This window comes from Enterobacter cloacae complex sp. 342H5, assembly GCF_050030905.1.
Taxonomy (GTDB): domain Bacteria; phylum Pseudomonadota; class Gammaproteobacteria; order Enterobacterales; family Enterobacteriaceae; genus Enterobacter; species Enterobacter intestinihominis.
The window spans coordinates 1-56225 of sequence record NZ_JBLGVB010000001.1 but is presented as its reverse complement, the minus strand read 5'-3'; the positions used below and the strand labels follow the sequence as shown (position 1 = coordinate 56225).

57 protein-coding genes, 2 pseudogenes and 1 other annotated feature (1 of these 60 running past the window's edge) are annotated in these 56225 nt (G+C 55.8%); of the genes and pseudogenes, 16 read left to right on the top strand and 43 right to left on the bottom strand.

The features are described from left to right. Positions 1-393, bottom strand: the beginning of a protein-coding gene (locus ACQG03_RS00295) for a LacI family DNA-binding transcriptional regulator (protein ID WP_426726060.1). It extends 558 nt beyond the left edge of the window; the window shows 393 of its 951 coding nt (coding positions 1-393); its start codon is at positions 391-393; its stop codon lies off the left edge, out of view. Between the two features lie 293 nt (positions 394-686). Here ACQG03_RS00295 and ACQG03_RS00290 point away from each other — a divergent pair, with 293 nt between their 5' ends. The 6 genes from ACQG03_RS00290 (at position 687) to ACQG03_RS00265 (ending at position 6611) form a co-directional block, all read left to right on the top strand. Continuing rightward, the gene (locus tag ACQG03_RS00290; RefSeq protein WP_003861034.1) at positions 687-1001 is read left to right on the top strand and encodes a PTS sugar transporter subunit IIB; all 315 of its coding nucleotides are present in this window, start codon (positions 687-689) and stop codon (positions 999-1001) included. 11 nt (positions 1002-1012) lie between these two features. After that, a complete protein-coding gene (locus ACQG03_RS00285; protein ID WP_058646771.1) occupies positions 1013-2338 on the top strand; it encodes a PTS sugar transporter subunit IIC in 1326 nt (441 codons plus the stop codon). Positions 2339-2355: 17 nt separating this feature from the next. After that, the gene (locus tag ACQG03_RS00280) at positions 2356-3732 is read left to right on the top strand and encodes a glycoside hydrolase family 1 protein (protein WP_063148195.1); all 1377 of its coding nucleotides are present in this window, start codon (positions 2356-2358) and stop codon (positions 3730-3732) included. A 5-nt stretch (positions 3733-3737) separates the two neighbouring features. Beyond that, a complete protein-coding gene (locus ACQG03_RS00275; RefSeq protein WP_014168006.1) occupies positions 3738-4040 on the top strand; it encodes a PTS lactose/cellobiose transporter subunit IIA in 303 nt (100 codons plus the stop codon). 138 nt (positions 4041-4178) lie between these two features. After that, entirely contained in the window at positions 4179-5558 is a 1380-nt protein-coding gene (locus ACQG03_RS00270) for a carbohydrate porin (protein WP_022646562.1), read from the top strand. Positions 5559-5705: 147 nt separating this feature from the next. Further along, the gene (locus ACQG03_RS00265) at positions 5706-6611 is read left to right on the top strand and encodes an EamA family transporter (protein ID WP_063163356.1); all 906 of its coding nucleotides are present in this window, start codon (positions 5706-5708) and stop codon (positions 6609-6611) included. Between the two features lie 111 nt (positions 6612-6722). Here the strand turns inward: ACQG03_RS00265 and nepI are convergent, their stop codons facing one another. Further along, complete coding sequence (nepI, locus tag ACQG03_RS00260; protein WP_023298972.1) at positions 6723-7913, bottom strand: purine ribonucleoside efflux pump NepI; 1191 nt, start codon at positions 7911-7913, stop codon at positions 6723-6725. Positions 7914-8119: 206 nt separating this feature from the next. Between nepI and ACQG03_RS00255 the strand changes: the two genes are divergently transcribed. After that, complete coding sequence (locus ACQG03_RS00255; protein ID WP_045308246.1) at positions 8120-9118, top strand: aldo/keto reductase; 999 nt, start codon at positions 8120-8122, stop codon at positions 9116-9118. 62 nt (positions 9119-9180) lie between these two features. Here the strand turns inward: ACQG03_RS00255 and ACQG03_RS00250 are convergent, their stop codons facing one another. Genes ACQG03_RS00250 through ACQG03_RS00215 form a run of 8 tightly spaced genes read right to left on the bottom strand, consistent with a single transcriptional unit; the run spans position 9181 to position 15105 of the window. Then, positions 9181-10356: an acetyl-CoA C-acetyltransferase gene (locus ACQG03_RS00250; RefSeq protein WP_045308247.1), complete on the bottom strand. Its 1176-nt coding sequence runs from the start codon at positions 10354-10356 to the stop codon at positions 9181-9183. Continuing rightward, a complete protein-coding gene (locus tag ACQG03_RS00245; protein WP_028014973.1) occupies positions 10353-10766 on the bottom strand; it encodes a carboxymuconolactone decarboxylase family protein in 414 nt (137 codons plus the stop codon). Before ACQG03_RS00245 ends, ACQG03_RS00250 begins: the two co-directional genes overlap by 4 nt. Beyond that, entirely contained in the window at positions 10753-11973 is a 1221-nt protein-coding gene (locus ACQG03_RS00240) for an MFS transporter (RefSeq protein WP_046621869.1), read from the bottom strand. The genes ACQG03_RS00245 and ACQG03_RS00240 overlap by 14 nt, the downstream gene beginning before the upstream one ends. Before the next feature lie 21 nt (positions 11974-11994). Further along, the gene (locus ACQG03_RS00235) at positions 11995-12645 is read right to left on the bottom strand and encodes an HAD family hydrolase (protein ID WP_063148197.1); all 651 of its coding nucleotides are present in this window, start codon (positions 12643-12645) and stop codon (positions 11995-11997) included. Between the two features lie 3 nt (positions 12646-12648). Continuing rightward, positions 12649-12873, bottom strand: a complete 225-nt coding sequence (locus tag ACQG03_RS00230; RefSeq protein WP_045308251.1) for a 2-hydroxymuconate tautomerase — start codon at positions 12871-12873, stop codon at positions 12649-12651. 7 nt (positions 12874-12880) lie between these two features. After that, entirely contained in the window at positions 12881-13714 is an 834-nt protein-coding gene (locus tag ACQG03_RS00225; RefSeq protein ID WP_045308252.1) for a hypothetical protein, read from the bottom strand. Then, positions 13707-14483 carry an AfsA-related hotdog domain-containing protein gene (locus ACQG03_RS00220; RefSeq protein WP_045308253.1) on the bottom strand — a complete coding sequence of 259 codons (777 nt, stop codon included), beginning with the start codon at positions 14481-14483 and terminating at the stop codon, positions 13707-13709. Before ACQG03_RS00220 ends, ACQG03_RS00225 begins: the two co-directional genes overlap by 8 nt. 10 nt (positions 14484-14493) lie before the next feature. Then, entirely contained in the window at positions 14494-15105 is a 612-nt protein-coding gene (locus ACQG03_RS00215; protein WP_063163357.1) for a hypothetical protein, read from the bottom strand. A 186-nt stretch (positions 15106-15291) separates the two neighbouring features. Here ACQG03_RS00215 and ACQG03_RS00210 point away from each other — a divergent pair, with 186 nt between their 5' ends. Further along, a complete protein-coding gene (locus ACQG03_RS00210; RefSeq protein ID WP_063163358.1) occupies positions 15292-16212 on the top strand; it encodes a LysR family transcriptional regulator in 921 nt (306 codons plus the stop codon). Here ACQG03_RS00210 and ACQG03_RS00205 read toward each other — a convergent pair. From ACQG03_RS00205 to ACQG03_RS00155, 11 genes are all read right to left on the bottom strand, one after another. Continuing rightward, entirely contained in the window at positions 16209-16661 is a 453-nt protein-coding gene (locus ACQG03_RS00205; protein ID WP_014830062.1) for a DUF1198 domain-containing protein, read from the bottom strand. The two genes, ACQG03_RS00210 and ACQG03_RS00205, sit on opposite strands and share 4 nt — an antisense overlap. A gap of 151 nt (positions 16662-16812) precedes the next feature. Further along, entirely contained in the window at positions 16813-17817 is a 1005-nt protein-coding gene (locus ACQG03_RS00200; RefSeq protein ID WP_023298971.1) for an alpha/beta fold hydrolase, read from the bottom strand. Between the two features lie 161 nt (positions 17818-17978). Further along, on the bottom strand, positions 17979-19370 hold the full coding sequence (gene uhpT / locus ACQG03_RS00195; RefSeq protein WP_023298970.1) for a hexose-6-phosphate:phosphate antiporter: 1392 nt from the start codon (positions 19368-19370) through the stop codon (positions 17979-17981). 132 nt (positions 19371-19502) lie between these two features. Further along, positions 19503-20813, bottom strand: coding sequence for an MFS transporter (locus ACQG03_RS00190; protein ID WP_032626671.1), 1311 nt, complete (start codon positions 20811-20813; stop codon positions 19503-19505). Beyond that, positions 20806-22311, bottom strand: coding sequence for a signal transduction histidine-protein kinase/phosphatase UhpB (uhpB, locus tag ACQG03_RS00185; RefSeq protein ID WP_063163359.1), 1506 nt, complete (start codon positions 22309-22311; stop codon positions 20806-20808). The genes ACQG03_RS00190 and uhpB overlap by 8 nt, the downstream gene beginning before the upstream one ends. Next, positions 22308-22901 carry a transcriptional regulator UhpA gene (gene uhpA, locus ACQG03_RS00180; RefSeq protein ID WP_022646555.1) on the bottom strand — a complete coding sequence of 198 codons (594 nt, stop codon included), beginning with the start codon at positions 22899-22901 and terminating at the stop codon, positions 22308-22310. The genes uhpB and uhpA overlap by 4 nt, the downstream gene beginning before the upstream one ends. Positions 22902-23026: 125 nt before the next feature. Next, positions 23027-23314, bottom strand: coding sequence for an acetolactate synthase small subunit (gene ilvN, locus ACQG03_RS00175; RefSeq protein ID WP_015570113.1), 288 nt, complete (start codon positions 23312-23314; stop codon positions 23027-23029). Between the two features lie 3 nt (positions 23315-23317). Then, positions 23318-25006 (bottom strand): acetolactate synthase large subunit, encoded by a 1689-nt coding sequence (ilvB, locus tag ACQG03_RS00170; protein ID WP_063163360.1) that lies wholly within the window; start codon positions 25004-25006, stop codon positions 23318-23320. A gap of 106 nt (positions 25007-25112) precedes the next feature. Beyond that, a complete protein-coding gene (ivbL, locus tag ACQG03_RS00165; RefSeq protein ID WP_057979964.1) occupies positions 25113-25211 on the bottom strand; it encodes an ilvB operon leader peptide IvbL in 99 nt (32 codons plus the stop codon). 146 nt (positions 25212-25357) lie between these two features. Then, positions 25358-25777, bottom strand: a complete 420-nt coding sequence (locus ACQG03_RS00160) for a helix-turn-helix domain-containing protein (protein ID WP_022646553.1) — start codon at positions 25775-25777, stop codon at positions 25358-25360. After that, complete coding sequence (locus ACQG03_RS00155) at positions 25774-26088, bottom strand: type II toxin-antitoxin system HigB family toxin (RefSeq protein ID WP_063163361.1); 315 nt, start codon at positions 26086-26088, stop codon at positions 25774-25776. Before ACQG03_RS00155 ends, ACQG03_RS00160 begins: the two co-directional genes overlap by 4 nt. A gap of 486 nt (positions 26089-26574) precedes the next feature. Between ACQG03_RS00155 and tisB the strand changes: the two genes are divergently transcribed. The 4 genes and pseudogenes from tisB to emrD all read left to right on the top strand — a co-directional run bounded on the left by tisB (position 26575) and on the right by emrD (position 29016). After that, on the top strand, positions 26575-26664 hold the full coding sequence (tisB, locus tag ACQG03_RS00150) for a type I toxin-antitoxin system toxin TisB (protein ID WP_022646551.1): 90 nt from the start codon (positions 26575-26577) through the stop codon (positions 26662-26664). A 64-nt stretch (positions 26665-26728) separates the two neighbouring features. Then, positions 26729-27175, top strand: coding sequence for a GNAT family N-acetyltransferase (locus tag ACQG03_RS00145; RefSeq protein ID WP_023298965.1), 447 nt, complete (start codon positions 26729-26731; stop codon positions 27173-27175). A gap of 62 nt (positions 27176-27237) precedes the next feature. Continuing rightward, positions 27238-27656: pseudogene (locus ACQG03_RS00140) on the top strand (EamA family transporter). 175 nt (positions 27657-27831) lie between these two features. Next, positions 27832-29016 carry a multidrug efflux MFS transporter EmrD gene (gene emrD / locus ACQG03_RS00135; protein ID WP_023298963.1) on the top strand — a complete coding sequence of 395 codons (1185 nt, stop codon included), beginning with the start codon at positions 27832-27834 and terminating at the stop codon, positions 29014-29016. On the opposite strand, the pseudogene ACQG03_RS00130 reads toward emrD, so the two are convergent. After that, positions 28922-30007, bottom strand: a pseudogene (locus ACQG03_RS00130) (cellulase family glycosylhydrolase); the annotation flags it as partial. The gene emrD and the pseudogene ACQG03_RS00130 sit on opposite strands and share 95 nt — an antisense overlap. A 97-nt stretch (positions 30008-30104) precedes the next feature. Here ACQG03_RS00130 and dsdA point away from each other — a divergent pair. Then, a complete protein-coding gene (gene dsdA / locus ACQG03_RS00125; protein WP_063163363.1) occupies positions 30105-31391 on the top strand; it encodes a D-serine ammonia-lyase in 1287 nt (428 codons plus the stop codon). A gap of 32 nt (positions 31392-31423) precedes the next feature. Here the strand turns inward: dsdA and ACQG03_RS00120 are convergent, their stop codons facing one another. From ACQG03_RS00120 to ACQG03_RS00105, 4 genes are all read right to left on the bottom strand, one after another. Further along, positions 31424-31771: a DUF202 domain-containing protein gene (locus ACQG03_RS00120; RefSeq protein WP_022646545.1), complete on the bottom strand. Its 348-nt coding sequence runs from the start codon at positions 31769-31771 to the stop codon at positions 31424-31426. After that, on the bottom strand, positions 31761-32108 hold the full coding sequence (locus ACQG03_RS00115; RefSeq protein WP_022646544.1) for a YidH family protein: 348 nt from the start codon (positions 32106-32108) through the stop codon (positions 31761-31763). The genes ACQG03_RS00120 and ACQG03_RS00115 overlap by 11 nt, the downstream gene beginning before the upstream one ends. Positions 32109-32200: 92 nt before the next feature. Next, positions 32201-33523, bottom strand: a complete 1323-nt coding sequence (locus ACQG03_RS00110; RefSeq protein WP_038414984.1) for a 6-phospho-alpha-glucosidase — start codon at positions 33521-33523, stop codon at positions 32201-32203. Next, positions 33520-35142: an alpha-glucoside-specific PTS transporter subunit IIBC gene (locus ACQG03_RS00105; protein ID WP_022646542.1), complete on the bottom strand. Its 1623-nt coding sequence runs from the start codon at positions 35140-35142 to the stop codon at positions 33520-33522. The genes ACQG03_RS00110 and ACQG03_RS00105 overlap by 4 nt, the downstream gene beginning before the upstream one ends. 221 nt (positions 35143-35363) lie before the next feature. Here ACQG03_RS00105 and ACQG03_RS00100 point away from each other — a divergent pair, with 221 nt between their 5' ends. Beyond that, positions 35364-36110, top strand: coding sequence for a GntR family transcriptional regulator (locus ACQG03_RS00100; RefSeq protein WP_022646541.1), 747 nt, complete (start codon positions 35364-35366; stop codon positions 36108-36110). Here the strand turns inward: ACQG03_RS00100 and ACQG03_RS00095 are convergent. From ACQG03_RS00095 to ibpA, 3 genes are all read right to left on the bottom strand, one after another. After that, complete coding sequence (locus ACQG03_RS00095) at positions 36078-37739, bottom strand: putative transporter (RefSeq protein ID WP_063152592.1); 1662 nt, start codon at positions 37737-37739, stop codon at positions 36078-36080. The two genes, ACQG03_RS00100 and ACQG03_RS00095, sit on opposite strands and share 33 nt — an antisense overlap. A 172-nt stretch (positions 37740-37911) precedes the next feature. Continuing rightward, positions 37912-38340 (bottom strand): small heat shock chaperone IbpB, encoded by a 429-nt coding sequence (gene ibpB / locus ACQG03_RS00090; protein WP_022646539.1) that lies wholly within the window; start codon positions 38338-38340, stop codon positions 37912-37914. A 136-nt stretch (positions 38341-38476) separates the two neighbouring features. Then, positions 38477-38887 (bottom strand): small heat shock chaperone IbpA, encoded by a 411-nt coding sequence (ibpA, locus tag ACQG03_RS00085; RefSeq protein WP_003861094.1) that lies wholly within the window; start codon positions 38885-38887, stop codon positions 38477-38479. Continuing rightward, positions 38881-38955: a sequence feature (ROSE (Repression Of Heat Shock gene Expression) occurs in the 5'-region of heat shock genes and acts as an RNA thermometer to modulate expression.), on the bottom strand. (Overlaps the previous gene by 7 nt.) 247 nt (positions 38956-39202) lie before the next feature. Here ibpA and ACQG03_RS00080 point away from each other — a divergent pair. After that, positions 39203-39535 (top strand): YceK/YidQ family lipoprotein, encoded by a 333-nt coding sequence (locus tag ACQG03_RS00080; RefSeq protein ID WP_063163364.1) that lies wholly within the window; start codon positions 39203-39205, stop codon positions 39533-39535. Here the strand turns inward: ACQG03_RS00080 and ACQG03_RS00075 are convergent. The 8 genes from ACQG03_RS00075 to ACQG03_RS00040 all read right to left on the bottom strand — a co-directional run bounded on the left by ACQG03_RS00075 (position 39532) and on the right by ACQG03_RS00040 (position 47819). Further along, positions 39532-40761, bottom strand: a complete 1230-nt coding sequence (locus ACQG03_RS00075; RefSeq protein ID WP_074148373.1) for a DUF3748 domain-containing protein — start codon at positions 40759-40761, stop codon at positions 39532-39534. The genes ACQG03_RS00080 and ACQG03_RS00075 overlap by 4 nt on opposite strands. A 51-nt stretch (positions 40762-40812) precedes the next feature. Then, the gene (locus tag ACQG03_RS00070; protein ID WP_161177384.1) at positions 40813-42150 is read right to left on the bottom strand and encodes an MFS transporter; all 1338 of its coding nucleotides are present in this window, start codon (positions 42148-42150) and stop codon (positions 40813-40815) included. A gap of 180 nt (positions 42151-42330) precedes the next feature. Then, a complete protein-coding gene (dgoD, locus tag ACQG03_RS00065) occupies positions 42331-43479 on the bottom strand; it encodes a galactonate dehydratase (RefSeq protein WP_003861103.1) in 1149 nt (382 codons plus the stop codon). Continuing rightward, positions 43476-44093, bottom strand: a complete 618-nt coding sequence (locus ACQG03_RS00060; RefSeq protein WP_063150660.1) for a 2-dehydro-3-deoxy-6-phosphogalactonate aldolase — start codon at positions 44091-44093, stop codon at positions 43476-43478. The genes dgoD and ACQG03_RS00060 overlap by 4 nt, the downstream gene beginning before the upstream one ends. Then, positions 44077-44955, bottom strand: coding sequence for a 2-dehydro-3-deoxygalactonokinase (locus tag ACQG03_RS00055; RefSeq protein WP_023298955.1), 879 nt, complete (start codon positions 44953-44955; stop codon positions 44077-44079). Before ACQG03_RS00055 ends, ACQG03_RS00060 begins: the two co-directional genes overlap by 17 nt. Continuing rightward, positions 44952-45641 (bottom strand): D-galactonate utilization transcriptional regulator DgoR, encoded by a 690-nt coding sequence (gene dgoR / locus ACQG03_RS00050; RefSeq protein WP_003861109.1) that lies wholly within the window; start codon positions 45639-45641, stop codon positions 44952-44954. The genes ACQG03_RS00055 and dgoR overlap by 4 nt, the downstream gene beginning before the upstream one ends. Positions 45642-45867: 226 nt before the next feature. Then, positions 45868-46680 (bottom strand): sugar-phosphatase, encoded by an 813-nt coding sequence (gene yidA / locus ACQG03_RS00045; protein WP_023305134.1) that lies wholly within the window; start codon positions 46678-46680, stop codon positions 45868-45870. A 113-nt stretch (positions 46681-46793) separates the two neighbouring features. Next, the gene (locus ACQG03_RS00040) at positions 46794-47819 is read right to left on the bottom strand and encodes a zinc-dependent alcohol dehydrogenase family protein (RefSeq protein WP_063163366.1); all 1026 of its coding nucleotides are present in this window, start codon (positions 47817-47819) and stop codon (positions 46794-46796) included. Between the two features lie 110 nt (positions 47820-47929). Between ACQG03_RS00040 and ACQG03_RS00035 the strand changes: the two genes are divergently transcribed. Next, positions 47930-48865: a LysR family transcriptional regulator gene (locus ACQG03_RS00035; RefSeq protein ID WP_063163367.1), complete on the top strand. Its 936-nt coding sequence runs from the start codon at positions 47930-47932 to the stop codon at positions 48863-48865. Positions 48866-48874: 9 nt separating this feature from the next. Here the strand turns inward: ACQG03_RS00035 and ACQG03_RS00030 are convergent, their stop codons facing one another. From ACQG03_RS00030 to dnaA, 6 genes are all read right to left on the bottom strand, one after another. Next, the gene (locus ACQG03_RS00030; protein WP_038414975.1) at positions 48875-49276 is read right to left on the bottom strand and encodes a hypothetical protein; all 402 of its coding nucleotides are present in this window, start codon (positions 49274-49276) and stop codon (positions 48875-48877) included. Between the two features lie 2 nt (positions 49277-49278). Continuing rightward, positions 49279-49983 carry a hypothetical protein gene (locus ACQG03_RS00025; RefSeq protein ID WP_022646529.1) on the bottom strand — a complete coding sequence of 235 codons (705 nt, stop codon included), beginning with the start codon at positions 49981-49983 and terminating at the stop codon, positions 49279-49281. Between the two features lie 229 nt (positions 49984-50212). Continuing rightward, positions 50213-52624: a DNA topoisomerase (ATP-hydrolyzing) subunit B gene (gene gyrB, locus ACQG03_RS00020; RefSeq protein WP_023305131.1), complete on the bottom strand. Its 2412-nt coding sequence runs from the start codon at positions 52622-52624 to the stop codon at positions 50213-50215. 28 nt (positions 52625-52652) lie between these two features. Then, positions 52653-53726, bottom strand: coding sequence for a DNA replication/repair protein RecF (recF, locus tag ACQG03_RS00015; RefSeq protein ID WP_022646527.1), 1074 nt, complete (start codon positions 53724-53726; stop codon positions 52653-52655). Next, on the bottom strand, positions 53726-54826 hold the full coding sequence (dnaN, locus tag ACQG03_RS00010) for a DNA polymerase III subunit beta (RefSeq protein WP_003861122.1): 1101 nt from the start codon (positions 54824-54826) through the stop codon (positions 53726-53728). Before dnaN ends, recF begins: the two co-directional genes overlap by 1 nt. 4 nt (positions 54827-54830) lie before the next feature. Continuing rightward, positions 54831-56225, bottom strand: a 1395-nt coding sequence (gene dnaA, locus ACQG03_RS00005; RefSeq protein ID WP_223831758.1) for a chromosomal replication initiator protein DnaA, incomplete at its 5' end; no start/stop codon positions are given.

Here is a 56225-nt window from a genome sequence, read left to right as displayed (position 1 = left end):
CATGTCCACGTCCAGCGGGAAACGCGCGCCAATCACCAGAATGTCATCACATAAGCCGCAGGAGAGTTCTTCAAGGGCGTTCATCACTTCTGTTTTCGTGTGTGCGAAACGCAGCAGCAGATGTTTTTGATGCTGGCTGAGGTGTTTTTCCAGCGCGTACAGGTAACCGGTGGTCTGGTTAATGTTCTCCTGCGCGCAAATCACCCCAATGCAGCCCGTCGACTGGCTGAGCAGCGACTGGGCGATCACGTTCGGACGATAGTTCAGCTCATCCACCGCTCTCAGAACAGCCTGTCGACTGGCTTCTTTAACGCCACGCGACCCGCTCAACACCCGTGATACCGTGGCTTTGGACACCCCGGCCAGACGCGATACATCGTTGATTGTAGACATCTCTCTCCCCTGTCAGACGCAACTGGCGTCTGTAATTTCCATCACCGCTACGGCTCACATTATAGCCAGAACGGAGTATATCCGTTTCCGTTTTCCATGGAAACCGATTTTCCGTTTCCACTCAATTTGATGTCAAAACAGCCAAAATATGTGACCCACATCCGGTTAATTAGCGTCATAAGTAGTGGATATTGATGGTTGTCACACTTCTGTCTTTTATGAATGGAAACCGGTTTCCGTATCATGTCCAATCATCATCGCAATAACTTTTTACATTTTGAGGATGGTCGTCGATGTTCAAGATTATGCTGTGCTGCTCTGCCGGGATGTCCACCAGCCTGCTGGTCAGCAAAATGATCGATGTTGCAAAAGAACGGGGCTTGCCCGTGAAGATAGATGCGTATGGCGTATCCGAATTTGATACGCAGTTTCCGCACTATCAGGTGGTGCTTCTCGGACCGCAAGTGAAATACATGTTAAAGACACTCTCAGACAAGGCAGCGACGCAAGGCATACCGGTGCAGCCCATCGACATGATGGATTACGGCATGCAGCGTGGCGATAAAGTACTGGACTATGCTCTGTCGCTCATCGAAGCGGCACACTAAAAGGTGTTCACATGAGTTCGTTATATCAATCCATGGTCGCGGCGATTGAACAGTCAATTACGCCGCTGGCCGCGAAGCTCGGTCAGCAAAAGTATGTGATTGCAATCCGCGACGGCTTTACCGCCGCGCTGCCGTTTATGATCATCGGCTCGTTTATGCTGGTGTTTATCTTCCCGCCGTTTTCGGCGGATACCACCAACAGCTTCGCCCGCGGCTGGCTGGATTTCTCCGAGACCTACCGCGAACAGCTGATGCTGCCCTTTAACCTCAGCATGGGCGTGATGACCTTCTTCATCTCGGTGGGGATTGGGGCGAGCCTGGGACGTCAGTTTAACCTCGATCCGGTGATGTCCGGTCTGCTGGCCTTTATGGCCTTCCTGCTGGTCGCCGCGCCGTATGCCGACGGCAAAATTTCGACTCAGTATCTGTCGGGTCAGGGCATCTTCACTGCGCTTATCACCGCGATCTACTCCACCCGTGTGTACGCGTGGCTGAAGCAGAACAACGTCACCATCCGCCTGCCGAAAGAGGTGCCGACCGGCGTGGCGCGTTCGTTTGAGATCCTGATCCCGGTGATGGTGGTGATTGGTACGCTACATCCGCTGAACCTGTTCATTGAAGCGCAGACCGGGATGATCATCCCGCAGGCGATTATGCACCTGCTGGAGCCGCTGGTGTCTGCGTCTGACTCGCTGCCCGCGATTCTGCTCTCCGTTCTGCTGTGCCAGATCTTCTGGTTTGCCGGTATCCACGGGTCGCTGATTGTCACCGGCATCATGAACCCGTTCTGGATGGCGAACCTCTCTGCAAACCAGGCGGCGCTGGCGGCGGGCGCGGCGCTGCCGCACGTTTATCTGCAAGGTTTCTGGGATCACTACCTGCTGATTGGCGGTGTAGGCTCGACCCTGCCGCTGGCGTTCCTGCTGCTGCGCAGCCGCGCCACTCACCTGCGCACCATCGGCAAAATGGGCGTTGTGCCAAGCTTCTTTAACATCAACGAACCGATTCTGTTCGGCGCGCCGATCATCATGAACCCGATGCTGTTTATCCCGTTCGTGTTTGTTCCGCTGGTCAACGCCTGCCTGGCGTACGGCGCAACCAAACTCGGCTGGCTGGCCCAGGTGGTTTCGTTAACCCCGTGGACCACGCCCGCGCCGATTGGCGCCTCGTGGGCGGCGAACTGGGCGCTGAGCCCGGTGGTGATGTGCCTGGTCTGCATGGTGATGTCCGCGCTGATGTACCTGCCATTCCTGCGCGCCTATGAGCGTACGCTCATCAAAAATGAAGAGCAGAAAGCCCAGGCAACCGTCGGCACCGCTGAAACAGTTAGCAATTAAGTCAAAGAGGAAGGGTCATGAAATACGCATTTCCCGATAACTTCTGGTGGGGCAGCGCAAGCTCCGCTCTCCAGACGGAAGGGACACGAGAGGGTGAAACCACGTGGGACTACTGGTTTGCCCGCGAGCCGAACCGTTTTCACAACGGCGTGGGACCGCAGCATACCTCCACGTTTTATCAGCACTGGAAAACGGACATTCAGCTGTTGAAGCAGCTGAACCACAACAGCTTTCGCACCTCGATTAGCTGGGCGCGCCTGATCCCCGACGGTATCGGTGAAGTGAACCCGGACGCGGTCGATTTTTATAATCAGGTCATTGATGAGCTGAATGAACAGGGCATCACGCCGTTTATCACCCTGTTCCATTTCGACATGCCGATGGCGATGCAGGAGATCGGCGGCTGGGAAAACCGTGACGTAGTGGACGCCTACGCCCGCTATGCGCAGATCTGCTTCGAGCTGTTTGGCGACCGCGTGCTGCACTGGTTTACCTTCAACGAGCCGATTGTTCCGGTGGAAGGCGGTTATCTGTACGATTTCCATTACCCGAACGTGGTGGATTTTCGTCGGGCGGCCACCGTGGCATATCACACGGTGCTGGCCCATGCGAAGGCCGTTCAGGCTTACCGCGCCGGGCATTACGCGGGGGAGATCGGCATCGTGCTGAACCTGACGCCGTCATACCCGCGTTCGCAGAACCCGGCGGACGTGAAGGCGGCGCATATCGCGGATCTGATGTTTAACCGCAGCTTCCTCGATCCGGTGCTGCGCGGGGAGTATCCGGCCGACCTGGTGGCATTGCTGAAATCTTACGATCAGCTACCCGCCTGCAAGCCGGAAGACGGTTTCCTGATTGCGGAAGGGAAAATCGACCTGCTCGGCGTTAACTACTATCAGCCGCGTCGCGTGAAGTGTCGCGACAGCGCGGTGAACCCGCAGGCGCCGTTTATGCCGGAGTGGTTCTTTGATAGCTACGAGATGCCGGGCCGTAAGATGAACCCGTACCGCGGCTGGGAAATCTACGAGCCGGGTATTTACGATATTCTGGTTAACCTGCGCGACAATTACGGTAACCCCCGCTGTTTTATTTCTGAAAACGGGATGGGTGTCGAAAACGAGCAGCGCTTTATTGAAAACGGTCAGATAAACGATCGGTACCGCATCGAATTTATTTCTGAGCATTTAGCGTGGCTGCATAAAGGTATTAGCGAAGGCTGCAATTGCCTTGGCTACCATATGTGGACGTTTATTGATAACTGGTCGTGGTGCAATGCCTATAAAAACCGCTACGGTTTTATTCAGCTCGATTTGGAGACGCAGCAGCGCACCATTAAAAAAAGCGGAGAGTGGTTTGCCGCTACCGCCTTAAATAATTGCTTTGATAAAGAGTAAAAATGATGATCGCATTAGAAGAAGCCGTAATGGAAATTATCGTCAACGCCGGTCAGTCCCGCAGCCTGTGCTTCGAAGCGCTGCATGCGGCGCGCCAGGGCAACCTTGACGAAGCCAAAAGCCTGCTGCGTGAAGCCGATGGCTACGCGCGCCAGGCACACAAGATGCAGACCAAACTGATCGAGCAGGACGCGGGCGAAGCCCGCCAGCCGATGACCTTAATTATGGTGCACGCGCAGGATCATTTAATGAATTCGCTATTAGCGCGTGAATTATCTGAAGAGATTATTCATTTATATCAGAGATAGTCTATGGCGAAATAATTTAATGTAATACCTCTGTACCTAAAACTAGAAATCCACTTGTTCTGATGATAGCGACATATTCTGTCAGATCGGAGCGGGATGGTTATTGTCTGAATAAAATTAAACTATATTGAGATAACCATGAATACGATTAAAAAACTTCCATTAACCATGGCGGTTATCGCCGCGCTTTGTCCAATTTCCGTGCTCGCGCAAGAATTTACGCAGGAGCAAATTGACGCCATTGTGGCGAAAGCGGTGGATAAAGCCCTGGCCGAGCGTCAGGCGAAAATGGATGCGGCGGTCGCGAAAAAAGCGGACGTCATCACCGAGCCGCAGAGCGCAGCGCAATCCCCGGACATGGCGATTCCGTTTGGCATCAAATTTACCGGCTACGCCCGCTACGGCGCGCACTTCCAGGCCGCTGACCAGAAGTATGTGGCGGTGGACGGCTCCTACAACGGCGCGTCCGCGATTGGTCGTCTGGGTAACGAAGGCAACGGCGGGGAATTCCAGCTCTCCAAGGCCTTCAAGGGTGATAACGGCGCCATCTGGGACATCAACGTGATGATCGACCACTGGGGCGACGAAGTTAACCTCAAAAAAGCCTACGCCGGGGTGACCAACATTATGGCCTCCAACCCGAACGCCTACTTTTGGGCCGGTCGTGACTTCCACCAGCGTCCGCAGCAGGGCATCAACGATTACTTCTGGATGAACCACGATGGCCAGGGCGCCGGGGTGAAGAACTTCGACATCGGCGGCGTGCAGTTCGACGTGGCTGCCGTGGCGGCGGTGGAATCCTGTAGCCCGGAAGTGATGGAAGATGAAGCCAACCCGTCGCGCATCACCTGTACCGGCGGCTCCGGCACGGGTGACAAGGGCAACTACGCTGCCACCTCAAAAATCCACGGCATGAAGCTCGGCCCGATCGACCTGGAGCTGTACGCCAACTACGGTTTTGACTCCAAAGCCGTTGAGAGCGACGAGCGTCTGAACGCCTGGCAGGGCGGCGTGGTGCTGAGCCACACCAACGACAGCGGTGTGAACAAGGTGATCGCCCGCTACTCCGATAATTCGGACAACAGCGTGTTCAATAAAACCGAAGACCTGACCACGGTCTACGCCAGCTTCGAAGGGCTGTATAAATTCACCCAGGCCACGCAGGTGGAGTACATCCTCGCCTTCCACGACTATGACAACAGCCGTGATGACACCGATAACCGTAAGAACTACAACGCCATCGTGCGCCCGATGCACTGGTGGAACGACGTTCACTCCACCTGGCTGGAAGCGGGCTGGCAGCACGTAGATTACGACAACGGCGGCGACAACAAGGGCTGGAAGCTGACCCTGTCGCAGAACATGTCTATCGCCATGGGGCCGGAGTTCCGTCCGATGCTGCGCTTCTACGTGACCGGCGGCAAAGTGGACAACGAACGCACCGCGCGCGTGAACAACACCAAAGACGAAACGCTCGATGACTTCAACGTCGGCGCGATGTGGGAGGCGTGGTTCTAAGGTCAACAACATGCCGGGTGGCGCTACGCTTACCCGGCCTACGGTTTTCCCCCTCTCCCCGTGGGAGAGGGCCGGGGTGAGGGCATCAGGCCGCACACAACCATGCTATGCTGTTGGCCAATTAACGACAACATAACAGGGGAGAACATGGGTTCCACACGCAAAGGGATGCTCAACGTCCTGATCGCCGCCGTTTTATGGGGCAGTTCCGGGGTTTGCGCGCAGTACATCATGGAGAAAAGCCACATTTCTTCACCTTACCTGACCATGGTTCGCCTGCTGTTTACCGGCGTGATCCTGCTGACGCTCTCCTTCGTTCACGGCGACAAGATTTTCTCGGTCATCAAAAACCGCAAGGACGCCCTCAGCCTGCTGTTTTTCTCGCTGGTTGGCGCGCTCACCGTGCAGCTCACCTTCCTGCTGACGATTGAAAAATCCAACGCCGCTACGGCCACCGTGCTTCAGTTCCTGTCGCCAACCATCATCGTGGCGTGGTTCGCCCTGGCGCGGAAAACGCGTCCCGGCATATTTGTCTTATCCGCGATTTTGACATCGCTTGTGGGTACCTTCCTGCTGGTGACCCACGGCGATCCGACGTCGCTCTCCATCTCGCCTGCCGCACTGTTCTTCGGTATCGCCTCGGCGTTTGCCGCGGCGTTTTACACCACCTATCCATCAACGCTTATCGCCCGCTACGGCACGCTGTCGATTGTCGGCTGGAGTATGTTGATTGCGGGACTAATGCTGACGCCGTTCTACGCCGGACGCGGCACCACCTTCGCCATTGACGGCGGCCTGCTGCTGGCGTTTTTCTACCTGGTGGTGATTGGCACCGCGCTGACGTTCAGCCTGTATCTGAAGGGCGCGCAGATGATCGGTGGGCCGAAGGCAAGCATTTTGAGCTGCGCCGAACCCCTGAGCAGCGCGCTGCTGTCGGTGGTTTTGCTGGGGGTGGCATTCACCCTGCCGGACTGGCTGGGAACGCTGCTGATTGTGTCGTCGGTGGTGTTGATTTCGATGGATTCACGCAGAAGGGTTAAGGCATCGGCTTAAGCGAATGTCCCCTCTCCCCGGCCCTCTCCCCAAAGGGGCGAGAGTGAAAAGACAGCACCGAGCAGTCCCCTCTCCCCTGCGGGGAGAGGGTTAGGGTGAGGGGAGAATTGACTACTTCGCCTTAACCTTCCCCGCCACCAGCAGCGCGGTCAGCAGCATCAGCGTACCGGAGATCACCAGCGGTGACGTCAGCCCCAGATGGTCGAGCGCTACGCCGCCCACCGCCGCGCCGCAGGTGTTCGCCAGCTGGATCACCGCCACCTGAATCGACCCGGCTTTTTCCGCCTGATCGGCAAGCGAGCGGGTGATCCACGTCGACCAGCCCACCGGCACCAGTGCAAAGGCAAAGCCCCAGACAATCGCAATCGCCGATGCGACCCACTTGTCGCTGCCCCACAGCACCAGCACCGCGGCACTGATCGCCAGCACCAGCGGCGCACCCGCCAGCGCCACCTTCAGGGAGCGCTTCAGGAACTGAGACGACAGTGAGGTGCCGACGAAGCTGGCGATACCGAAGCTCAGCAGCACCAGCGTCAGGCCATCCACGTCAAAGCCCGCCATGGTCATATACACCGGGCGAATATAGGTAAAGAAGGCAAACTGCCCGGCAAAGGCCATGAAGATGGCGGTCATCCCCGCCAGCACGCCCGGACGCTTGAGCAGCGCGAACATGTTCTGTTTGTGGTGCGCCGCTTCACCCGGCAGAGACGGTAGCGCTTTCCACACCCAGATAATGCACAGCACGCCCATCACTGCCGCCGCGTTAAAGACGTTACGCCAGCCGATAATCCCACCAAGGAAGCTGCCCAGCGGCGCGGCAATCACCAGCGCAATAGAGACCGCGCCGAAGATAACGGACAGCGCTTTTGGCACGGTGCGCGCGGGCACCAGGCGCATGGTCAGCGAGGCCGACATCGCCCAGAAGCCGCCTAACCCCAGCCCCAGGCAGGCGCGACCCAGCAGCAGCAGGGTGAAGCTTTCAGCGAAAGAGACCAGCAGGCAGGAGAGCGTCAGCAGCACGCTGAACAGGATGACCACTTTACGACGGTCAATGGTGCCAATCGCCTGGGTGATAAACAGGCTGGCGAACATCGCCACAAAGGCGGTGACGGTAACGGACTGCCCCGCCACGCCTTCGGAAATGCCCAGATCCTGCGCCATCGGCGTCAGCAGGCTGACCGGCAGAAACTCAACGGTGATCAGGCAGGCGACGCAAAATGCCACGGAGAAAACCGCCGACCAGTTGGGGCGAGACACCTCTTTGGCCTGCGGCGGAGTCGTGGGCTGGATATGTTCTGTCATGGCATCACCTGAGATAAAAACGTGCGGAAAAGTCGCGCAGTTTATCATCAAAAGTGTGACGAATTTAACGATTTGACAACTTTTGCCGTTTTTAAAGATTCGGAAGACAGATCGGCGGTCACTGATACCTTTTCAGCATAACGAAAATGAAAATTCAGTAACCGCAATTGAGGTGAAACAATCATAGCGTCTGAAAAGGAGAAACTATGAAAACACGTACTTTATCTCAAAATCTTACCGTCAGTGCCGTCGGCTACGGTGCCATGGGTCTGAGTGAATTTTATGGCCAGACTAATGACAAAGCCTCACTACAGGTATTGCATAGCCTTATCGATCTAAATGTGACGTTTATTGATACCGCAAATTTATATGGTCGTGGTCATAATGAAAGACTGATTGGTCATTTTCTTGCCGGTCTGGATAAAAGCACTCGTGAGCAGTTTAAAATCGCCACGAAGTGCGGCATCGATCGCTCTCCTGACGAGTCCTACGCCCGCACTATCAACAATACGCCTGATTATATCATCCGCTGCTGTAATGAGTCCCTAAAGCGGCTTGGCGTGGAACGAATCGACCTCTTTTATCTTCACAGAGTGAGCAACGCAACCCCGATCGAAGAGAGTATGGATTGTCTGCGCACCCTTGTTAAAGAGGGCAAGATCAACCACATCGGCCTTTGCGAAGTGTCGGCTTCAACGCTGCAACGGGCTCATGCGGTGCATCCGGTGACCGCATTGCAAACAGAATATTCTCTGTGGACACGAGACATCGAGGAAAACATTTTGCCGGTCGTGAAAGCGCTAGGTATTGGCCTGGTGCCATACTCACCTCTTGGCAGAGGCTTCCTGACGGGAAAATACCTGAACAACAACGATTTTGCAGAAGGTGATTTCCGCAAGAATAACGAACGATTTGTTCAGTCCAGCCTCGATCATAATCGCCAGTTGCTCGATATCATTACCCCACTGGCGACAAAGTACGGCTGTACCGCAGGTCAGATTGCGCTTGCCTGGCTGTTAGCACAATACGATCGGCTGGTTCCCATTCCGGGTACTAAGCACGTCAACTATCTGGCCGAAAACGCGCGCGCTGCCGATACTGTGCTTGAGAAGAGCGATATCGAATCGTTGAACAACCTTCATCGCCGGGTAGCGATTAAAGGCGATCGTTATTCTGCCGAGGGTATGAAGGGCGTGAATGCCTGATACAGCATCTTGAAAATAAAAAACCGGGTTTCCCCGGTTTTTTTATATCCACAGATACGCCGTTAGCGATAAACGCTCAACGCGACGCCTTCCCCGCCGCCAACGCACAGTGCGGCAACGCCACGCCTGGCATCATTACGGATCAGGGAATGAACCAGCGTCACCAAAATTCGGCAGCCAGATGCACCTATCGCATGCCCAAGCGCGATTGCCCCGCCGTATGGATTGATACGATCCGGAGAAATCCCGGTCTGCTGAATCACGGCCAGCGCCTGGGCGGCAAACGCTTCGTTGGATTCAAGATGATCGACATCCTCAGGCTTCCATCCCGAGCGGGAAAGACAGTCGGCAATGGCCTGAATCGGGGCTGCACCCATTAATGCCGGCTGGATACCGGAATTGGAAAATACGCCCAGCGATGCCAGAACCGGCAAGCCACGCGCTTCGGCAGTCTCACGCGTACAAAGCAGGACCGCAGCGGCACCGTCATTCAACGATGAAGCATTTCCCGCCGTCACCGTACCCTCTTTTCGGAAGACAGGCTTCAGTTTCGTCAATTTTTCGATACTGGTTGCACGGGGTCCTTCATCCCTCTCCACGCTTATCGTTTCACCTTTTCGCGTCTGCCACTCAACAGGGATAATTTCACGCTCGAAAATGCCACGCGCCTGCGCTTCAAGCGCATTGTGGTGAGAGACAAGGGCATATTCATCCTGCATTTCGCGGCTGATACCAAACTCCGTCGCAACATTCTCTGCGGTGATACCCATGTGATAATCGTTGAAGGCATCCCAGAGCCCGTCAGAAACCAGGCTATCTTTGAGAGTAATATTACCCAGCCGCGTTCCGCTACGCGACGTCGTGGCGATATGCGGCGCGTTGGACATACTCTCCTGACCACCGGCGATAACAAACTCAGCTTCACCCGTCTTCAGCGCCTGCATGCCAAGATGGACCGCCTTAAGCCCGGACCCGCACACTTTGTTTACCGTCAGGCATTGCGTATCTACGGGCAATCCAGCATTCAGTGCCGACTGTCGGGCCGGGTTCTGGCCGCACCCCGCAGTAAGAACCTGTCCCATAATGACCTGAGAGATATGACTGGCTTCTACGCCAGATTCTTTCAGGAGCGCCTGAATGACGCGGCTTCCCAGGTCAGAGGCTGAATGCTCCGCAAGCGCGCCCTGAAATGCGCCCGTCGCCGTGCGGCGGGCTGCAATAATAACAATCTCGCTCATGCGTCACTTCCCTTCAGTCCTGGCAAGGTATGGCCCGTCGCGGCCATTGCCGCGCGGTATGCAGTAAGACCATTCATGCAGGCGGGAACGCCAGCATATACCGCCATCTGTATCACAATTTCAAGCAGCTCTTCCGGCGTCACGCCGGTATTGAGCGCGCCTCTCATATGCAGTTCTAGCTGCGGCATGGCATTACCCAGCGTCACAAGCGAGGCGACGGTCAACATTTCGCGCGTTTTGAGATCCAGTCCCGGACGACCCACCACATCCCCGAACGCATAGTCGGTAATCAGGGCGGGCAGCCCCGGGTCCAGCTCGCTCAGGCGGCGGGTGACTTTATCCGCGAGCCCCGCTTCAAGACGGTCCATAATCTCTCTGCCATAACGCGTGCGGTCATTAATTTGACTCATAAGATTTCTCCATACGGGATTGTTTTGCGGTCAACGTTGCCGGAATAACCGCGACAAGCAGAACGGACAGACCGATGGCCGTACCGGCGACGATATACAGGAGCGGCATTGAAAATGATGAAACCATCCAGGCACCGACTGACGCACCGATACCAATGGCGGTATTGAAAAACGAAACGTAGATTGCGGAGGCCGGGAAGGCTTTATCCTCTGCCATACGTAAAACCCACGTCTGGAAACCGACAAATATTCCTGATACGGCGACACCCCAGATAACCATACTTGTGAAGATCAACGCAGCAGAGAGCGAGGAACCAGACAGGCCCAGGAACAACAGCACTGCACAGATTAGCAGTACAGACAAAGAGACCGTCAGCTTGAGATACTTATCAATCAACACGCCGGTCAGGAAATTACCTGCAAGTCCCGCGATGCCGTAAACAAAAAGCACAGCAGGAATAATGGTGGTGGACAGTGAACTCTGCGTGTGTAGCCAGGGTTCAATGTACGTAAAGGCGGCAAAGTGAGCTGTCACAGCCAGCAAGGTTGCTGAGTAGATTTTCCATAATGTTGATGATTTCAGCACGCCTTTAAGCGCATCCAGCCCGAGCGCGCTTTTGCTGGTAATCCGGGGAACAAGAACGCTAATACCCACAAAGGCAATTACGCTCAGCGCGGCCATCAGCCAAAATGCCTGACGCCAGCCGAAGTGAATACCAATATAGTTGGATACCGGTACGCCAAAAACGCTTGCTGCGGAAACACCACCAAATACGATTGACGTCGCGGCCCCTATATATCTGGCAGGGACCATAGCCACCGCCGTCGCGCCGATCATCGCCCAGAATGCGCCGTGAGCGAGCGCACCCAGTACGCGGGCGCTAAGCAGCATGCTATAGACGTTTACCGTCGCAGCCATAACGTTAGAGACCAGAAGCACCACGGTGAGCACAAGTAAAAGCCGCTTTCTGGACACATTTCCTAAACAGACGGAGGCAAACAGCGCACTCAACGCCCCCACCCAAGCATAAAGCGACACGGTCATGCCCACCGCAGATTCCGAAGACTTTAGCCCCTCTGCGATTGGCGTTAATAATCCGACTGGCGCCAGTTCGGTGGTGACAATAGTAAAGGTTGAAATAGCCAGAATGAATAAAGCAAGCCATGACCTTAACGTCATATTTTGCGGAGAGAGTTCTGAAGTCATACTACTTACCTCAATAAGGATTTAAATAATGTGCCAATTTTTTTCAGTTGCATATCTGGTAAGCGCGGAATGCTTTCCCACACACACGGGATGGCCAGTGGCTTCAAGCATTGGAATATCCGAAAGATCGTCGCCGTAGGCATAACAATCCGCGGGGTTAATCTCTTTATCATCGCAAAAGGCTAAAAGCGCGTCTTTTTTACCTGTTCCAATTGTTTGAGGCAGGCCGATTTCACCCGTCAACTCACCTGCGTCATTTATTATCACCGGCGCACAGAGTACTTCCGTTACCCCAAGATATTTTGCAATAGGTGAAAGAATCGGAAGCATAGAGCCCGATATAAATACGGTATACATGTTCTGATTCTGATGTTTTTTAAGGGCTGAAACAGCACTCTCAATAAAAAACTCGCTTTCCAGCTTACGCCTGAACCACTTCTCACCCATTTCTTCCAGATAACGACAAGACACACCTTTAAACTGGCGATAATATTCTCGGTTCAGAGTCTCCCTTAGCACACCGTTTTTTACGTCGGCGCGAAAACGAGACATATAGCGTTGAAGACGATCGTTTTGATTATTTTCCCTGCACCAGAAATCATAGAAATCAAACATGCTTTTAATATTTATAAGCGTTTCATCAACATCAAAAAAAGCGGCATGTTTACGCAAACTTTATTCCTCGTAGTTTTTTCTTCGACTCTTAACAGGAAAATCTTTATCCTTCCCAGACACGCCGGCATCCGCCCAGCGGGAAGGGGCAATTTCAGAAACCACCACGGAAATTTTATCGAGCGGCGCACCCGTATTTTTGTGAACGGCAAATGTAATATCTTCCTGGAGTCTGATGATTTGATTTTCATCTTTCGCAGGCCAGGTCATAACATGAACAAATGGCATACTTTTCTCACTCTATAGTTGTAAATTCATCGAAGGAACGGCCTTTGAGTTTTAATTGGGCATGGATATCGCCACCAAGACCGTAAAAGCCAATTGCACCGCCGTAGCTCTGACGCGAGCTCATATAAAGTACGACTACGTTAATAATTCTGTTTCCTTTCCTCGCCGGAGCCGGAAAAGGATCGGTCAACTCTGCCCAATATTCGGCATTACCTTCGCTATCGGTTATAAATACGTTGGGTATTCCCAGCGGACCTGGCCTGCTCGGATCCTCCGAGGCTAGATCGTTTTCCCTGAGACTCATCACGGTGTAAACGCTATCCGGAACAAGGCTCCGGAACGAAAACGTGAACCTGGCTCGTTTCTTATCTTCGGACAATGTGACCTCAAAGGTGCCCTCTGCCTCTAGCCAGGCAGCGAGGGTCACTGGCTCGATCTCTCGCTTTCCATCGCTGCTTCGATAATCCGCGATATAGCCTTCATGAAGTGGCAGGCCAGGCCTTATTTCATTATTGGCCTGCGGCCGCTGTTCTGGGGAGAAAATCATCCGATAGTTGTTCATCGGAATGGGTAAAGGAAGAGTATGAAGAATGATGTCCTTCAACGCGTCCTGAGTCATCTTTTTCAGATCGCACAGAATGTTATAGGGTGCGACTTCCCCAAATGCCGGAAGCGGGCTGTCCGGAGAGACAATGACGCTTCGCCACTGCAGTCCATTATCTCCTGGCACCATGCCAACCACGACAAAATTACCCTTCCCGTCCATGACCTCCGCAGGGGGGTAAAGCGGCCCCTGCGTGGTAGCAGCCAGACGGTATTTCTGGCTACGCAATTCAGGCATGCGTTACCCCCTGAGTCACCCCTTGCTGCTCAACAATGGTCGCCTGCATGGCAACCTCAGCCAGAGATTTCTCTCTCTCTGTAATCAGGGCGGAAGGATAAACGGTGAACGAGACATCCATTGTCGCGCAAAGCGTTTGGTGCTGAGTGACGCGAACCTGAGCCTTGAAACGCCCCCGGCGGTCGTTAATATCTTTTTCAAGAAATTCAAAGTGGACCAGCGCCGGTAAAGGGAACAGGAAACTGGCGAAATTGATTGCCATGCTGTTAATGACGTAATAGCGTCCGCTTTCCTGTTGGTAAATAAATTCTTCGGTGACGCCAATAAAGGCCTGTCGGCTGGCTTCAACCAGGAGCATTCCCTGAATATGCTGCCCCGTCTGATGATCCGCCATCAATTCGCAACGCTCATCGATTAACAGCGGCATCGCATAAAGATCGTGGTTATGCTCAGCTTGTTCCGCAGGTCCTATAAGTACATTCTGTTCCAGTCTTTTATGGCAATAAGCATTTTTTTTGTCGCTAACCAGTTTTTCCAGAGAGCATATTTTCAACTTATTACCATGGATCGCATTTCTTGCCTGATTTGAAATTACCTTTCCAGCAAAATCCTTGCGCACGCCCTGCCCAACAATAATTTCATGTTCTTTATCAATGATATTCGCAGGGATTTGAGTCAATAATTCTAGCTGAGATATAGTCAGTACATCTTTACCATTGGCAAATTCATTAAATTTATCGCCAACAACTACCAACTTTTTACAGTTCATTCATTGTCCCTCAACAACAGCAAGCACGATAGATACGTGTATAAAGGCCGTCGTTACCGCCAGTAATGAAGTTATCGCCGGCCTGTTGAATAATTTCCTGATAACGCGCATTGGTAAATGCTTCTTTATATGCTGATTTATCGCCGTTGAATGAGGAGATAAACATTACACCCGGAACACCGCTGATCAGTGAATGAAACGCTTCGAAACTTTCAATCTTATCTTTGTTATCTCTTACAACATTAAAAATGGTTTCATCGCGCCACTGACGGTACTGCTGATAGTTATGCGCAGGCACTTCGACGTGTCGGAGTTGAATATAATTTGATTCTGGCAAGCTATTTTTATTATCAATTGGGGATTCAACAAACTTAAGCAGTTCGCGACGGATATCGGCAGAAACAACCTCAGAGAAACGATGGAACATGGATTCCATTTCATTCTCAACCCATGCAATCTCTTTAATATCATTGAATGCGCGTAATTCCAACAACTCATTAACGCCGTTTTCTTCACAGGTATAGTAGCGAACGGTTTCACTGCTTTTTAAGGAAGTAAATTCTTTTTCAGAAAAAGTGTTTTTTAATGGGAAGCGTGATACCAGTACATATTTAGACGACATAATTACTCCGAGTATTGATTAAGTGAGGATTCGGATAGAAATTTATCAATACAGGAAACTATTGGAATTGTTAAATTTGTAATATATTTTTTGTATTACTGTTAAAACGGGTTTTGCTGCCAGCATTAAGCGTGTAATATCGAAATGGAAAAAGACGAAATACCTTTTCGCACTTAGGACCCACGTATGGCTACAGCAGAACATTTAATCAGCAATAACCTGCCCAGTATCAAACAATTACAATGCTTTCTCGCTGTTGCACATGAACTGAACTTTCGTAAGGCTGCCGAACGTCTGCGCATGACTCAACCGCCTCTGACGCGTCAGATAAAATGTCTTGAAGCGGTGTTGAAACGTCAGTTGTTCAGTCGCAGCACGCATGACGTTAGCCTTACTGAAGCAGGTCGAGCGTTGGTCGTTCAGGCAGAAAAAATACTCAAAGACATCAGCAACTTAAAAGAAGACCCTCACTCTTCAGAAACGAGTCTGCGCATCGGTCTCACGCGCACGCTTAATTTTGAATATATTGAACCTGTAAATACCCAGCTTCAAAAAATGAACGCCGGAGATGACGTTGAAACGCCCGACCTGACGTCAGCACAGCTGCTGCAAAGCTTGTCTAAAAATATGCTGGATCTGGTGCTGACCGGGGAAAAAGGGACGGGTCATGAAGACATTGTTCAATACCGCTGGGTATGCCAGGAACCGTTGCTCATCGCAATGCCTTCTTTACATCCTGCCAGTCTGAAAGAGAAAGTCTCGCTGCAAGACATTAGCGATCTTCCACTTTTTTGGTTTTCGAGAAGCGCTAATCCGTCATTCTATGACAAATGCGAAAGCTACTTTGACACGCTGAAAACGCCGCTGAAGCGTATTAAAGAGCCGGATGATTCCCTCGTGATGCTAAGCCGTATCGCAAGAGGGAAAGGGTTTGCGCTGCTGCCTCAGTCAAAATGCACCTTCAATCAGGAGGGGCTATGCTATCGCGAACTAACGGACGATGAGGCAAAGAGATTAAATATTGATATCTATGCTGCAACTCGCCTCAATGAAAACAGAGAGGAGATCCTGAACGCTCAGAATATCTTGTGCGCCAAAAAGGCTTAATGCAGATAAAACACACCTTCTTCCGGCAGAAATAGCTGGTTATAGCGCAGCTGGAAGGCGTTCAGCTCCTGCGGATCGGGCTCCATTTCGCGCATAAAGCCAAGTGCCAGTCGAATTTGCGCATCGGTAATGGGTGCGGCAAGGCGGGCTTTACGCAGCATACGGTGCCAGGTATGCAGATTCTCTTCACTGCCGTCGACAATGCAGACCTGCCAGATGAGTAGCACCTGCGCCGCATTTTGCAGATGTGCCTCGTCGGGGCGCTCAAGGTAGCGGATAAACTCATTGCCCGGCGTTTTACCGAACTGATCGATCATCGACTCGACTGGCATCGGGGTGATGCCCAGCCGCTCGCTTAAACGTTTGATGGCGCGGCGGGAGTCTGAGGTCAGGACACGAAATCCAACCACAAATACCACGGCAAGCGTTGCCAGCATTATCCAGACCATGCGTTCTCCTTAGACTAGCCGCCCATCATAGCGGGAAACGCAGCGCGTCAACAGCGGGAACGGCCAGAATAGTGAACCGAAAAAAGCTGGATAATTGCGATGAAAGCAATCCCGCGCAGGCGTGGCTGCGCGGGCTGTTGCTGGAGACCCGTCAGCGCGCCTGAAGCCCTTTCAGCAGCGCGTCGTGGAAACGTTCAGGATCCTGCATCTGCGGCGCGTGGCCCATGTCGTTAAACTCGACCAGCGTCGCGTGCGGAATGCGCTTCGCCGTCTCTTTGCCCAGCACCGCGTAATTGCCGAGCGTCTTGCGGATCTCCGGTGGGGCGAGATCTTTCCCGATGGCGGTATTGTCCTTCGTGCCGATCATCAATAATACCGGCATCTTCAGCTCGCTAAATTCATAGACAACCGGCTGGGTATAAATCATGTCGTAGAGCAGCGCCGAGTTCCACGCCACGCGAGCTTTGCCCGGCCCGTTGTTCAGCCCGGCGAGCATAGTGACCCAGCGCTCGTACTCCGGTTTCCACTCCCCGGCGTAGTAGGTGTTTTTCTCGTACTGACGAATACCGTCGGCACTGACTTTCAGCTCGCGCTGGTACCACTGGTCGACCGTAATATGCGGCACGCCGCGCGCTTTCCAGTCTTCCAGACCAATCGGGTTCACCATCACCAGCTGCTCCACCTGCTGCGGCCACATCAACGCATAGCGGGTTGCCAGCATGCCGCCGGTCGAATGCCCTATAACCGTCACGCGCTCGACGCCCAGCGTTTTCAGCAGCGCGTGGGTGTTATCCGCCAGCTGCTGGAAGGTGTACTGGTAATGCTCCGGCTTGGTGGATTTACAAAAACCAATCTGGTCAGGGGCGATCACGCGATACCCACCGGCCGACAGCGCGCGGATAGTGCCGTCCCAGGTGCCAGCACAGAAGTTTTTGCCGTGCATCAGCACCACGGTGCGGCCGTTGGGTTTTTCCGGTTTCACGTCCAGGTAAGCCATATCCAGAGGCTGGTTCTGCGAGGTAAAGGTAAAGTGTTTTACCGGCCAGCCGTAGTCAAAACCTTCCAGCTTCTCGCCGTAGGTGGGGGCATCCGCGGCCATTGCGGGGGACGCCAGCGCCATCAGCAGCGCAAGGCAGGACAATCGTCGGGTTAACATGCAAGCTCTCCGTTAGCAAAAGGGCTAAGGCTGCACGAAAGGCGGCAGCAAAAACACTGTAGAGCATAGAGAGGAGCGAGTGTGTAAAGCGGAGTAAAGGTAGGCCGTGCAAAATAAAAAAGCCCGGCATCACACACCGGGCAAAGAAGTTACCTGCACACTCAGGCTACTTTTAATTTCTGCGCACGATTCTCACGGCGGATCTTACGCTCTTCCAGCACCGCAACCATCGCCATCAGGACGATACAGCCAATCGCGGCGGCATCCAGCGCGGCGAAGGTGCCCGCCCAGCCAGTAAGGCCGAAAATCGGCGTGCCGTCGGCGATCATCCCCAGGCCCAGCTTTGCGAAGCTGTCGCCGATCAGGTAGGCGAAGGTGCCCTTAATCCCATCGGCGGCGCCGATCGCTTTTTTCGGGACGAAGCCCACTGCCGCCACACCGATCAGTAATTGCGGACCAAACACCAGGAAGCCGAGCGCGAACAGGGACGCCAGGTAAATGTACTGGTTGCTGGCGTGCTGGTAGACGCCAAGGGTGGCGATAATCAGCGCCAGCGCGACGCAGGCCACCAGCGCGCGGCGGCCATTGGCGAGGTCGGAGAGCCATCCCCACAGCAGCGTGCCGACCAGCGCGCCCACTTCAAACAGGGTGAAGCCCTGAATCGCCACTTCTTTAGAAAGCTTCAGCTCCTGGAAGGCATACACGGTGGACCACTGGTCGATACCAATGCGCACCACGTACAGGAAGATGTTCGAGAAACAGAGCAGCCAAATCACTTTGTTTTTCAGCACGTACTCAACAAAGATCTGCCATTTGGACATCTCGTTTTCTTCGGTCTCTTTGTCCTCTTCGCTGATCTCTTCCCCGAACAGCTCTTCGGCTTTGCCGAGGCCGTACGACTCCGGGGAATCGCTGCCGTAGCGCAGGCCGATAAAACCAACAATCAGGGCAATAATCGACGGGAAGATAAACATGCCGATGACGTGACCGTCGAACAGGTAGTTCGCGCCGAACAGCGCCACGCCAGCCGCACCGGCACCACCGAGGTTGTGGGAAATGTTCCACATGCCGAGGTACGAACCCCGCTTGCGGCGCGGGGTCCATTTGGTGATGGTGGAGTAGCTGCACGACCCGCCGGTGCTCTGGAAGAAACCGCTCAGGGCGTAAAAGGCGATCATCAGGAACAGGCTGACGGAGCCCGCGCCCATGCTGGCGCTGAAGCCGAGCATACAGATGGCAGAGAGGATCAGCATAAACGGCAGGAACTGCTTGGTGTTTTTGCCGTCCGCATAGTAGGAAACAACGGTTTTCCCCACGCCATAGGTGATGGAGAAGCCCAGGCCAATCATCCCCAACTGCGTCATGCTCAGCCCGTAGGTGGAGATCATGTCGTTCTGCGCGATGTTAAAATTTTTGCGGATCAGGTACATGGTCAGGTAGCCGATGAAGACCACCAGATAGGACTGCATGAACGGTTTGAACCACATTTTGCGCCGCACGTCGAGCGGCAGATCCAGGGTCGGCTTGCGCACCTGATTTAAGAAGGCCAGCATGACTGAGTTACTCCTGAGCTGATTTTTGCAGCATTGTAAAAACCAGCCAGGAGAGATGCCTGAGACAGCGTCCAGGTGAAACCGGGAAAATTTCTTAGTTTTGCGCGACTCGGCAGCAAAAGGTGAGGCGCGTCACGCTTCGCGCGGTGCCTGCGCGTGCAAAAACGGCAGCAACAGCAGGGCGGAGATGCCCGCCGCGATGGCGATCACCGCGAAGAACCCGCTCCAGTGCCAGATGTCGATCACCCGCGCCAGCGGCCAGCCGGAGAGCGATGCGCCGAGGTAGGCAAACAGCCCGACAAAGCCCGTCGCCGCGCCTGCCGCCTCTTTGTGGGAGCACTCTGCCGCCGCCATGCCGATCAGCATCTGCGGGCCAAAGACGAAAAAACCGATGGTGAAGAAGCACGCCGCCTGCATCACGTAGCTGGCGAACGGCATCAGCCACAGCGAGCCAACGGAGAGCAAAATTCCGGCGGCGAAGATCAGGTTCATCGGCCCGCGGTTGCCGTTGAAGAGCTTGTCCGAGCCCCAGCCCGCCACCAGCGCGCCGATAAACCCGCCCAGTTCAAACATGGTCACTGCCGAGTTGGCGGTCACCAGATCCACACCGAGCGTCTCGGACATGTACAGGTTGCCCCAGTCGTTGATGGCCGCGCGCACCACGTAGACTAGCACGTAGCAGAGCGACAGCAGCCAGATGTAGGGGTTTTTCAGTACGTATTTGGTGAGGATCTGCTGGCGGGACAGCCCGGCCCCCTCCTGCTGCTGGGCAATCTCCATCTCGTCGTGCCGCCAGTCGCCCACCGGTGGAAGGCCGACGGTTTGCGGCCTGTCGCGCAGGCGCCAGCAGAGGAACAGCCCGGCGACAATTGCCAGGCCACCGGCAATCATCATCCCCGCACGCCAGCCGTAGTGCAGCGCGGCAGCCCCCACCACCATCGGGATCAGCGCTCCGCCAACGTTATGCGCGGTATTCCATATCGCCCACCAGCCGCCGCGCTCGTTGCGTGAGTACCAGGCGGTGAGCAGGCGGGCGCAGACCGGCGCGCCCCAGCCCTGGAAGAAGGCGTTCAGCGCCCACAGCAGGGCGAAGGCCCAGAGCGAGGTGGAGAAGCCAAACAGGATGTTCACCACGCCGGTGGCGATCAGCCCAACGCCCATGAAATAGCGCGCATTGGAGCGGTCGCTGACGATGCCGGAGAAGAACTTCGACAGACCGTAGGTGATGTAAAACAGCGTCGCCAGCAGGCCGATGTCGGTGCGCGCCATCACGCCGCTGGCGAGGATCTCCGGCGCGGCGGCGTTGAAGCTTTTGCGGGTGAAGTAGAACAGCGCGTAGCCGAGCCAGATAGTGACCAGGATATGACGTCGCCAGTAGCGGTAGCGGGCGTCGATTTCCGCTTTGTTGCCTAGCGGGGCGGCGCTGGCCGGGGTTTTAAACATGGTGCGTCCTTAACGGCAAACTGACGCTGACGCGCGTCCCGTGGGTGCAGGAGATTGTCAGCGTGCCGCCGAGCGCCTTCACGCGCTCGCGCATGCCCGCCAGGCCAAAGCCCTGTTGGCCGGATCCCGGCGGCAGGCCGCAGCCGTCGTCTTCAATCACCAGCATCAGGCGCTCGTCCTGATGCCAGCCCTGGATCGTGACCGCGCTGGCACTGGCGTGTTTGACGATGTTGTTCAGCCCCTCCTGACAGACGCGGAACAGCGTCACGCGCTGACCTTCGCTCAGGGTAGCTTCATTGATGCGCCAGTCGAGATGGCTGACTATCCCGCGGCTTTCCAGCTCCATCTCGCGCATCAGGGAACGCACCGCCTGCTCCAGGGACAGATCGTCAAGCTGGCGCGGGCGCAGCCGCCCTAACAGGCGGCGAACGGAGTCATAGACACCCAGCGAAAGCTGTTCGATATGCGCCCCGCCCTGCTTCACACCCGCGTTTTCTGCCGCCAGGCGCTGGACAATGCCCGCCTGGGTGCGGATGGCGGTGATGGTCTGGCCGATGTCATCGTGCAGCTCGCGGGCAACCTCCTGGCGCACGCTCTCTTCCGTCTCCAGCAGACGCTCCGCCAGACGGCGATTGCGCGCCAGCTCGGCTTGCAGAGACTGGTTCAGCTCGCGCAGGCGCTGGATGCCCGCCCCCAGCAGCAGCCCGGTCAGGCTCTGGGCCAGCAGCGAGAGCAACAGATCTACCGGATGATCGTGCCAGGTCTGGCTGGCGATCAGCGCGATGGCGTTCATTAGGGTCGCGATCAGCGCCCCCTGCCAGCCGTAGTGCCAGGCGAGGGCGATGATCGGCAGCGCCAGACAAAACGGCGTGAAGCGTGATAATTCAGCGGGCAGACCAAGCTGCAACCACAGGCTCACCACAAACAGCAGCAGATACCAGATCAGGTGCCGGGCGCGCCAGTTCACCGGCTGGGAGACCAGCGCCGGGCCGAGCGGCTGCCAGACGGTGCTGGTGAGGTAATGCCAGAAAACCAGGCAGGTCGGGGCCAGCGTCAGGCCGCCGGTGAGGGTCAGCAGCAGGGCGTTGAGCACCTCCTTTTCGCCCACCCACGGCAGGGACTGCAACAGCGCGGCGGCAATCAGCGCCGCCCCCTGACGCAGCAGCGTGCGCCAGTCGCGCTGGTGACGGTAGCGGGAAATCAGGGCGACCGGGATAAGCGTGAGCAGGCTTCCGGTCATCAATAAAGGCAGATGCGCCAGCGCCACTTCCTGCGCCAGCCAGATCAGCATCAGCCACTCTGCGCCCAGCAAAACGGGCCAGTATCCGCGCGGGCACTGAAGCATCAGTCCCAGACGCAGGCCAAAGGGGAAAAGCAGCACCGCCAGCTCCGGGCGTTCCACCAGATGCAGGCTGATGCTCCACAGGCAGAACCATGCGGCGGAGAAGATAAAAAAGCTGGCGACGACGGCGATCAGCCGTGAAAAAACGGGACTCATTGCCAACTGTCAAACATACGGCGCGCCAGCTCGACATCGTTACTGACGTTGAGTTTTTCCATCAGGTTGGCGCGATGAACGTGCACGGTTTTCGGGGACAGATCCAGCTCCGCGGCAATCTCTTTCACCGACATGCCCTGGGCAAGTTTCTCTGCCACCTGACGCTCGCGTCTGGTGAGCGGATCCTGCCGTCCCGCCGCCAGCTTGATGGCGATATCCGGCGTCAGGTAGCAGCCGCCGGTGGAGACGGTGCGCACGGCGGCAATCAGCTCGTCGGGGCTACAGCGTTTAGAGAGGAAGCCGCGCGCGCCCGCGTTGAGCGCCTGCTCGACCAGCGCCGGGCTGTCGTGGACCGAGAGCATAATGGTCGCCATCCCTTTCGGCAGCTGGCTTAACAGCTCCAGCCCGGAGAGATCCGGCATTGAGATGTCGCAGATACAGACCTGCACCCCGCGTCCCGGCAGGCCCGCCAGCGCCTCGCGACCGGAGCCAAACTCGGCCACGACCTGAAAATCCGGTTCGAGGTTTAAAAGCTGGGCAAAGCCGGAGCGGACGATAAGGTGGTCGTCGATAAGGGCGATGGTGGTCATGGTTTGATCCTGATGCGTGAACACGCCGGATGGCGGCGTAAACGCCTTATCCGGCCTACGTGTAACGTCCTTGCAGGCTGGATAGGCGCAGCGCCATCCGGCAAAAGCCTTTTACCTTAAGTGATTTACTCGAAAAACACCGCAATTTTGTTAAACATGGTGGGATCGGACTGGTTGCGTGCCACTTTGGTGACATCTTCCAGCTTGTCGATCTGCGCCATCATCTGCTCCAGACGCTGGTCGTCGTTCACCAGTAGCCAGATGCGGCTGTGCTCGCTGCCCTGAATCGGCAGGCACAGAATGCCTTCCACGTTAAACGCACGTCGGGCAAACAGCCCGCAGACGTGGGTCATGACGCCAGGGTGGTTGCGGACGGTGAGTTCCAGAATGACATTATCACATTGTTTCTGCATGGCTTATTCCCCCACCATCTCAGTATTGGCCGCACCCGGCGGCACCATCGGATACACTTTTTGTTGCGCGTCGATACGCACGTGGATCAGCGCCGGGCCCGGACGAGAAATCGCATCCTGCAACGCCGCGTGGGCATCTTCTTCGGCGTTCAGATCGCAGGTGTGCAGGCCAAAACCAGCGGCAATCTGCATGAAGTTGATCATCCCCGGATAGGTCGCCGCAAACACGCCCTGCTTATAGAACAGGCTCTGCTGCTGGTGTACCAGGCCCAGCGCCTCGTTGTTCATCAGAATGATTTTGACGTCTAACTGGTTTTCGGCTGCGGTCGCCATCTCCTGAATGTTCATCATCAGGCTGCCGTCACCGGAGAAGCAGATCACCTTACGGTCCGGGTTGGCGAGCGCCGCGCCAACCGCTGCTGGCAGGCCGAAGCCCATGGTGCCAAGGCCGCCGGAGGTCAGCCACTGGCGCGGGCGGTTAAGCGGATACGCCTGGGCGGTCCACATCTGATGCTGGCCGACGTCGGTAGTGATAATCGCGCTGTCATCCACGCAGGCCGCAACGGCGTTGATAAGACCATAGTGGCTCAGCGGGTCACCCTCGGTTGGGATAGCGCCCGGGAACTCGCGTTGCAGATCGGCTACCAGCTGGCGCCAGTCTGCGCGGTCGTTTGCCTCCGTCTGTGGGATCAGCTGTGCCAGCACCTCGGCCACGTCGCCCTGAATCGCCACGTGCGGCTGCTTGATTTTACCCAGCTCGGCGCGGTCGATATCCACGTGAATGATTTTGGCGTTCGGGCAGAACTCCTCGGTTTTGCCGATCGCCCGGTCATCAAAACGCGCCCCCATAACAATCAGCAAATCCGCCTCTTGCAGGATGTAGTTGGTGCTGCGCGCGCCGTGCATGCCCAGCATGCCGAGAGAGAGCGGGTGCGCTTTTGGCAGCATGCCGAGCGCCATCAGGGTCATGGTGGTAGGTAAATTAGCTTTTTCAGCGAACTGACGAATTTCATCCGCGGCGTTGATCGCCCCGCCGCCCAGATAGAGCACCGGGCGTTTCGCCGCGTTAATCATGGCGGCGGCATCGCGCACGCTCTCAGCGCTGAATTCCGGCGCCGGGGCACGCTCGCCCGGCTCCGGCAGCACGTCGATCTCAATTTCTGCGGTCTGGACATCCTTAGGAATGTCTATCCACACCGGACCCGGGCGGCCAGACTGGGCAATGCGAAACGCATCGCTGATCACCTGAGGCAGCTCGCTGATATCGCGAACTAAATAGTTATGTTTGGTAATGGGGATAGAGATACCGTAGGTATCCACTTCCTGGAACGCATCGGTACCGATCATCGAGGACGGCACCTGGCCGGTAATGCAGATCAGCGGAATGGAGTCGAGGCGCGCATCGGCGATGGCGGTCACCAGGTTAGTGGCGCCCGGCCCGCTGCAGGCCATACAGACCGCCGGTTTACCCTGGGTACGCGCCATGCCCTGAGCGATAAAGCCTGCGCCCTGCTCGTGGCGCGCCAGCACGTGGCGGATCTGTGTGCTTTGGCTTAACGCATCATACAGCGGCAGCACGGTCCCACCCGGGATGCCCGCAACGGTGGTGATGCCCTGTCGTTCCAGTAAATGAACAATCAGCTGCGCGCCTGTAAAACGCGTTTTTGTGGATGTTGTGCCCGAACTTGCCATGCTCCAGTCCTTTTCTTCTGGGCCGACTTTCCGGGGAGGCTCTTAAACGAAAAACCCCGCCCGGTTTGCGCCGGCGGGGTTTTGGATTCGTGTGTTGATCCAGTCCCTACGGCGCATTGCCGACGACCACCACCACACGCACGACGACCACTGCGGCAGGTTGCGCAGTTTTTAGTAGGGTCGAAGTGAAGATGGATGAAGTCATTGGGGACCTGTGTTTGGAATCATTGATAGAATTTATACAAACACAGGTTTTCGGATGTGACAATGGAAATATTTTCAACTGCGCAAAAATGCGTCAGGGATCACGTTTTGTTTGTTGGGCGATGACACTCAATAAAGGGTTTTTACTCACTCAATAAATAGCGCAGGTGATACCCCAAATCTGGCCGCCAGCTTTTTAATATGGTTCAGAGTAAGCTGTCTCTGACCATTCAGAACCCGTGAAACCATCGATTTACTACCAATTTCATCCTTAAAATCCGATATCGTCAGATTGTATTGATCCATCAAGGTTCTCAAAACTGCAATTCCGACGGGGACGGACTCCATCTCCTTGCGTAATGCGACTATCTCTGGCCGATTAGCTTCGTAATGGCTAATTCTGGCGCAAACAATATCCAGCAAGGGGCTATTGGGCTCGTTCATAAGGAGATACTCAACCAGCTCAAGCGCATCCTTATAATCTTTCTCGCTCGGCTGTTCACCCAGTAAAGGAACGGCCGCAACAAGGGCATGCGTAGCTTTCATTGCATCAGCGACGATCATCATTTCTTCCCCTTAGTGCGATGTTTCTCCGTAAAACGGTCATATTCCTTATGAGTAAAAACATGGCGCACATAAAACTTTTGGCTTTCAAAGAATATGAGAGCCACTACTCTGAGATTGTTATTTGCAATATCAATAACATAATGCTTATCAAGATACTTGAAGTTATCCAGCGTTGGGAAAAGTTTTCTCAGTGCAGCGGGCGTCGGGCAGTGGCTCTTTTCAATAACTCGTCCTAAAAAGAGAAACTCTTCTCTGTATTGCGGGAACTGGCTTACCGCATCCAAAATTGCCTTCATTGAGATTAAATGCATCCTGCTTGCCTGCCGCGTCCGTTGCCATTATGGCAACGATAACACCTATTGCCAATAAGTCAACGGAGGATACTATTTTCACTTCGTCAGAAAACAAAAAACCCCGCCTAAGCGAGGTTTTTATCAGGGTTTTGCGGTTGGTTGCCGCAGAACACACTGTGTTACGTCAACACAAAAAGTATACGCGATCGAAGACGAACGCGCAATTCCGGCACGGATTTTGACGTTTTTGAGTATGGATCGCCTTCCAAAATTTGTCCATAAAATACTGTTCATACATACAGTATTTATCTATACTGAGGGTGTTCGCAGTGAGCGAGGGGGCCGCAGTTTACCGGCGCAACGAAGTCCTGGCTGAAACGGGTGGTGCCGTCAGTGCCTTAACCCCTGAAGTGAGCACACTGTGTTACGTCAATCCAGGTGCTGGCCACAGGCGGCGGAAAGGTACGCCAGCATCGTGCTCCTTTCAACCAAAAGGAGACGCGTATGAGCGTCGTGGATATGGTCATACTTGTCCTCAAACTCATTGTTGCTGTATTGCAACTGCTTGATGCTGTCCTGAAATACGTTAAGTGATTCAGGTTCAAGTCGCACCTGAGAGGGGCGGGCAACCGCCCCTCTTTAATAACGAGGGAATGCTATGTCGCGTCTGTTAATTGAGCCTGTTACGCCTGATGAACCGGGCTATATCGCCCTGAAGGCCGAGAGTATCGCGTTAAATTTCAATATGCTGCGCAGGCTGGAAGAGAACTGGCAGCGCGGTGAGAATCGCTTTAACGCGCCGGGTGAAAAGCTGCTGGGTGCGTTTCTTAACGGCAGGCTGGTGGGCGTGTGCGGTCTAAATCGCGATCCATTCAGCCAGCAGCCGCGCGCCGGACGTATTCGTCATCTCTACGTCAGCGAAAAGTGCCGTGGGCTGGGGATTGGAAAACAACTTTTGACCGTGGTGATGGCGGATGCCAGCATCTGGTTTGATTTTCTTAATACCCATGCGCCGGAAACCGCGTACGGATTTTATCATCGGGCGGGCTTCAGGCTGGTGTCAGACGAGCCCCGGGTGACGCACCGCCTTTTTTGCGCAGTGTAAGCGGCTGGCAGCCTCGACGGGGGAATGTTACAGTTGGATGACATTTCACCAACCGATCCGCCATGTCCATCACCGTTTTCTGCATTTTACTGTTCGCCGCACTGCTGCATGCCAGCTGGAACGCCATCGTTAAAGCCGGAACGGACAAGCTCTACTCGGCGATCGGGGTCAGCGGTTCAGCCGCGCTTATTGCGCTGATTTTACTCCCCTTCTCGCCCCAGCCGACTGCCGCAAGCTGGCCATATTTGTTCGTCTCCTGTGCGTTACACTGCTCGGCGGCGTCGGGACGATGGGATCTTACGGTCTGGCACTCTGGGCGATGACTCAGGCGCCGCTGGTGGTGGTCGCCGCACTACGTGAAACCTCTATTCTCTTCGGCGCATTCATCGCATTTGTGCTTTTAAAAGAGAAGGTTGCTGGCCTGCGCATCGCGGCGGCACTGGGCATTGCTGCCGGTGCCGTCCTACTGCGCCTGGCGTGATTCGCTGGCAACATTAGTTGCCGATCTTGTTTACAAATCCTGCCTTCACGCCTTCTGTCATTCATCACAGTAATGCTTAAATTGTCATCTCTATGTGGTAGATTCCTCGCGCATTTATGGGAATGCGTAGTCACTTATTCTTTATTTATCTCTTTTGGCAAAAGTATTCAGCGACATGAAAAAGCAACGGAACGTGAACTTATTGTTGATGCTGGTGTTACTGGTGGCCGTCGGGCAGATGGCGCAAACCATCTACATTCCGGCGATTGCCGATATGGCAAAAGATCTGAGCGTCCGCGAAGGTGCGGTACAGAGCGTGATGGCAGCCTACCTGCTGACCTATGGCGTTTCACAGCTGGTTTATGGTCCCCTGTCCGATCGCGTCGGGCGTCGTCCGGTCATTCTGGTGGGCATGAGCATTTTCATGGTGGCGACGGTGATTGCCATTACTACGCACAGCCTGACCATCCTGATTGCCGCCAGCGCCCTCCAGGGCGTGGGCACCGGCGTCGGCGGGGTCATGGCGCGTACCCTGCCGCGTGATATGTACCAGGGCACCCAACTTCGCCACGCCAACAGTCTGTTAAATATGGGCATTCTGGTCAGCCCGCTGCTCGCCCCGCTGATTGGGGGTCTGCTGGACACCGTCTGGTCCTGGCGCGCCTGTTACGCCTTCCTGCTGGTGCTGTGCATTATTGTCACCTTCAGCATGGCGCGCTGGATGCCGGAAACACGTCCGCAGGACGCGCCGCGCACGAAGCTCATCGCCAGCTACAAAACGCTGTTCGGTAATGGGTCCTTTACCTGTTATCTGTTGATGCTAATCGGCGGCCTGGCGGGCATTGCGGTGTTTGAAGCCTGTTCCGGCGTGCTGCTGGGCGCAGGCCTTGGCCTGAGCAGCATGGTGGTGAGCATTTTGTTTATTCTGCCGATCCCGGCGGCGTTCTTCGGCGCATGGTTCGCCGGACGTCCGAACAAACGCTTCTCTACGCTGATGTGGCAGTCGGTGATCAGCTGTCTGCTGGCCGGGCTGATGATGTGGATCCCGGGGCTGTTTGACGTGATGTCGGTCTGGACGTTGCTCATCCCGGCGGCGCTGTTCTTCTTCGGCGCGGGCATGCTGTTCCCGCTCGCCACCAGCGGCGCAATGGAGCCGTTCCCGTTCCTCGCGGGCACTGCTGGTGCCCTGGTCGGCGGTTTACAGAATATCGGTTCCGGCGCGCTGGCCTGGCTTTCGGCTATGATGCCGCAGACCGGGCAGGCGAGTTTGGGCCTGCTGATGACCCTGATGGGGCTGCTGATTTTGCTGTGCTGGCTGCCGCTGGCGTCGCGCGTCCCGCATCACGAACAGCCGGTTTAACCGCATGATGGCCCGGCTTCTCGCCGGGCTTTTCACACACGGGCGCAATCATCGCCTGTAATAACGGCTCTGGCGCAGGCCGCCAGGCACCCTCTTCCCCGTCGTAAAACTGGAAGTCCGCGTTAAGCGCATACGGGATTTTCGCCTTTTGCAGCTCGCAGGCCATAAAGTTGGCGAAGGCCATTTGCGAAGCGGTTGGTGTGAGGTGGTTTGACTCCCCCACGCCCCAGCCCCCGACCCAGCTAACGTGCCCGGTTTTTTGCTGCCAGTGCAGCGCGGCATTGATTCGGTTACGGATAGCCGCTTTCTCAGCCGCGGTTCCGGACGTCCACGGGTATCTGCCGTTCGTTTTCAGCGGACCCCAGGGGAAAATATGCCATTCCGCCAGCAGGTAATTCTGGCTGTGTGCGGGCAGCTTCAGGCTGGATAAATCCTCCGGCGCGGCGCGCAGACGAGGGGCGATAAAAATCATGCGGCTGGCATCAATGGCGTGAATGTCTTTGATCGCTTTCTCATACACCCGGATGAGCGAAGCAACGTTGTGGTTGAGCTTGTCCGCCGGTTCGTAGATCAGGTCAAACCCCAGCAATGGCGAGCGCTGACCAAAATAGTGCGCCACGGCAATCCACCAGTTGATCACCGCTTTTTCGGTATCCGCTTTCGGATCGTTTTTATATTCATCGGCCTGATAGGCGATGATGGGGATGACGCCGTATTGCTCGCAGGCCTCCACCAGCTTACGCAGGTGAATCAGCCGCGCTTCCGTCGGTTCGCCCGCCACCCGAATACGGACATGATGTATGCCTTTCACCTGGAAATCACGGACCACCAGCGGGTCGAATTCGCGTATACCGCGCTCGGTGCGGGCCCAGTCGACATCCATTCCGACGCCCAACATCTGCGCGTAACGGGCAGCCGTCAGGGGTGGCTCAGCGGCACAGGCCCAGCCGGAAGCGAGCGCTAACACGGTGACAATTAACGGCTTTAACACGACGCCCCTTGCAAATAATCAAATGCTTTACTCTGTATTTAGCATGCTTTTTCACAATTGGTGTAGAGTCAAAACGAACTAAATTCTGAGACAGATTATGAAAACGACTGACCTGACCGGCCTCATTGACCAGTTTCCGCTGCTGGCGGATTTGATTGCCCTGAAAGAGATCACCTGGCTTAATCCGAACACCACGACGCTGGCGGAAGGGTTGCCATATGTCGGGCTGACCAAAGCCGACGTGGACGACGCGCATGCGCGCCTGAAACGCTTCGCGCCGTATCTGGCGAAAGCCTTCCCGGAAACGGCAGCAACGGGCGGGATTATCGAATCCGAACTGGTCGCTATCCCGGCGATGCAAAAGCGGCTGGAGAAAGAGTCCGGCAAGGCCATTCCAGGCACGCTGCTGCTGAAAAAAGACAGCCATCTGCCGATTTCCGGCTCCATTAAAGCGCGCGGCGGTATCTATGAGGTGCTGGCCCATGCGGAAAAACTGGCGCTGGAAGCCGGGTTGCTGAGCGTTGAAGATGACTACAGCATCATGCTGGAGCCACGCTTTAAAGCCTTCTTCAGCCAGTACAGCATCGCGGTGGGTTCAACCGGCAACCTTGGGGTGTCCATCGGCATTATGAGCGCGCGCATCGGCTTTAAGGTCACGGTGCATATGTCCGCAGACGCCCGCGAGTGGAAGAAAGCCAAACTGCGCAGCCACGGCGCGATCGTCGTGGAATATGAGCAGGATTATGGCGTGGCGGTGGAGCAAGGGCGCAAAGCGGCGGAAAGCGATCCAAACTGTTTCTTTATTGACGATGAGAACTCACGCACGCTGTTCCTGGGCTATGCGGTTGCAGGTGAGCGCCTGAAAGCGCAGTTTGCCGCGCAGGGGCGCGCGGTGGATGCTGAACATCCGTTGAATGTCTATCTGCCGTGCGGCGTCGGCGGCGGCCCCGGCGGCGTGGCGTTTGGCCTGAAGCTGGCCTTTGGCGATAACGTCCACTGTTTCTTCGCCGAGCCCACGCACTCCCCGTGCATGCTGCTGGGCGTTTACACCGGGCTGCACGATGAAATCGCCGTGCAGGATCTGGGTATTGATAACGTGACGGCGGCGGACGGTCTGGCGGTAGGTCGCGCGTCTGGCTTCGTGGGCCGCGCGATGGAGCGTCTGCTTGACGGGTTCTATACCCTCTCCGATCAAAGCATGTACGACCTGCTCGGCTGGCTGGCGCAGGAAGAAGGCATTTGTCTGGAGCCGTCGGCGCTGGCGGGGATGGCCGGGCCGGTACGCATAACGGCGAATGCTAACACTACACACCTGGTCTGGGCGACCGGCGGCGGCATGGTGCCGGAAGACGAGATGGCGAAATATTTAGCGAAAGGGAAGTAAATATGCCGGGTGGCGGCTGCGCCTTACCCGGCCTACAGGTGCAAAATTTGTTGAATGTGGGTGACCGCAAACAGCAGTGACAGCGACAGCACGGCCAGGGCGATAAGGAACTTATCCCGCACCGCCTTCGGCTGTACAAAGTCGCTCTGCGCCACGTCCATCAGGTTACGGCTGCGGGTGTAGCGCCATAAAATGATGGCTACCAGCGCCAGCACAACAATGGAGATCCAGAATGGCGCCCCCGTGCGGTGCCAGTTGTGCTTAATGGCAAGCGCGATCAACGCACCATACCCAAGCAGCGTGCGCAGCCAGGCCAGCGAGGTTCGCTCCGGCTGAAGCCCGGGGTCCGCTTCCCGCCGCGCTTTGCGGCTATCCGGCATACAGCACCAGTAACATCACTACGCCCGCAACCATCAGCAAAATCGTACTGATGATGATCAAACCGCGCGTGTAGGGGAGATCCTGCTTCAGACGCATCGCCTTTTCATTTCTCAGCCAGCGCAGATAGCCATAAATCGCCAGCACGCCGGCAATCAGGCACAGCAGCAGGGCCAGCACTTCGCGAATCAACGGAGTGGCAAAATCGGGGGCGAGCTGATCAAGGCCGACGCCTGCGGCCAGAAAGCCCAGGGCGGTGCGGATCCACGCTAAGAACGTGCGTTCGTTAGCCAGTGAGAAGCGGTAGTCCGGCGCTTCACCGAGGCGGGAAATGTTCATGAAGGTTCCTTGTCGTGCAGCATGCAGGCTTCAGCATAGCGTAATTCAGCCAGGACAAGGAGACCGGCATCTGGCGATGCCGGTCAGAAAGATTAGTGCAGCTCTGGCCAGTAATCCTTATTAGCTTCAATCAGATCGTCCAGAATCGCCTTCGCCACCGATGCGCTCGGTACGGTTTTCGACAGGGTAATCGCCTGCCAGAGTTTCTGATACGAGCGCTGCTCCCAGGCGTCCACCACCAGTTTTTCCACCGCCACCTGCTGGCTCATGAGCCCTTTCTGGAAGTGCGGAATATCACCCACGGTCAGCGGCTCCGGTCCGTTGTGGCCGACCAGACACGGAATTTCTACCATCGCGTCGGCGTCAAAATTATGGATAGCCCCATTGTTAGGCACAATCAGCAACATGCGTTCCTGGGTATTAAAGGCAATCGCGGTCGCCAGATCGACGATGTACGATGCATGTTCGTCGATTTCCAGTTCACCGGCAGAAGAATGACCGGCTTCGATAATCGCCCGGCATGAACTGAATACATGCTTCTCACGGTGATCCATCACTTCATTGGCGCGGGTACGCTCCGGGTTGGAATGGGCGACCACATAGTCCGGGAACAGGTAATACTTCAGGTAGGTGTTCGGCATGGTGTCCGGATCCAGCGCCTGTACGTCTTTGGCCTTGGCGAAGGTATCGTTCCAGCTCGCTTCAGTATGCGCATCTTCCGAAGGCGGAACATAACCGTTTTTCGCCACGTATTCGCGCAGTTTCGGCATCAGATCGTTTCCGTTCAGATCTTCAATCGACGTCCACCAGCCGAAGTGGTTCAGACCGTAGTAGCGCACGCGCATCTCTTTGCGGTCTTTCAGGCCGACGATTTGCGCCATACGGCCTTCAATGCCGATCGGCATGTCGCAGATGTTGAGGATTTTCGCGTTCGGACGCAGGCGGCGCGTGGCTTCCGCGACAATCGCCGCCGGGTTAGAGTAGTTCAGCATCCACGCGTTCGGGGAGTACTGCTCCATATAATCTACCAGCTCAAGCACGCCGCCGATGGAGCGCATGCCGTAGGAGATGCCGCCCGGCCCGCACGTTTCCTGGCCCAGTACGCCGTGGCGCAGCGGGATTTTTTCATCTTTTTCACGCATCGGGTATTTGCCCACGCGAATATGCGCCATCACGAAATCCACATCGGTAAAGGCTGCTTTCGGATCGGTGGTGTAACTAAATTCAATCTCAGGCGCCTGCTCCCTGAGGATGATTTTGCACGCCTCCGCGATAACCTCCTGACGTGCTCCGTCATTGTCATAGAACTTCAGCGCACGCAGCGGGAAACGGTCACGGTTGGCTAACAGCATCAGGACGATACCAGGCGTGAATGTACTGCCGCCGCCTGCAATAACAACTGAGAATTTTTTCATGATATAGCCTCTGTCAGAGTGGTTTGTTCGTTTGTTAAAGGGGTTTTCATCAGCGATTCCAGCTGGTCGCGCACCTGAGGAACGTGCAGACCGACAATCACCTGAATGCCGTTGCCGCGTCGCACCACACCGTGTGCGCCCAGGGCTTTGAAGACGTCGTCGCTTTGGGTTTTCGTCATATCCACCAGGGCGATACGCAGGCGGGTGGCGCAGTTATTGATACTTTCGATATTTGCTGCGCCGCCGAGCGCCTGTAAGAACCCAGCGGCCTGTCCGACCTGCTGGCTGGCTGCTGCCGGGGCGGTGGTTTGCCCACGCGCCGCCTTATAGTCGGCCTTGCTGTAGAGCTTGATTTCGCTCTCTTCCCGGCCCGGCGTTTTCAGATTCAGACGTTCGATAAGCGTCCTGAAGACCACGAAATAGAGAGCGGTGAAGCAGAGGCCGATGCCAATCTGGGTGAATACCGTCGAGGCGTGGTTATGGAACATCGGGATCCAGTTTTGCGGCAGGAACTGGTCCAGCAGACCGCCCCCCATGTTCCCCACCACCCCGAAGGTATACATCACCGTCGCCATCGTTGCGGCCAGCACGGCGTGGATGGCAAACAGCAACGGCGAGATAAACAGGAAGGTGAACTCCAGCGGTTCGGTAATACCCACCAGCACGGCGGTAAGCGTGGCCGGAACCAGCAGCCCCGCAACCTTGACGCGGTTTTCCGGCGATGCGGTGTACCAGATCGCCAGCGCAATCCCGACCGAGCCAAACACTTTCGAATTGCCGTGCAGGGCGAAGCCGCCTTCAGGGAACAGTGTTTTCAGCGGCACAGTGCTCTGGCTGAATTCCTGCAGGTGCTGCGCCCAGTAAACCTGAATGCCGCCCTCTACCGCCGCCGGGCCGAAGATAAACGGACCGTAGACAAAGTGGTGCAATCCGGTTGGGATCAGAATGCGTTCCAGGAAGGTATAGACCCATACGCCGAGCGCACCGGCAGAGCGCAGGAACGCCTGCAGGGACTCAATGCCCATCTGCACTTTCGGCCAGCCCAGCAGCGTCAGCCAGGCGCAGGGGATCATCACGAAGAACGCGAGGATAACGACAAACGAGGTACCCTGGAAAATCCCCAGGAAGACTGGCAACGGCTTGTCGAAAAATCGGTTGTGGATGGCGGTGACGAGCCCGGAAATGATAATCGCCCCGATGATGCTGGTATCAAGCGTTTTGATTCCGGCAATCATCGCCAGCCCGCTGCCAGCAGTGGGTTCAGCAGAGAAGTCGACGCCAAAGAAGTGACCCCAGGTCATCCCCATCGCGTTGATAAAGTAGTTCCAGGTCAGAAAGCTAATCAGCACCGCCAGACAGGCGCGGCCCTGCGCCTGCTTTGCCAGGCCAATCGGTAAGCCGACAGCAAAAATCAGCGGCATATTGCGGAACACCGCCCAGCCGCCCTCTTCGATGATGTGAACAATCTGCGCGAACAGATGATCGGGGGCCGTTAAAGCTTCGCCGACAAACAGCGGGTTGCGAAGCATGATGGCGATCCCGACCACGATCCCGGCAAAGGGAAACAGTAAAACCGGGGTGAACATGGCGCCGCCAAAACGTTGTATTTGACTGAGCATTTTTAAATCCTCATGAAACAACCTGTAGGGGTAGAGGCCTTTATGATTTTTTACTGGCCTGAGGTGAGCATAAGAAGTTACTGATGCGGGAACATGGCGTGCCGCTGCGATTCGTGATCGCATTCATGGTTTTAATTTGACCAATCAGGTCTACTTTTTATAGCAAATATGGACAAGTTAAGACGTAATCCACGCCATAACGGGCGAGCAGAGGTCTACAGGTGATCTACAAATCTATTGCCGACAGATTGCGGCTACGGCTCAATTCGTCGGACTACAACATTGGCAGCCCGTTACCCGGCGAAAAAGCGCTGGCAAAGGAGTTTGGCGTAGCCCGGATGACCATCCGCAAGGCATTGGATCTGCTGGTAAGCTGGGGGCTGGTTGAACGTCGACACGGCAGCGGGACGTTCGTGGCGCGCAAAGACGTTCATCATGAAACGACTAACCTGACCGGGCTGGTGGAGGTACTGCGCCAGCAGGGGAAAGAAGTGCAGAGCAAGGTGTTGCAGTTTGAAGTGATGCCCGCGCCGCCCGCCATCGCCAGCCAGCTGCGGATTCAGGTTGATGAGCGGATCTATTTTTCAAGGCGGGTGCGTTACGTGGACGGAAAACCGCTGATGCTGGAGGACAGCTTTATGCCGGTGAAGCTGTTCCGCAATCTTTCCCTGGCGCATCTCGAAGGGTCTAAGTTTGATTACATCGAGAAGGAGTGCGGGATTACCATTAGCGGCAACTACGAGAGCCTGACGCCAGTGCTGGCAGATAAACAGCTGGCCGGTTATATGAATCTGCCGGAACAGACGCCGCTGCTGCGCATCACCTCTCTTTCCTACAGCGACAGCGGCGAGTTCCTCAACTATTCCGTGATGTTCCGGAACACCAGCGATTACCAGGTGGACTACCATCTGCGGCGTATCCACCCGGAAGACTTATTAGCCCATCCCCCAGAACAGCACCGCCAGTAGTTGCGGGGTGATAATGCGCAAAAACATCACCAGCGGATAGACCGTGGCGTAGGACAACGCCGCCGCGCCGCTGGTGGCGTGCAGGTTATTGGCGAACGCCAGCGCGGGCGGATCGGTCATGGAACCGGCCAGCATGCCGCACAGCGTGAGATAGTTCATTTTAGCGAACATACGCGCCAGTAATCCGACCGTTATCAGCGGGATGGCGGTAATGAATATGCCGTAGCCTACCCAGCTCATCCCTTCGCCGTTCACCAGAGTATCGACAAAATCACCGCCGGATTTAAGCCCCACCACCGCCAGAAACAGCACGATGCCCAACTCCCGCAGCGCCAGGTTAGCGCTCGGCGGCATAAACCAGTAGAGCTTACCGATGGAGCCGATACGCCCGAGGATCAGCGCCATAATGAGCGGCCCGCCTGCCAGCCCCAGCTTCAGTGCTACCGGGAAGCCGGGCACGTACAGGGGGATGGAGCCAAGCATGACGCCAAGCCCGACGCCGATAAAGACCGGCAGCATCTGCACCTGCTGGAGTTTTTGCTGGGCGTTGCCCACCATGTTCGCTACGGCATCAATAGATGAAGGACGCCCGACGAGGTTGAGAATATCACCGAATTGCAGGCTGGCATCCTGGCTGGCCACCAGCTCGACACCGGCGCGGTTAAGCCGGGAGATCACCACGTCATAACGCTCTTTAACCTGCAAATCGCGTATTTTCTTGCCCAGGACCTTCTCATTGGTCACTACCACGCGCTCCACGCGCATGTCCGTTCCACGGGTTGAGAGCGAGGTATCCACCTCCTGACCAATCACCAGCCGGGCATTGTTTAAATCCGCCGGTTGCCCTACCAGATGCAGGAGATCGCCGTGCTGAATGAGGGTGTCAGGTGAAGGCACCATCAGCGTGTCGTCACGTTTCAGGCGTGAACAGATAATGGTCGCGCTGTTCAGAATGGGGACATCCTGTATCGCCATATTATTCAGGTTGGGGTTTTCGACGCGAATGTTGATGGTTTTAATAAGCGCATGGCCGTTGGTCAGCGTGCTTTCATGCTCTTTCGCCTCCTGCTCGACGTTAATGCGGAACAGCACGCGCACCAGCCACATGGAGAGCAAAATACCGCAAATGCCAAACGGATAGGCCATGGCGTAGCTCATCCCCATCTGATCGACGACATCAGCAGGGATACCCAGATCGCGCAGAATTTGCTGGCCCGCCCCGAGCGCGGGCGTATTGGTTACGGCGCCGGAGAAGATGCCCAGCACGACGGGCAGCGGAATAGCGAAGAGTTTGTGCAGAATGGCGGTGACCAGCCCACCCATTACGACGATGCCGAAGGCAAAGAGATTAAGGCGTAAACCGGAGACGCGCAGGGAAGCGAAGAAGCCCGGCCCCACCTGAATACCGATGGTATACACAAAGAGGATCAGGCCGAACTCCTGGATGAAATGCAGCATATCGGCGCTGAGCACCCACCCAAACTGGTCGGCAAAATGGCCGACAAAAATCCCGCCGAAAAGCACCCCGCCAATCCCAAACCCGACGCCGCGGATTTTGATATTCCCCAGCCATAGCCCCACTACCGCGACAAGGGCCAACACGCTGACGGTTAACGCGATATCACTCATGTTCCACATCCTGTGTATAACCTTAGTTATAACAGGGATTCTCTCAGAGCTGGCGGCGGTTGTATGGGTGATGGCGCACAAAAAAGCCCTGCCGGGGCAGGGCCTTGTGCGGTCTGTGAGCGTTGTCGGGTGGCGGCTGCGCCTAACCCGACCTACAGTTTCGGCGGGTTTGTTAACTGTTTAACGCCGGCCTGTCGCTAATGGCGATGCGCTGCGGCGCGATAGCTTCCGGCACGTTACGGGTGAGGTCAATATTCAGCAGCCCGTTAGTGAACGTCGCGCCAGAAACTTCCATATGGTCTGCCAGGGTAAAGCTCAGGCTAAACGGCTGAGTGACAAGCCCCTGATGCAACCATTTGGTCTCGGTGTCTGGTTTTTCCGGTGACCCTTTAACGGTCAGGCGCGTACCCTCAAGCTGGATGTCGAGATCTTCCTGACGGAACCCGGCCAGCGCAAGCGTGATGCGGTAGTGGTTATCATCGCTTTTTTCGATGTTGTACGGCGGAAACGTCTGCTGTTCGGTTGCGCTTTGCAGCGCGTTAGCCAGTTTGTCAAAACCGATCCACTGACGCAGCAGGGGGGAAAAATCATAGTTACGCATACTAAATCTCCTTCTGAGAAGCGAGTTCGGCACAGTTTATTTTTGTGCGCAGTTGTACCTGCAAACCCTTACGGATTCGCATATGCTCCCTTTACGGCAAGCAATTTCAGGTGGGCCGCAGCCGCGACCCGCTTAATTAATTGATTTCGATACGACGCGGTTTTTTCTCTTCCGGAATCACACGTTCCAGCTCGATAAACAGCAGGCCGTTCACCAGGTTCGCGCCCTTGACGTGGATGTTTTCAGCCAGCTGGAACTTGCGTTCAAAGTTGCGCTCTGCGATGCCCTGGTAGAGGTAGGTTCGTTCTTTCTGCTCGCCCGCATGGGAGCCTTTCACCACCAGCAGATTGTCCTGCGCGGTGATCTCCAGTTCGCTCTCTGCGAAACCGGCGACAGCAATCGCAATGCGATAGTGGTTTTCGTCAACCAATTCAACGTTGTAAGGAGGATAGCCGTTGCTCTGGCTCTGGTTGTTTTCTAAGTGGTTGAACAGACGATCAAAACCAATGGCAGAACGGTATAGCGGAGAGAGATCGAAATTACGCATAGATAAAAACTCCTGGAATCAGCGAGAAAATGTAGCCTTCCACCATGGACAGGCTTCTGCTTCCCCGAACACCCATCAGGCGTGTCCGTTATCGGGTTACATTCTTAAAATGGGTCTGGATACGGCCTTTTCAAGCCTGTTGATGTGAGATTTTTTTGCACTTTGCTGGTTGTCGCATAGACTCAGGGGCACAGCACAAAGGGTTAAATTGCGATGGCGACCACAGTGCGGGAGTTTTGAGCTATCCATTTTGGACGCGCCTCGCTATAACCCTGAGTTGCAGGTCAATGCCGTGCTACTAATGATGACTGAGTGATGATGAGAAATGTTCTGATTAAGCTGGCGACGTTCAGCGGGGTTGTTTTACTTTGCGGGTGTTCGAGCGTGATGTCGCACACCGGCGGTAAAGAAGGAACATATCCGGGGACGCGCGCCAGTGCCGCCATGATCTCTGATGATGAGACAAACTGGGGTACCAAATCTCTGGCGATTCTTGATATGCCGTTTACGGCGATTGCCGATACGCTTCTGCTGCCGTGGGATATGTTCCGCACCGACAGCTCAGTGCGTTCGCGCGTTGAGAAAAGCGAGCAGGAGACGCTGGCGACTAACTCCGTCATCCCGCCCGCAGAGATGACCCCGCGCTAATTCTGTGCGGTTTCCGTTAGCCACAGCTGGCGGAAACCGTCCTTCTCTTCCATCCACGCAACAAAACGTCCGTCCGGGGAAAACACCACAGCGTCAGCAGACGGCGGGTTGCCATGATCGGACGTCAAAAACGTCACCTCTCCGGTCTGCGCATCGCAGCAGGCAATGCGGCCTGCAAGCACAAATCCCAGCCCGTTGCCGGAAGGATGCCAGTTAAAGGCCGACTGAATATCACTCTCAGCGTGGGTCAACTGACGCGGCTCACCGCCTTCAGGGGAGATAAGCCACAGCTGCACAATGCCGTTATCGTCCCGCATTAAAAACGCAATCTGCGTCCCCTGTGGATTGCTGCGCACCCAGTGGCGCGGCACGTTCACCAGCCCCGGATACGCCTTCTGATGGGTGAAGGTAAGGCGGCGTTGCATGACGCCCGCAGGCGGCGCGGGCATTGTATCCGGCGTCCCCTGCAACGGCGCATCGCCCGCCCGTTTCCAGCCCTGCTCGTCCTTGGGAAGGTCCACAATAAACAGTTCGGGCACTTTCTCGCCTTTCGCAGACACCGTATCGCCGATAAACGCCAGCCTGTCGTTGCCCACCCAGCCCTCTTCATAGGCGCGGTTAATCTCATCGCTGCCCGGTTGCGGGTTCGGCGTTGTCCGGCTTACCAGTACGCTCCAGAAGGTTCCGGCATATTCCCGCGGATGGTTCCCCTGTGGGTTTACCGGACCAAAAGGCGCCGCCACCCCGACGTTACGCAAATCCAGCTGCGGATCGCGCGCGTGCAGTACATGGTCGTTGTAGGTAAAGCTGACGAACTGCCCGTTCGGGCTAAAAACGTGAACGTGGCTGCCGCCACGCAGCGCACCTGCCGTGTAAGGCGCGGTGATATCCATCGCATCAAGATTGCTCACCTGACCATTGTGCGCAATCACCCCCTGACGATGGTGAAAATCATACTGCCAGTCTGCATCCGGGTTTTTCGGGCCGTGGATAAAAACATATTTCTCCTGCGCCGGATGAACGGTTACCACGCCAACATGCGCGCCTTCAGTCGCACGGTAGATCGCCTCAACCTCGCCCGTAATGACATTGACCCGCTCAATGGTTTTACCGGTAAACGACGCGCCGGACGGGCGGACATCATAGACAAGCCACTGGCTGTCTGGCGTCCAGATGTTGATGTTGGTGAGCTGGTGGTTGCGGGAAGCGAAGGTGATTTGTTTCATGAAAATACCCTGATGCGCGGTTATCGCATCAGGGTAAAACATCCGAAGGGATTAGCCTACTCGTTTCACGTCACCTACCAGCAGGATGTAGGAGAGCGCGCCGATCAGCGCCACGGCAGAGATATACACCAGCGCCGGACCAAAGCCGTAGTCCTGCGCCAGGTAACCGATGACCAGCGGCACGGTGATCCCGCCCAGGCCGCCAACGAAGTTAAACACGCCACCGGTCAGGCCAATCAGCCGCATCGGTGCCAGGGACGACACCAGCGACCAGGTGATGGAGGCAAAACCGTTCCCGAAGAACGCTACCGCCATCAGGGTCATGATCCACACTGGATCGTTGGTGTAGTTCGCTCCCATGATGCAGGTAGAGATCAGCAGTCCGCAGATAATCGGCGTTTTACGCGCAACGCCCAGTGAGAAGCCTTTTTTCACCAGCTTATCCGCCAGCCAGCCCGAGAGCAGGACGCCGAAAAACGCCGCAAGGAAGGGTACGGTGGTCATAAAGCCCGCCTTCAGCGCGGTTATCCCTTTTTCCTGGGTCAGATAGTTCGGGAACCAGGTGAGGAAGAACCACAGCGTGGAGGTCACCGCGAACTGGCCCAGATATACGCCCACCAGCTTACGGTGGAAGACCAGCTTCCAGTCCGCTCTGGTCAGCGGCTGGCGCGCCTCTTTTTTCACTGGCGCATCGCCGTCCACCAGACCGCCGCCGTCGCGGATGTAGTCCAGTTCGGCTTTGGTGATGCTTTTGGTCAGACGCGGCGGCTGATAGACCTTGAACCAGATTAACGACCAGATAATGCCGATCCCGCCGGTGACGATGAACACCCAGTGCCAGCTCAGCAGCTCCTGGATCCAGATTAACAGCGGCGTCAGAAACGCCAGACCAACAAACTGCCCGGAGGTGTAAAAACCAACAGCGGAAGCACGTTCGTGTTCAGGGAACCAGCTGGTCACCATGCGGTTGTTGGTCGGGAACGCGGGCGCTTCAAACACCCCGGTGATGGCGCGCAGGCCTATCAGCGACATCAGCCCGGTGGCGAAGCCCTGGAACAGGGTCGCCACGGACCAGCCCAAAATAGCGATAAAGTAGGTCAGACGTGACCCCACGCGGTCAAGGAACCAGCCGCCGGGGATCTGGCAGAGCGTATACAGCCAGGCAAACGCCGAGAAGACGTAGCCCATTTCCGCTTTGGTGATGCCAAACTCTTCCTGAATATGGGCCGATGCCACGGCGAGGTTGGCGCGGTCTACATAGCAAATGACCACGGTAATAAAAATCATAATTAGCGTCAGGTAGCGGCGACGCCCGGTTTTTGTAGCAGTAACTGGAATATCCATCGCAATCTGTCTCCAGATTTTGGGCATAGCGAAGCCGCTCACCATGCCCTGTAATTTACAGAGGGTGTATTTGGTTTTTTTAATTAAAAACGTAAACGGAATGCGCTAAATAATTCGTGCTGGGGGAAGGCGGCAAGTTTTCGCATCCCCGGGAGCATACAAAAGTATGTGACCGGGGTAAGAAAACGCAGCCAACGCATCACCAGCGCGAAGTATGACGCGCATTTACCACTCGGCTACGGAACCGTCTTCATGACGCCACAGTGGGTTACGCCAGTCCGGCGCACTTTTACTCAGCTCAATGACTTTGGCTTCGTCGATCTCCACGCCAAGGCCCGGCTTCGTTAAAGGTTTAAAGAAACCGCCTTCCATGCTGAAATCTTCCTTGTTTTTCACAAAGTCGAGCAGCTCCGCGCCCTTGTTATAGTGAATGCCCATGCTTTGTTCCTGGAACACTGCATTACGGGAGACGAAGTCCACATGCAGACAGGCTGCCAGCGCAATCGGCCCAAGCGGACAGTGCGGTGCCAGCGCCACATCGTAGGCTTCTGCCATGCCGGCAATTTTGTAGCATTCGGTGATGCCACCCGCGTGGGAGAGGTCCGGTTGCAGGATCGCAATGCCGCCCGCTTCTAGCACGCGCTTAAACTCGAAGCGCGAGAACATACGCTCCCCCGCCGCGATGGGAATGTGCGTCTGTTCAGCCAGTTTTGGATAGTATTCCGCCTGCTCGGCCAGAACAGGCTCTTCAATAAACAGCGGGCGATACGGCTCCAGCTCTTTAATCAGCACTTTGGCCATTGGCGCGCTGACGCGGCCGTGGAAATCCAGGCCAAACTCAATCTCGTTGCCGAAAGCCTCGCGGATTTGCGCCACGGTGTTCACCGCCCGGTCTACCGCGCGCGAGTTGTCGATAACGCCCATCTCTTCGCAGCCGTTGAGTTTGAAGGTGTCAAAACCGATGTTGCGCAGCTGCCGGATACCGTCGATCACTTCCGCAGGGCGGTCACCGCCCACCCAGCTGTAGGCTTTGATTTTGTCTCGCACCAGGCCGCCCATTAATTGCCAGACCGGGGCATTCAGCACTTTGCCTTTGATATCCCACAGCGCCTGATCGATACCGGCGATGGCGCTCATCAGGATCGGACCGCCACGGTAAAATCCCGCCCGGTACATGACCTGCCACAGGTCGTTGATGCGCGCCGGATCCTGGCCAATCAGGTATTCACCCAGCTCGTGAACCGCGGCTTCAACCGTACGCGCACGGCCTTCAATCACCGGCTCGCCCCAGCCAACCACGCCTTCGTCGGTTTCGATTTTCAGGAACATCCAACGCGGGGGTAAACGGTACGTGGTAAGTTTGGTTATTTTCATTGCACTGCCTCTCGATACGCTTTCACAAATGCTGCCGCCTGCTGTGCGGTACGCTCAACGGGCTGTCCGGCACGATAGAGATCGCTGCCCAGCCCCGCGCCCGCACAACCCGCTTTTATCCACTGCACCAGGTTTTCCGGCGTGACGCCGCCCACGGCAAAGACCGGCACGCTGGCGGGTAAGACCGCTTTCAGCGCTTTGATGTAATCCGGGCCAAAGGCCGACGACGGGAAAATTTTGAGAGACTGTGCGCCCGCATCGAGGGCGGCAAAGGCTTCTGTGGCCGTGGCGCAACCCGGGCATACGGTCATGCCGTAATCCACCGCCCGGCGGATCACCTCGGGGTTGATATTCGGTGTGACGATAAGCTTGCAGCCCATCTTCGCCAGTTCATCCACCTGCTCCGGCTGTAATACGGTACCAGCACCAATCAGCGCCTTATCACCGAACGCCTTAACAACTGCCGGAATGCTTTTTTCCCATTCCGGGGAGTTGAGCGGGATTTCCACCGCGTCGAACCCGGCGTCGATCACCGCGCCAACGTGCGCTAAGGCCTCACCGGGCGTGATACCGCGCAAAATCGCGATCAGGGGAAGATCAGTTTGCCACTGCATGAGCGATGCTCCTTATGCCTGCCTGAAATGCCGTGTCGCCTTCCACCGCAGCAACATCCCGTCCGATAGCGTGGAACGCCTGGCGGTAACGAGACGTCAGCGATGAACCCGCGACGAGCGTGATGGCCTGCTGCCCGGCGAACCCGTCGCTCAGGGCGGCGACTTCTGCGCCAATCAGCAGGCCGGACAGAAATTCGCTGACCTGCTCGCGCGGAAGATTTCCCAGCACGTGCGAGGCGCGAACCTCAAAAAGTTGCGGCAAAACGGCAGGGGATGCGATCCCGCGCTCAAGCCCGGCGGCAAACGCTTCCGGCGAAGGGGTTTGCTCCGGCAAACCGGCCCCCACCAGCGAATGCTTAAGCAGCAAGTGGTGCAGTTCGCCGGTCATCACCGTGCGGAAATCATGAATTTGCTCAGCATCCGCCTGGACCCATTTGCAGTGCGTCCCGGGCATGACGTAGACAGAAGAAGGAGAAAGGGTGCGCGCCCCGAGCAGCTGCGTCTCTTCGCCGCGCATCACGTTATGGTTATCGTCGCGAGAGACGCATAAACCGGGAATAATCCAGACATTGTCGCCAACGGACGTTAACTGCTCGCCAACGGCGGTGAAATGCACCGGAACCGACAGGTAAGGCGCAACCTTCCAGCCCACGTTACTGCCGACCATTCCGGCCATCACCACTGGCGTAGTACCGTCGCGCCAGTTTTGTGTCACCTCTGCTAACACCGCTTCGGGGGATTTACCGTTCAGGCGCGTCACACCTGCTTCTGATTGCCTGCTTTCCAGACACTGCTCCCCCTGGTAGAGCCAGGCGCGCAGATTGGTCGATCCCCAGTCAATTGCGATGTAGCGTGATGTCATGTGATTTCCTTCAACCTTCGTGTCGAGCTGGCGATCATGGTCAGCGCCGCCTGCTCTGCCGCATCGCCGTCCTGATGCCGTATCGCATCGAACAGCGCTTTATGTTCCTGAAGCGTTTTCGGCATGTTGGCCTCATCGCCCATCCAGGTACGTTCAAAAACTGCTCGCTGTAGCGAGCTGATCGCCACGCTAAGCTGCTGTAACACCGGGTTATGCACCGACTGCAGTACCGCCTCGTGGTAGCGAATGTCCGCCTCGTTGAACGCCTCCCGATTCTGGTTATTGGCGATCATGTCGTTTAACGCCGACTCAATCTGTGCCAGGTCACCTGACGTTGCGCGCTCTGCCGCCCAGCGGGCGATGGCCGGTTCCACCAGATTTCGGACTTCGCTCATCGCGCCGATAAGCCGTGGGTCGTAGTCGTTTTCCAGTACCCATTGCAGAACATCGGTATCGAGGTAGTTCCACTGGTTACGCGGCGCAACAAACGCGCCGCGATAGCGCTTCATTTCAATCAGCCGCTTCGCCATCAGCGAGCGGAACACTTCCCGGATGATGTTGCGCGAGGTTTCAAACTCCTCGCACAGTTCCGCCTCTGCTGGCAGCGGCGAACCGGGAACGTATTTGCCACCCACAATCTGAGTGCCCAGCGTGATGACAATGCGATCGGTTTTATTGAGTGTCATGGAGAGTCCTTGTGCTCTGTAAGTCCATCACTACTTTACCGCGACCGCTGAATTTCGCCTCACTTTTGCAGTACAAACGTGAGTCCTTTCGCCTTTGCTGTGGTGACAATGTAGTACAATCAGTTAATGTTGTACTACAATCCAGATCACAAAAAGAACAATTCGATAAATTCAGCGCCAAAAAAAGCCCCGGTTGATAACCGAGGCTGATGATTACAGACAGCTGTTAGGACAGGACAAATTTCTCAATCGCATAAGCCACGCCGTCTTCCAGATTAGATTTGGTGACGAAGTTCGCCACTTCTTTCACCGACGGGATCGCGTTATCCATCGCCACGCCCATGCCTGCATATTCGATCATCGCAATATCGTTTTCCTGGTCGCCCAGCGCCATAATCTCCTCAGGCTTAATGCCCAGCGCATCGGCAAGCGATTTGACACCCGTGCCTTTATTGACGCGTTTATCGAGGATTTCGAGGAAGTACGGCGCACTTTTCAGCACGGTGTATTTCTCTTTTACCTCAGCCGGAATGCGTGAGATGGCTTTGTCGAGAACCGCAGGTTCATCAATCATCATCACTTTCAGGAACTGGGTTGCCGGGTCCATGTTTTCCGCTTCGCAGAACACCAGTGGAATGGTTGCAACGTAGGACTCGTGCACCGTGTAGTAGCTGATATCGCGGTTGGCGGTGTAAAGCGTATTGCGATCGAGCGCGTGGAAGTGAGAGCCCACTTCGCGGGAGAGCTTTTCCAGGAAACGGTAGTCATCATAGCTCAGTGCAGTTTGCGCCACCGTGCTGCCATCGGCTGCCTTTTGCACCAGTGCGCCGTTATAGGTGATGCAGTAATCGCCAGGCTGATTCATGTGCAGCTCTTTCAGGTAGCTGTGCACCCCGGCATACGGGCGTCCGGTGGTGAGCACCACGTTCACGCCTTTTTCACGTGCGGCGGCGATCGCATTTTTAACGGCAGGAGAGATAGTGTGGTCTGGCAGCAGCAGCGTGCCGTCCATATCGATTGCAATGAGTTTGATAGCCATGAGGTCCCCGGGATAAATGAGTGCTATTTCATGCTAACGCGATTAAGCACACAAAAATAGAGCTACCTTGCGTAACAAAAAGCCCCTTTTATATTTATCCCGGGAACAAGAACTCACTGGCGGGTGAGAACGATTTTGCCAAACGCACCGCGATCCAGATGCTCAAGCGCCTGTTCCAGTTCGTCAAAACGGTAGCGATGTTCAATCACCGGTTTTAACTCCGTGACATCAACAGCACGGACGAAATCTTCCAGCGCCCGGCGGTGTCCAACCCCAATCCCCTGAATGACGGGGGATTTCAGCAGCAGCTCGCCAGCAGGCAGGGAAATGTCCGTTCCGGCCAGCACGCCAATAACGGAGATACGCCCGTGAACGGCTACCGCGCGAAGGGAATGTCTCAGGTTCTCCCCACCCACGGTTTCGATAATATGGTCGATGCCGCGATCCTGCGTCAGTGCCAGCGTATTTTCAGCCCAGTCGCCTTTCAGTCGGTTGATGCCCTGGCTGGCTCCCAGCTTTTTGGCCAGAGCCAGTTTTTCATCACTCCCCGACGTAACAATAACTTCTGCGCCGTGCGCTTTTGCTATCTGCAAAGCGAATAGCGCCACACCGCCCGTGCCTTGTACCAGCACCGATTGCCCGGCGCGTAAATGGCCGCGCTCCACCAGCGCGAACCATGCGGTAAGCCCCGCGCAAGGAAGCGTGCTGGCCTCAGCGTCATCCAGGCTTTCCGGGGACGCCACCAGCGCGTTTTCCTTCACAATCACATACTCGGCCAGCATACCCTGGAAGTATCCGCCGGACGTTTTATAGGGCAAATCGCGCGCGTCTGCCTGCGGCTTGCCGTCGATCCATTCCGGGAAGAAGGTTGAGATGACGCGTGCGCCGGGTTTGAAACGCGTAACGCCGTCGCCAACGCTGTCCACCACGCCTGCCATGTCAGATGCTGGGGTAAACGGGAAGGAAAGCGGAATCGGCATCGTGCCTTCAATCACCATTTTATCCCGGTAGTTGAGCGCAACGGCACTCACCCGCACGCGGATCTCACCCGGGCCGGGCTGTGGCACAGGCACCTGAACAAGCTGAAGGCTCTCGCGCCCAAGGGCGTTCATTGACCAGCGCTGCATTGTTTCTGTCATTTTTTCTCTCCTGCCATCAAATAAGCTTTAGGACTGACAGTCTACCGTTGACGCCTGGTCGCCAGTGGCGATAAATTTTCCCATAATTGATGACGCAGTAGATACAATCCATGACCGATACGCTGAAGGATATACCTGTATTTGTGGCCGCCGTTGAGGCGGGAAGTTTTGCGCAGGCCGCCGTCCGTCTGCATTTGTCGCGCTCGGCGGTAGGAAAAAGCATTGCTCGTCTTGAAGAGCGGCTGGGGGTTCGTCTTTTCCAGCGTACCACCCGCAGCCAGAGGCTGACCGACAACGGCGCTCTGTTTTATGAACGCTGCTTTCGCGCGCTGGAGGAGATTCGGGGCGCGGAGTCGCTGCTTGAAACAGGGAAGCAGCAGGTCAGCGGCCGCCTGCGCGTCGCCATGCCGGTTCTGTTTGGTCGCCAGTGCGTCGCGCCACTGCTGATAGAACTGACGCAGGAACATCCTGGGCTTGAGCTTGAAATGTCATTCAGCGACCGCGTGGTGGATCTGGTAGAGGAAGGCTTTGATATGGCGGTACGTAACGGCACGCTGCAGGACAGCAGCCTGCTGGTCGCCAGAAGGCTGGGCGAGCATCGCATGGTGCTGTGTGCCGCCCCGGATTACCTGATGAAGAACGGCCATCCAGAAAACGTTGCTGATTTACCCCACCACACTGCCATTAACTATCTGCGATCAGGCAGAGTGCTGCCCTGGCAGCTAATGGATAGCGAAGGGAGATCGCACACCTTTACTCCCCGCTCATCGCTCAATATGGATGATTTACAGGCAATCTGCGACGCTGCGCTGGCCGGACACGGCCTTGCGTGGTTGCCCTGCTGGATGGCCCGCAGAGAAATACATCAGGGAAAACTCATCCCGCTTTTAAAGCAGGCACCGGACGTGCGCTTCGACGTTCATGCAGTCTGGCAGCAGACGCCGCATCTGCCGCTGAGGGTAAGAATAGCGATAGATACGCTGGCGAGCCGTTTACCGTCCGTGATGTCGCTGGATATGCCTGCGCCCATAAAAAAGCCGCGCTAAAAGCGCAGATTAACGATCTGATTCATACAGGCAAACCTGCTTACCAGGCGAAACTCTGCTTATAACAGTGAAGTACACATCCTGACTACGTTCTGACGTCCACAGCTCCCCGGCCGGGGCTTTTCTCGCAAAGGAATAGCCACGCAAAACAAGATATTGTTTAAGTGCAGCGGTATCAGATACCCCGCTAAAGCACACCCCAGCGGTGTCCGGCTGTCCATTTGCAGCAGAGTGACTGAAGGTATAATCCGTTGAAAGGCGTGGTGCCTGCTTAATCGATTCTGGGGTGTAAAGATGATAGCGAACCCTATCTGATTCACGGTATGTCATCTCAGGCTCATACGGCAAAAGGAGGTATATGACCGTGACAATCACAATGGCCAGCCCTGAGAATATGGCTAACTTTTTCATGCTCAACGTCGTCCTGAGTGGGTAAAGAAGGAATGATATGTGCCGTTATCGTTAAGAATACGAACAATGTCTGAACTGAAGTTATCAAACGGCGTTACCCACCTCATAAAGCGGGGAAGCGGGCCTTTATAGGGTTCATGCCGGATATTAAGGTCATCAGGGTCGGGAAAAATCAATGGAAGAAAACCCCGGTTCTTGAAATTACCGATCGGTCCGTAATGATCCCAGCGGCGTAGTGCGCTTTCACGACTGACAGGCCGCAACTGAGCCCGGTAATCCGAAGGAATCAGCGCCCTGTAAAAACCGAGCAGATCCGACACCAGGTCTTCTCCGCTGAACCCGCTATCGGTGTACCAACTGAAAAAAGCGCGGGACTGGTAATTTTCAAAATTTCTCGCGGTATCCATCATCATAGCCAGGGCAATGCTGTTAATTTCTGACATCGAGCGCCCACGTTTTATTTCCCAGCGAACAAACTTACCCGTTCCGGCCAGTCCTTTCCCGATATTCATTCTCTGATTGTATGCAATCGTGTAATAAGGTCTGCCACTGGCTTCGCCGCTGCTGAAATCAGCCAGAAGCAGGGAAATATCTTCGCCCCTGGCATGCCCCAGGTCGATCCAACCGAGGACCTCACTGTAGACGAGGCCGCTGCGGGTCGTTACCTGCCATTCATCGGCCCCGATAATATCGCTCCTGCTGCTCATACGGTTTAATCCTTTTTCCGTACCGATTTCAACTTTAACAGACCACCATACTCTTTATCGGGGTATATACTCCTGGGCGAGGATCACATCAATGAGATCGACTTCGTTTTATTGATATTCAAATATAAGTAAAAAAAAGAGAGTGACATCATGTCACTCTCTTTTTTGTTATTAGCCGACTGCATTCTTTATGAGACATCATTTGGAATGAGCCCCACAAAAACAACCGTTAAATATCGATATTCGCCGCTTTCAGGGCGTTCTCTTCGATGAAGGCGCGACGTGGTTCAACCGCGTCACCCATCAGGGTAGTGAACAGCTGATCCGCTGCGATTGCGTCTTTAACGGTGACGCGCAGCATGCGACGGCTTTCCGGATCCATGGTGGTTTCCCACAGCTGGTCCGGGTTCATTTCGCCCAGGCCTTTATAACGCTGAATAGAGAGGCCACGACGGGACTCTTTCACCAGCCACTCCAGCGCCTGTTCGAAGCTGGCTACCGGCTGACGACGCTCGCCACGTTCGATAAACGCGTCGTCTTCGATCAGACCACGCAGCTTCTCGCCGAGGGTGCAGATACGGCGGTATTCCGGACCAGTAACAAACTCGTGCTCCAGCGGGTAGTCGGTATCGACGCCGTGGGTACGCACGCGAACAATCGGCTCGAACTGCTGCTCAGCGTTCTGCTGAACGTCAAACTTCCACTGGCTGCCGTGCTGCTCTTTCTCGTTCAGCTCGCTCACCAGGGTGTTCACCCAGCGGGTGACGGTCTGCTCGTTGCTCAGATCGGCTTCGGTCAGGGTCGGCTGATAAATCAGCTCTTTCAGCAGCGCTTTCGGATAGCGACGCTCCATACGGCCAATCATTTTCTGCGTGGCGTTGAACTCGGAGACCAGACGCTCCAGCGGTTCACCGGCCAGCGCTGGCGCGCTGGAGTTTGCGTGCAGGGTCGCACCATCAAGGGCGATCGCGATTTGGTACTGATCCATCGCCTCGTCATCTTTAATGTACTGTTCCTGCTTGCCTTTCTTCACTTTATACAGCGGCGGCTGGGCAATGTAGACGTGGCCGCGCTCAACGATTTCCGGCATCTGACGATAGAAGAAGGTCAACAGCAGCGTACGAATGTGCGAGCCGTCGACGTCCGCATCGGTCATGATGATGATGCTGTGATAGCGCAGTTTGTCCGGGTTGTACTCGTCGCGACCGATGCCGCAGCCGAGCGCGGTGATGAGCGTCGCCACTTCCTGAGAAGAGAGCATCTTGTCGAAGCGCGCTTTCTCAACGTTAAGGATTTTACCCTTCAGCGGCAGAATCGCCTGGTTCTTGCGGTTACGGCCCTGCTTCGCAGAACCGCCCGCGGAGTCCCCTTCCACGAGGTATAGTTCAGACAGCGCCGGATCGCGTTCCTGGCAGTCAGCCAGTTTGCCCGGCAGGCCTGCCAGGTCCAGCGCGCCTTTACGACGGGTCATTTCACGGGCTTTACGCGCCGCTTCACGGGCACGCGCCGCATCGATAATTTTACCCACCACGATTTTCGCGTCGGACGGGTTTTCCAGCAGGTATTCGCTCAGCAGTTCGTTCATCTGCTGTTCAACCGCCGATTTCACCTCAGAAGAGACCAGCTTGTCTTTGGTCTGTGAGGAGAATTTCGGATCCGGCACCTTCACGGAGACCACGGCAATCAGGCCTTCACGGGCATCGTCACCGGTGGCGCTGACTTTCGCTTTTTTGCTGTAGCCTTCTTTGTCCATGTAGGCGTTCAGGGTACGGGTCATCGCCGCGCGGAAGCCCGCAAGGTGAGTACCGCCGTCGCGCTGTGGAATGTTGTTGGTAAAGCAGTAGATGTTTTCCTGGAAACCATCGTTCCACTGCAGTGCCACTTCCACGCCGATACCGTCTTTTTCAGTAGAGAAGTAGAAGATATTCGGGTGAATTGGCGTTTTGTTCTTGTTCAGATACTCAACGAACGCCTTGATACCGCCTTCGTAGTGGAAGTGGTCTTCTTTGTTGTCGCGTTTGTCGCGCAGTCGAATCGACACGCCGGAGTTCAGGAACGACAGTTCACGCAGGCGTTTCGCCAGGATCTCGTACTCGAATTCGGTGACGTTGGTGAAGGTTTCAAGGCTCGGCCAGAAACGCACCATGGTACCGGTTTTGTCGGTATCACCGGTAACGGCCAGCGGTGCCTGCGGCACACCATGGGTGTAAATCTGGCGGTGAATTTTGCCTTCGCGCTGGATAACCAGCTCCAGCTTCTGCGACAGGGCGTTTACCACGGATACGCCTACGCCGTGCAGACCGCCGGAAACTTTATAGGAGTTATCATCGAACTTACCGCCTGCGTGCAGAACGGTCATGATAACTTCCGCAGCAGATACGCCCTCTTCCGGGTGAATACCGGTTGGGATGCCACGACCATCATCGGTAACGGACACGGAGTTGTCCGCATGGATCGTGACCACGATGTCTTTACAGTGACCCGCGAGCGCTTCGTCGATAGCGTTATCTACCACCTCGAATACCATGTGGTGCAGACCGGTGCCGTCATCCGTGTCGCCGATATACATACCCGGGCGCTTACGCACCGCATCCAGTCCTTTCAGGACTTTGATACTGGAGGAGTCATAAGAATTCGACATCAACGTTTCTCGCTCATTTCAACTTGGGTTAATCCGTTATTTTACCCTTTTCCACGGTAAACATCTTCGAATTTTCGTCCGACATGTCCATAACGTGTTCAGCGCTAATGGCGCTGACGAAAACCTGCGACTGCGTGGCTTTTAAGCGGCTGGCAAGTAGCCCGCGCCGCGCGTCGTCAAGTTCCGAGGCAAAATCATCTATCAGGTACAGGCAGCGTCGCCCACTTTCGCGGGTGAGGAATTCCCCCTGCGCCAGGCGCAGCGCGCACATCAGGAGCTTCAGCTGCCCGCGCGACAGCGTGTCTTCCACCGGCGCACCGTCGGCACGAATGCGGAAATCCGCCTTGTGCGGGCCGTGCGCGGTGTAGGTCAACATGCGATCGCGCTCGAAGCTTCTCTCTAACACCTCGGCATAATCCGTCTCTTTTTCCCAGCCACGCTGGAAAGAGAAGGTGAGAGAGAACTCGGGTAAAAACTGTTTGCAGGTGTCGGCCATGTCTTCGGCGATACCTGCGCTGTATTCGGCACGCCAGCGGCTGATTTGTTCCGCAAGAGGAATTAATTCCATGTCCCACGGACGCAGCTGGGCGTAGCGCGTGACCTGGCGCAATGCGGCGTTACGCTGTTTAAGCAGACGCTTCAGATTGCTCCAGGCGTTAAAGAAACCGGCTTCATTGTGAAAGCATCCCCAGTCGAGGAACGCTCTTCTGTATTTGGGGCCGCCGTTGAGTAAAGTAAACCCCTCCGGCGTAATCAGCTGCATCGGCATCAGCAGTGCCAGCTCCGCCACCTTGTGGCCGTCGGTGCCGTCGATGCGCACCTTGCTGTCGCCCTGCTTGTCTTTGGTCAGGCCGATGGCGGTTTCCCGCTCGGCGCCCTGCAAGCGCCCATGCAGCACAAACGCATCCTGCTCGTGGCGAATCACGCGACCAATCTGCAAACTGCGAAACGCCCGGCCATGACCGAGCGTATAGATGGCTTCCAGCACGCTGGTTTTGCCGCTGCCGTTCGCGCCAACCAGGAAATTAAAGCCAGGGGATAAAGCGAGATCCGCGCTCTCGATGTTGCGAAAGTCGCGGATCAACAGACGGGTGAGCGACATTACAGTCTCATTGGCATAACAACATAAGCAGCCGACTGTGATGCGGCATCTTCAATCTGTACGCTCGAAACGGAGTCAGTCAGCAGGATGCGAACGTTCTCGCATTTCAGTGCATTCAGCACATCCAGCACATAGCTGACGTTGAAGCCGATTTCCATCTCAGCCCCGGCGTAGGTGACGTCCAGAATCTCTTCTGCCTCTTCCTGCTCCGGGTTGTTGGCGGTGATTTTGATCTGGTTTTCACTCACGTACAGACGTACGCCGCGGAATTTCTCGTTGGAGAGAATAGCGGCGCGCGCGAACGCCTGCTTGAGGATGTCGCAACCCGCCTCCAGCGTTTTGTCCGGGTTCTTCGGCAACACGCGGCGATAATCCGGGAAACGTCCGTCTACCAGCTTCGATGTGAAGACAAAATCGCCCACGTGGGCACGAATATTGTTGCTACCGATCTGCACGCGCAGCGGGGTGTCGCCGCCGTCGAGCATACGCATCAGTTCAATTACGCCTTTACGCGGTACGATCACCGAATGGTTTGGCAGTGAATCGCCAATCGGCATGGAACAAACCGCCAGACGGTGACCGTCTGTAGCCACGGTACGCAGCTCTTCACCTTCGGTTTCGAACAGCATGCCGTTTAAGTAGTAACGAACGTCCTGATGCGCCATGGAGAACTGCGTGGCTTCAATCAGACGCTTCATCGTCGCCTGCGGCAGGGTAAATTCAACTTCGCTCTGCCAGTCATCCAGGTTCGGGAAGTCCGCAGCGGGCAGCGTGGAGAGGGAGAAACGGCTGCGGCCAGAGCGCACCAGCATGCGGTCGCCCTCCAGCTGCACGGCGATTTCAGCGCCTTCCGGCAGCCCACGGCAAATATCAAAGAATTTACGTGCCGGAACCGTGGTCGCGCCCGCGTCGTGCGGCTGAGTCAGCGTAACGCGCGCGATCATTTCCATTTCCAGATCTGTGCCGGTCAGCGACAGCGTACCGTCAGCGACCTGAAGCAGCAGGTTTCCAAGAATAGGCAGCGTAGGGCGGCCGCCTAATGGGCCACTCACCTGTTGCAGCGGTTTTAATAAATGTTCACGTTCAACGGTAAATTTCATAGCGTCACGATGATAATGTTCTGATTAAATTGGAAAAATCTTCTTTTATGTCGTGGCTTTCTTCGCGTAACTGCTCAATCTTGCGACAGGCGTGCAGCACGGTCGTATGGTCACGTCCACCAAACGCATCACCGATTTCCGGCAGGCTGTGGTTGGTGAGCTCTTTTGCCAGCGCCATCGCCATCTGACGCGGACGCGCCACCGAGCGGGAACGACGTTTAGACAGTAAATCTGCCACTTTGATCTTGTAGTACTCAGCCACCGTCTTCTGAATATTGTCGATGGTGACCAGTTTTTCCTGCAATGCCAACAAATCGCGCAGCGCTTCACGCACAAAATCGATGGTGATCGCACGACCGGTAAAATTGGCGTTGGCGATAACGCGGTTCAGTGCCCCTTCCAGCTCACGAACGTTGGAACGCAGGCGCTTGGCAATAAAGAACGCCACTTCACCCGGCAGGCGAATGTCGTTCTCGTCGGCTTTTTTCATCAGGATCGCGACGCGGGTTTCCAGCTCCGGCGGCTCGATCGCCACGGTCAGGCCCCAGCCGAAGCGGGATTTGAGACGATCTTCAACGCCGTTGATCTCTTTTGGATAACGATCCGAGGTCAATATGATCTGCTGATTGCCTTCCAGCAGGGCGTTAAAGGTGTGGAAAAACTCTTCCTGCGATCGTTCTTTATTGGCAAAGAACTGGATGTCATCGATCAGCAGCGCATCAACGGAACGGTAGTAGCGTTTAAACTCTTCGATCGCATTGTTTTGCAGGGCTTTTACCATGTCCTGAACGAAGCGTTCAGAGTGCATATACACTACTTTGGCATTGGGCTTACGCGCCATAATGCCGTTGCCCACCGCATGCAGCAGGTGCGTTTTACCGAGACCCGTGCCGCCATAAAGGAACAGCGGGTTGTAAGCACCACCGGGATTATCGGCAACCTGGCGGGCCGCCGCGCGCGCCAACTGGTTCGACTTACCTTCAACGAAGTTATCGAACGTGTGTTTCACGTTAACATTAGAGCGGTAGGTAGGCTCAGCGGGGGCTGGAACGTTATCCCAGCCCTGACGAGCCGGTGCAACGCGAGGCGCTGGAGCGGGCGCCGCCTGTGCAGGGGCTGCCACATTGACAACTTCACGAACGGTTTGGGTGACCGGCTTTGTGCCCACTTCAAAACGCAGCTGTGGGGCATCTGACCCGCAGAAATCGTTCAGCAGTCCATTGATGTTATTAAGGTATTTATCCCTTACCCAATCGAGCACGAAACGGTTTGGCGCGTACAAAGCCAGCGTGTTATCGCTCAGTTCCGCCTGCAATGGGCGGATCCACATACTGAATTCTGTGGCTGGTAACTCATCCTGCAATCGGGCAAGACACTGCTGCCAAAGCGAAAGTGACAC

Bases quoted from the DNA above. Each gene is read 5' to 3' on its own strand.
- ACQG03_RS00290 (WP_003861034.1), top strand. From the start codon at position 687: ATGTTCAAGATTATGCTGTGCTGCTCTGCCGGGATGTCCACCAGCCTG.
- ACQG03_RS00285 (WP_058646771.1), top strand. From the start codon at position 1,013: ATGAGTTCGTTATATCAATCCATGGTCGCGGCGATTGAACAGTCAATT.
- ACQG03_RS00280 (WP_063148195.1), top strand. From the start codon at position 2,356: ATGAAATACGCATTTCCCGATAACTTCTGGTGGGGCAGCGCAAGCTCC.
- ACQG03_RS00275 (WP_014168006.1), top strand. From the start codon at position 3,738: ATGATCGCATTAGAAGAAGCCGTAATGGAAATTATCGTCAACGCCGGT.
- ACQG03_RS00270 (WP_022646562.1), top strand. From the start codon at position 4,179: ATGAATACGATTAAAAAACTTCCATTAACCATGGCGGTTATCGCCGCG.
- ACQG03_RS00265 (WP_063163356.1), top strand. From the start codon at position 5,706: ATGGGTTCCACACGCAAAGGGATGCTCAACGTCCTGATCGCCGCCGTT.
- nepI (WP_023298972.1), bottom strand. From the start codon at position 7,913: ATGACAGAACATATCCAGCCCACGACTCCGCCGCAGGCCAAAGAGGTG.
- ACQG03_RS00255 (WP_045308246.1), top strand. From the start codon at position 8,120: ATGAAAACACGTACTTTATCTCAAAATCTTACCGTCAGTGCCGTCGGC.
- ACQG03_RS00250 (WP_045308247.1), bottom strand. From the start codon at position 10,356: ATGAGCGAGATTGTTATTATTGCAGCCCGCCGCACGGCGACGGGCGCA.
- ACQG03_RS00245 (WP_028014973.1), bottom strand. From the start codon at position 10,766: ATGAGTCAAATTAATGACCGCACGCGTTATGGCAGAGAGATTATGGAC.
- ACQG03_RS00240 (WP_046621869.1), bottom strand. From the start codon at position 11,973: ATGACTTCAGAACTCTCTCCGCAAAATATGACGTTAAGGTCATGGCTT.
- ACQG03_RS00230 (WP_045308251.1), bottom strand. From the start codon at position 12,873: ATGCCATTTGTTCATGTTATGACCTGGCCTGCGAAAGATGAAAATCAA.
- ACQG03_RS00225 (WP_045308252.1), bottom strand. From the start codon at position 13,714: ATGCCTGAATTGCGTAGCCAGAAATACCGTCTGGCTGCTACCACGCAG.
- ACQG03_RS00220 (WP_045308253.1), bottom strand. From the start codon at position 14,483: ATGAACTGTAAAAAGTTGGTAGTTGTTGGCGATAAATTTAATGAATTT.
- ACQG03_RS00215 (WP_063163357.1), bottom strand. From the start codon at position 15,105: ATGTCGTCTAAATATGTACTGGTATCACGCTTCCCATTAAAAAACACT.
- ACQG03_RS00210 (WP_063163358.1), top strand. From the start codon at position 15,292: ATGGCTACAGCAGAACATTTAATCAGCAATAACCTGCCCAGTATCAAA.
- ACQG03_RS00205 (WP_014830062.1), bottom strand. From the start codon at position 16,661: ATGGTCTGGATAATGCTGGCAACGCTTGCCGTGGTATTTGTGGTTGGA.
- ACQG03_RS00200 (WP_023298971.1), bottom strand. From the start codon at position 17,817: ATGTTAACCCGACGATTGTCCTGCCTTGCGCTGCTGATGGCGCTGGCG.
- uhpT (WP_023298970.1), bottom strand. From the start codon at position 19,370: ATGCTGGCCTTCTTAAATCAGGTGCGCAAGCCGACCCTGGATCTGCCG.
- ACQG03_RS00190 (WP_032626671.1), bottom strand. From the start codon at position 20,813: ATGTTTAAAACCCCGGCCAGCGCCGCCCCGCTAGGCAACAAAGCGGAA.
- uhpB (WP_063163359.1), bottom strand. From the start codon at position 22,311: ATGAGTCCCGTTTTTTCACGGCTGATCGCCGTCGTCGCCAGCTTTTTT.
- uhpA (WP_022646555.1), bottom strand. From the start codon at position 22,901: ATGACCACCATCGCCCTTATCGACGACCACCTTATCGTCCGCTCCGGC.
- ilvN (WP_015570113.1), bottom strand. From the start codon at position 23,314: ATGCAGAAACAATGTGATAATGTCATTCTGGAACTCACCGTCCGCAAC.
- ilvB (WP_063163360.1), bottom strand. From the start codon at position 25,006: ATGGCAAGTTCGGGCACAACATCCACAAAAACGCGTTTTACAGGCGCG.
- ivbL (WP_057979964.1), bottom strand. From the start codon at position 25,211: ATGACTTCATCCATCTTCACTTCGACCCTACTAAAAACTGCGCAACCT.
- ACQG03_RS00160 (WP_022646553.1), bottom strand. From the start codon at position 25,777: ATGATGATCGTCGCTGATGCAATGAAAGCTACGCATGCCCTTGTTGCG.
- ACQG03_RS00155 (WP_063163361.1), bottom strand. From the start codon at position 26,088: ATGCATTTAATCTCAATGAAGGCAATTTTGGATGCGGTAAGCCAGTTC.
- tisB (WP_022646551.1), top strand. From the start codon at position 26,575: ATGAGCGTCGTGGATATGGTCATACTTGTCCTCAAACTCATTGTTGCT.
- ACQG03_RS00145 (WP_023298965.1), top strand. From the start codon at position 26,729: ATGTCGCGTCTGTTAATTGAGCCTGTTACGCCTGATGAACCGGGCTAT.
- emrD (WP_023298963.1), top strand. From the start codon at position 27,832: ATGAAAAAGCAACGGAACGTGAACTTATTGTTGATGCTGGTGTTACTG.
- dsdA (WP_063163363.1), top strand. From the start codon at position 30,105: ATGAAAACGACTGACCTGACCGGCCTCATTGACCAGTTTCCGCTGCTG.
- ACQG03_RS00120 (WP_022646545.1), bottom strand. From the start codon at position 31,771: ATGCCGGATAGCCGCAAAGCGCGGCGGGAAGCGGACCCCGGGCTTCAG.
- ACQG03_RS00115 (WP_022646544.1), bottom strand. From the start codon at position 32,108: ATGAACATTTCCCGCCTCGGTGAAGCGCCGGACTACCGCTTCTCACTG.
- ACQG03_RS00110 (WP_038414984.1), bottom strand. From the start codon at position 33,523: ATGAAAAAATTCTCAGTTGTTATTGCAGGCGGCGGCAGTACATTCACG.
- ACQG03_RS00105 (WP_022646542.1), bottom strand. From the start codon at position 35,142: ATGCTCAGTCAAATACAACGTTTTGGCGGCGCCATGTTCACCCCGGTT.
- ACQG03_RS00095 (WP_063152592.1), bottom strand. From the start codon at position 37,739: ATGAGTGATATCGCGTTAACCGTCAGCGTGTTGGCCCTTGTCGCGGTA.
- ibpB (WP_022646539.1), bottom strand. From the start codon at position 38,340: ATGCGTAACTATGATTTTTCCCCCCTGCTGCGTCAGTGGATCGGTTTT.
- ibpA (WP_003861094.1), bottom strand. From the start codon at position 38,887: ATGCGTAATTTCGATCTCTCTCCGCTATACCGTTCTGCCATTGGTTTT.
- ACQG03_RS00080 (WP_063163364.1), top strand. From the start codon at position 39,203: ATGATGAGAAATGTTCTGATTAAGCTGGCGACGTTCAGCGGGGTTGTT.
- ACQG03_RS00075 (WP_074148373.1), bottom strand. From the start codon at position 40,761: ATGAAACAAATCACCTTCGCTTCCCGCAACCACCAGCTCACCAACATC.
- ACQG03_RS00070 (WP_161177384.1), bottom strand. From the start codon at position 42,150: ATGGTGAGCGGCTTCGCTATGCCCAAAATCTGGAGACAGATTGCGATG.
- dgoD (WP_003861103.1), bottom strand. From the start codon at position 43,479: ATGAAAATAACCAAACTTACCACGTACCGTTTACCCCCGCGTTGGATG.
- ACQG03_RS00060 (WP_063150660.1), bottom strand. From the start codon at position 44,093: ATGCAGTGGCAAACTGATCTTCCCCTGATCGCGATTTTGCGCGGTATC.
- ACQG03_RS00055 (WP_023298955.1), bottom strand. From the start codon at position 44,955: ATGACATCACGCTACATCGCAATTGACTGGGGATCGACCAATCTGCGC.
- dgoR (WP_003861109.1), bottom strand. From the start codon at position 45,641: ATGACACTCAATAAAACCGATCGCATTGTCATCACGCTGGGCACTCAG.
- yidA (WP_023305134.1), bottom strand. From the start codon at position 46,680: ATGGCTATCAAACTCATTGCAATCGATATGGACGGCACGCTGCTGCTG.
- ACQG03_RS00040 (WP_063163366.1), bottom strand. From the start codon at position 47,819: ATGACAGAAACAATGCAGCGCTGGTCAATGAACGCCCTTGGGCGCGAG.
- ACQG03_RS00035 (WP_063163367.1), top strand. From the start codon at position 47,930: ATGACCGATACGCTGAAGGATATACCTGTATTTGTGGCCGCCGTTGAG.
- ACQG03_RS00030 (WP_038414975.1), bottom strand. From the start codon at position 49,276: ATGAAAAAGTTAGCCATATTCTCAGGGCTGGCCATTGTGATTGTCACG.
- ACQG03_RS00025 (WP_022646529.1), bottom strand. From the start codon at position 49,983: ATGAGCAGCAGGAGCGATATTATCGGGGCCGATGAATGGCAGGTAACG.
- gyrB (WP_023305131.1), bottom strand. From the start codon at position 52,624: ATGTCGAATTCTTATGACTCCTCCAGTATCAAAGTCCTGAAAGGACTG.
- recF (WP_022646527.1), bottom strand. From the start codon at position 53,726: ATGTCGCTCACCCGTCTGTTGATCCGCGACTTTCGCAACATCGAGAGC.
- dnaN (WP_003861122.1), bottom strand. From the start codon at position 54,826: ATGAAATTTACCGTTGAACGTGAACATTTATTAAAACCGCTGCAACAG.